Raw genomic sequence first — 45,735 nt, forward strand, 5'->3', positions numbered from 1 at the left:
GCGAGTCCGGTCGCGATGGCCGGGGCGCGGCCGTGGATGGAGTGCATCCCGTAGGTGTTCATGTAGTACGGGAAGCGGGACGAGCAGCCGATGCCCGAGACGAAGACGATGTTCTCCTTCGCCAGCCCCAGCTCGGGCATGAAGCCCTGCACGGCGGCCAGGATCGCGTAGTCGCCGCAACCCGGGCACCAGCGCACCTCCTGGTCCGACTTGAAGTCCTTCATGGACTGCTTGGCCTCGGCCTTGGGGACCAGCGAGAGCGCCTCGATCGTGCCTGTGCCTTTCGTGCCGGTGTCAGCCATCGATGGCCTCCTTGAGAGCCGTGGCGAGCTGCTCCGCCTTGAACGGCATGCCGTTGACCTGGTTGTAGGAGTGGGCGTCCACCAGGTACTTCGCCCGGACGAGGGTGGCGAGCTGGCCGAGGTTCATCTCGGGGATCACCACCTTGTCGTAACGCTTCAGGACCTCGCCGAGGTTCTTCGGGAACGGGTTGAGGTGGCGCAGATGGGCCTGCGCGATGACGTCACCCGCGGCACGCAGCCGGCGGACGGCCGCGGTGATCGGACCGTAGGTCGAACCCCAGCCAAGGACCAGGGTGTTGGCGCTGCCCGAGGGGTCGTCGACCTCGATGTCCGGGACCTCGATGCCGTCGATCTTGGCCTGGCGGGTGCGGACCATGAACTCGTGGTTGGCCGGGTCGTAGGAGATGTTGCCCGTGCCGTCCTGCTTCTCGATCCCGCCGATACGGTGCTCAAGACCGGGCGTTCCCGGGATCGCCCACGGACGGGCCAGGGTCTGCGGATCGCGCTTGTAGGGCCAGAACACCTCGGTGCCGTCGGCCTCGGTGTGATTCGGGCCGGAGGCGAACTGGGTGCGAAGGTCGGGGAGTTGGTCGATCTCGGGGATGCGCCACGGTTCTGACCCGTTGGCCAGGTAGCCGTCGGAGAGGAGGAAGACCGGGGTGCGGTACGTGATCGCGATGCGGGCCGCCTCGAGCGCGGCGTCGAAGCAGTCGGCGGGCGTGCGCGGCGCGACGACCGGGACCGGCGCCTCGCCGTTGCGCCCGTACATGGCCTGGAGCAGGTCCGCCTGCTCGGTCTTGGTGGGCAGGCCGGTGGAGGGGCCGCCGCGCTGGATGTCCACCACCAGCAGCGGCAGTTCGAGGGAGACGGCCAGTCCGATCGTCTCGCTCTTGAGGGCCACGCCGGGGCCGGAGGTGGTCGTGACGGCGAGGCTGCCGCCGAACGCCGCGCCCAGCGCCGCGCCGATCCCCGCGATCTCGTCCTCGGCCTGGAACGTGCGCACGCCGAAGTTCTTGTGCTTCGACAGCTCGTGCAGGATGTCCGAGGCCGGCGTGATCGGGTACGAGCCCAGATACAGCGGCAGGTCCGCCTGACGGGACGCCGCGATCAGCCCGTAGGACAGGGCCAGGTTCCCGGAGATGTTGCGGTAGGTGCCGGTCGGGAACGCGGACGAGGCGGGCGCCACCTCGTAGGAGACCGCGAAGTCCTCCGTCGTCTCACCGAAGTTCCAGCCCGCGTGGAAAGCGGCGATGTTCGCCGCGGCGATCTGCGGCTTCTTCGCGAACTTCGACTTGAGGAACTTCTCCGTGCCCTCGGTGGGCCGGTGGTACATCCATGACAGCAGGCCCAGCGCGAACATGTTCTTCGAGCGGCCCGCGTCCTTGCGGGACAGCTCGAACTCCTTGAGCGCCTCGACCGTGAGCGTCGTCAGCGGCACCGGATGGACGTGATATCCGTCCAGCGAACCGTCCTCCAGGGGCGAGGTCTCGTAACCGACCTTCTGCATCGCCCGTTTGGTGAACTCGTCCGTGTTGACGATGATTTCCGCGCCGCGCGGCACATCCGCGATGTTCGCCTTCAGCGCGGCCGGGTTCATCGCCACCAACACGTTCGGCGCGTCGCCAGGCGTGAGGATGTCGTGGTCCGCGAAATGCAGCTGGAACGAAGAAACGCCCGGCAGTGTCCCTGCGGGCGCTCGGATCTCGGCGGGGAAGTTCGGCAGCGTGGACAGGTCGTTTCCGAACGACGCAGTCTCCGAGGTGAACCGGTCACCCGTCAGCTGCATTCCGTCGCCCGAGTCGCCCGCGAACCGGATGATCACCCGGTCCAGACGCCGTACGTCCTTGTCGTTCGCGTGTTTGCGCTGCTCTCCGACCACTGCCCCATCGGCCTGCTCGGCCGGGCTACTGACCTGGCTGGTCACTGAACTGGACCTCCCTCGAGGCGGCTCTGCGGGAGCGGCCGGCCGACCGGCCTCTCCATGGCCCACCCTACGTCGGTAAGGGTCGCCTTCCCTGGATGGTTCGCATGGTGGACGTGACAATGAGACACCCTGATGACCTTGTTTGTCATGATTTACCCACCCCATGGCCCCCTGTTCGAAGACGCGCCCACTCATCCTTTGGTTCTAGGGCCGAATCCGGGTCGACTTCCGGTCGGCTCCGGCTCGACCCGGAAGCCGGTTCCGGGGCGTCCCGGAGTCCGCCGGCCGATTCCCGCCATATCTGACAGGGTGTCAGGTCGTCACGAGTTCAGGTAGGTGAGCACCGCCAGAACACGCCGGTGATCCCCGTCACTCGGGGACAGCCCCAGCTTCAGGAAGATATTGCTGACGTGCTTCTCCACCGCGCCGTCGCTCACGACCAGTTGACGCGCGATCGCCGAGTTCGTCCGGCCCTCGGCCATCAGGCCGAGCACCTCGCGCTCACGCGGAGTCAGCCCCGCCAGTACGTCCTGCTTACGGCTGCGCCCCAGGAGCTGGGCCACCACCTCGGGGTCGAGCGCCGTACCGCCCCGCGCCACCCGCACCACCGCGTCCACGAACTCGCGCACCTCGGCCACCCGGTCCTTGAGCAGGTAGCCCACGCCGTGGCTGGAACCGGCGAGCAGCTCGGTCGCGTACTGCTCCTCCACGTACTGCGAAAGGACCAACACCCCGAGCCCCGGGTGCTGCTTGCGCAGCAGGACCGCGGCGCGCACGCCCTCGTCCGTGTGTGTCGGCGGCATCCGCACGTCGGCGACCACCACGTCCGGCAGCGCGTCCTGCGCGGCCAGGTCGGTGATGGTCTTGACCAGCGCGTCCCCGTCGCCCACGCCCGCCACCACGTCGTGCCCGCGGTCGGTCAGCAACCGGGTCAGGCCCTCCCTGAGCAGCACTGAATCCTCGGCGATGACCACTCGCACTCTGTCCTCCACGTTTCTCGGCCCCCCACAGCCCGTCCCACCCGTTCGACAGTCACCAGCATCCCAGCATCCGGACGGCCCTGGGCGGTGGCGCCGGGATTGGCCGGGAAGAGGGAGGACACGCGTGTGCGGTGCGCCCCGGAGAGGGTGCACCGCACACGCGTGTCCTGGTCGTCAGGCGCGCCGCCACGGCAGTTCGGCCGTGATCCGCGTCGGGCCCGCCGGTGGCGAGTCCACCAGGAGGATCCCGTCGACGGCGTCGAGCCGCTCGGCGAGCCCCGCGAGGCCGGAACCGGCACGGGCGTCGGCGCCGCCCACGCCGTTGTCCGTCACCTGGAGCATCAGTCGGTCCTCGACCCGCCACACGTCGACCGTGGCGCGGGTCGCCCGGCTGTGCTTGCTGACGTTCTGCAGGAGCTCGCTGACCGTGAAGTAGGCGATGCCCTCGATGGCCGGAGCGGGCCGCGCGGGCAGGTCGACCTCGACCTGTACCGGGACCGTGCAGCGTGAGGCCACGGAGGACAGGGCAGCGTCCAGGCCGCGGTCGGTCAGGATGGCCGGGTGGATGCCGCGGGCCAGGTCCCGCAGCTCCTGGAGCGCCGTCTTCACCTCGCCGTGCGCCTCGTCCACCATGCGCGCCGCCGCCCGCGGGTCCTCGGTCAGCTTCTCCTTGGCGAGACCCAGGTCCATCGCGAGGTTGACCAGGCGGGCCTGTGCGCCGTCGTGCAGGTCGCGCTCGATGCGGCGCAGGTCGGCGGCGGCCGTGTCGACGACGACGCCGCGGTCCGACTCCAGCTCCACGACGCGAGTGGCGAGCCGGGAGGGGCCGAGCAGTCCGCTCACCAGCACCCGGTCCACGGAGGCCAGCGCCCTGATGATCCACGGCGTCGCGAGCGTGATCAGCAGGCCGACGGCCGCGGTGACGGTGATCTCGAAGGGGTTGTCCAGGTACACGTTGTGCGCGCCGTCGCCGTACAACTGGATGCCGCCCTGGCCCGCGTACATGGGGAAGACCCACTGCCACAGCGGATACGTGAGCAGGGACCAGCCGACCGTCCAGAAGACCAGCGCGACGTTGAACGCGAAGACCGCCCACGGAAAGTGCACGACCGCGTACAGCAGGTTGCGCCAGGACTCGCCGCTCTTGAGGAAGGCGCCTGTCCACGCCATCGGGCCGTGGGCGCGGGGCCGCAGCGGAGCCGGGGTGCCGACGTCGATGCCGAGCAGCGCGCGCGCCCTGGCCCGCTCCATCGCGGCGAACCCGCGCGCCCCGGCGAGGGCGCCGGCCAGCACGGGGATGCCGAGGAACGTGATCAGCAGGCCGACGCCGAGCGACAGCGTCGTGACCGCGAACACGAACGTGATGATGCTGATCGGGAGGCTCAGGAGCAGATAGCCGAACTCGCGGAACGTACGGCCCTCGAACGGCGCGCGCAGTCCGGCCGGGAGACGGTGACGCCGTTCCCCGGCCACCGCGTCGTCGCGGTAGCCGTGTCCCTGTCCGTACTGCGTGGGCGTGATCATCGGTGGGGTCCGTCCGTTCTGCTCGTCCGCCTGGTACGTCCAGACTCCTCGCGGCGGCGCCTCGCGGCCATGGAGCCGGTCGGCGTCTTGGACCGGGGGTTTTCCCTACCCCCGCGGGCCTCTCAGGCAGGTGTGCGGTCGCGCCAGGGCAGCTCGGCGGTCACGGTCGTCGGGCCGCCCTCCGGCGAGTCCACGACGAACAGGCCGTCCACCGCGCCGAGCCGGTCCGCGAGGCCCGACATGCCCGTGCCCTTGTCGAGGCTCGCGCCGCCGTGCCCGTCGTCCCCCACCTGGATCAGCAGCCGGTCCCCGGAGCGCCACACGTCGACCGACGCCGACCGCGCCCCGCTGTGCTTGCTGACGTTCTGGAGCAGTTCGGACACCGTGAAGTACGCGATGCCCTCGATCGCCGCGGCGGGCCGCTGAGGCAGGTCGGCCGTGACCTTCACCGGGACCGTGCAACGCGAGGCCACGGAGGACAGGGCAGCGTCCAGGCCGCGGTCGGTCAGGACCGCCGGGTGGATGCCGCGGGCCAGATCGCGCAGCTCCTGAAGGGCCAGCTTCACCTCGCCGTGTGCCTCGTCCACCATGGCGGCAGCGGCGTCCGGGTCCTCGAGCAGCTTCTCCTTCGCGAGGCCGAGGCCCATCGCGAGGTTGACCAGGCGGGCCTGTGCGCCGTCGTGCAGGTCGCGCTCGATGCGGCGCAGATCGGCGGCGGCCGTGTCGACGACGACGCCGCGGTCCGACTCCAGCTCGGCGATCCGCCGCTCCAGCTCGTCCGAGGGCGACAGGAGCGCCCGCGCCATCGCCCGGTCCGCGTTGGTCAGCCCCCGCACGATGAACGGAAGTACCGGCCACAGCACGAAGAGCCCGGTCAGCGTGATCGCGAACGTGAGCACGCCCCACGGCAGCCGTATGAACTCGTACAGCATCGCCCGCCAGCCCACCGGGTCCTTGAGGCCGGACCACAGCCGGCCGAAGAAGCCCTCGTCGCGCGTGCGCGGCAGCGGGCTCGGCTCCTCGATGCGCAGCCCGAGCAGCGCGCGGGCCCGCCCGCGCTCCGCCTTCCCGAGCTGACGCGCGCCGAGCAGACCTGCCGCGAGCACGGGCAGGCCGATCACCGTCACGGCCAGGCCGACGCCGGTGGCCAGCATCGTCACGACATACGTGAAGCCGAGCACGGCGACCGGCAGATTGCTGAGGAGATACGCGATCTCCTTCCAGGTGTGCCGGCCGAAGGCGAAGCGCGGGGCCGGCGGGCGGTCCGCGTCCGGCTCTGTGGTGACGATGCGAGCGGTCATATGCGACAGCGTGCCCGGCGCGGCGCCGGGGCGCCATGAGGCGGGCTGCCGGACCCGACGGGGGATAACCCCACCTCAACCCTGGACGCCTGCTTACCGTCTCTTTAACAGGCCCTAGACTCCCGTGCGTACAGATCGTCGAACACCACGGAGCGAGGGGCGGACGTGCCGGAACCGACCATGGTCGCCGCGGACTACTTCCAGACGTACTCCGTCGTCGGCGTGCTCGCCGCCGTGGGCGTCCTGTTCGTGGCCGTCGCCTTCGGCGCGGGACGGCTGCTGCGGCCGGTCGTTCCGACCCCCGAGAAACTCCTGACGTACGAGTGCGGCGTCGACCCCGTCGGCGAAGGCTGGGCCCACACCCAGGTCCGCTACTACGTCTACGCGTTCCTCTACGTGATCTTCGCCGTCGACTCGATCTTCCTCTTCCCGTGGGCGACCGTCTTCGCCGATCCGCAGTTCGGCGCGGCGACGCTCGTGGAGATGTTCATCTTCCTCGGCTTCCTCGCCGTGGGCCTGCTGTACGCATACAAGAAGGGCGTCCTCACATGGACGTGACCCCCTCGGAGCCCGTGCTCCTGCCGGATCCTGTCAGCCCGAAGAAGCTGGGCGTGCTGTCCCGCCTGGCCCCCGAGCCGATGAAGGTGGTCCTCAACTGGGGCCGCCGCTATTCGCTCTGGGTCTTCAACTTCGGCCTGGCCTGCTGCGCCATCGAGTTCATCGCGGCGTCCATGGCGCGGCACGACTTCATCCGCCTCGGCGTCATCCCCTTCGCACCGGGCCCGCGCCAGGCCGACCTGATGGTCGTCTCCGGCACGGTCACGGACAAGATGGCCCCGGCCGTGAAGCGCCTGTACGAGCAGATGCCCGAGCCCAAGTACGTCATCTCGTTCGGCGCCTGCTCCAACTGCGGCGGCCCGTACTGGGACTCGTACTCGGTCACCAAGGGCGTCGACCAGATCATCCCGGTCGACGTGTACGTGCCCGGGTGCCCGCCCCGGCCGGAGGCGCTGCTCCAGGGGATCCTGAAGCTTCAGGAGAAGATCGCGCGCGAGTCGCTGGGCGAGCGGTACGCGTCGGCTGACGCGGCGGCCGGGCGGCCTTCGGCGGCCGCGCTCAGCAGCGGTCTCGTGAAGCCGCCGGTTCCCGGGCGCGACGACTCCGGGGAGGGTGAGCGGTGACCGGCTGGCTGCCCCGACCCGTCGAGGAACTCTTCGGCCCGGACGCCACGGCCGAGGAGTCGTACGAGGTCCTCACCGTCGACGTTCCCGCGGACACGTGGACCGCCGCCCTCGAAACGGCCCGCACCACGCTGGGCTGCACCTACTTCGACTGGCTGAGCGCGGTCGACGAGCCCGGCACGGGCTTCCGCGTCTGCGCGCACGTCGTCGCCCTGTCTCCCGTACGCCGCCTGCTCCTGCGCACCACCGTGCCGCACGACGCCCCCGTCCTGGCCACCGCGGTCGACGTGTACGCGGGCGCGGCCTGGCACGAGCGCGAGACGCACGAAATGTTCGGCGTCCGCTTCGAGGGCCACCCGCACCTGGTGCCGCTCCTCCTTCCCGAAGGCTTCGAGGGCCACCCCCTGCGCAAGGACTTCGTGCTTGCGGCGCGCGTCGTGAAGGCGTGGCCGGGGGCCAAGGAGCCGGGGGAGCCTGCGGCGGGTGCGGGGCACGGTGGGCCGAAGCGGCGGCAGATGCTGCCGCCGGGTGTTCCGGATCCGAACGAGTGGGGTCCGCTGAAGGGCCAACTGCCGCCCGCCCCGGCCCGCCCGGCCCGCGGCGCGGGCCGCGCGGCGGGCGATCGTCCGGTGCGGCGGACGCGCACGGCGGGGGAGGGGTCGGCCAGTCAGGCCGCCCCGCCGGCCACGGATGCGGCGGCTGCCGCGCCGCCGAGGCGTTCGCGGAGTGCGTCGCAGGGGTCGGCTTCGCAGACGCCGGTGACCCCTGCGACACCTGCGGCTCCTGTGACTCCTGAGGAACCTGCAGCTCCCGTGGCGCCTGAGACACCTGCGGCGCCCAAGCCGGACGCCGCGCCCAAGCCGGACGCCGCGGGCAAGCCCGGCCCCACCGGCGACGCGCCCTGGCACCACGCCCGCCCGGCCTTCGACGAGCCGAAACCGGCCGCGCCGGAGGAGCTCACGCCTGAGGTACCGGCCGGCCCGGAGGAGCCCACGCCTGAGGCTCCGGCCGGCCCGGAGGAGCCCACGCCTGAGGCACCGGACGCCGCTGAGGCGCCAGCCACCCCGGAGACGGCCCCGGCTGAGGCACCGGCCACCCCCGACACCCCGGATGCCGAAGAAGCCCCCGACAGCCCCGACACCCCCGAAACCCCCTCAGGAGGAACGGAGTGAACGACGTGCTCGACGTCGCTCTGCGGCTCATCGTCGTCTTCGTCGCCTTCCTCGTCCTGCCCCTTGTCGTCGGCCAGACCGAGCACAAGGTGATGGCGCACATGCAGGGCCGCCTCGGCCCCATGTACGCGGGCGGCTTCCACGGGTGGGCCCAGCTCGTCGCCGACGGCGTGAAGTTCGCGCAGAAGGAAGACGTCGTTCCCGCCGACGCGGACCGCCGCATCTTCCAGCTCGCGCCCGCCGTCGCCCTCCTGCCGTACCTCCTCGTCCTGCTGGCCATCCCCGTGGGCCCGAGCGAGGGCGCGGTCGGCCAGGTCGTCGACGCCGGCATCTTCTTCGTGCTCGCCGTCATGGGCGTCGGAGTGCTCGGCTCGCTCATGGCGGGCTGGGCGTCGGCCAACAAGTTCTCCCTCCTGGGCGGCCTGCGCACCGCCGCTCAGCTCCTCTCCTACGAACTGCCGATGCTGCTCGCCGCCGCCTCGGTCGCGATGGCCGCGGGCACCGTCTCCCTGCCCGGCATCGTCGATGCCTTCGAGTGGTGGTGGGTGCCGTGGCAGATCGTCGGCGCCCTCGTCTTCTTCGTGGCGGGCCTCGCCGAGCTCCAGCGCCCGCCCTTCGACATGCCGGTCGCCGACTCCGAGATCATCTTCGGCGCGTACACCGAGTACACGGGCCTGCGCTTCGCCCTGTTCCTGCTCGCCGAGTACGCCGGGATCGTCGTCCTGTGCGGCCTCACCACCGTCCTGTTCCTGGGCGGCTGGCACGGGCCGTGGGGCGCCGACGGCCTCGGCTGGGTCTGGACGCTGCTGAAGGCGGCCGTCCTCGCGTTCGTCGTGATCTGGCTGCGCGTCACCTACCCCCGTCTCCGCGAGGACCAGCTCCAGAAGCTCTCCTGGACCTTCCTCGTCCCCCTCGCACTCGCGCAGATCGCGCTCACCGGAATCGTGAAGGTGGCGATCAACCAGTGACCGAGTCACTCCCGCCCAGCCGGCCCCGCATCCCAGGCGCGGGTCTCGCCAAGGGCCTCGCCGTCACCCTCCGCACGATGACGCGTAAGACCGTCACCGCGCAGTACCCGGACGTCCAGCCCGAACTGCCGCCCCGCACCCGTGGCGTCATCGGCCTGTTCGAGGAGAACTGCACGGTCTGCATGCTGTGCGCCCGCGAGTGCCCCGACTGGTGCATCTACATCGACTCCCACAAGGAGACGGTGCCGGCCGCCGTCGAGGGCGGCCGCGAGCGCAGCCGCAACGTCCTCGACCGCTTCGCCATCGACTTCGCCCTGTGCATGTACTGCGGTATCTGCATCGAGGTGTGTCCTTTCGACGCGCTGTTCTGGTCCCCGGAGTTCGAGTACGCGGAGACGGACATCCTCGAACTCACCCACGAACGCGACCGGCTGCGCGAGTGGATGTGGACGGTCCCGGCCCCGCCCGCGCTCGACCCGGCGGCCGAGGAGCCCAAGGAACTCGCCGCCGCCCGCAAGGCCGCCGAGAAGCTGGCCGCCGCCCAGGCCGCAGCCGCCCAGGCACCGGCCCCGGAAGCGCCCGGCTCCGCCTCTGAAGAACCCGCCCCCGACCAACCCGCCCCCGGAGAGGAGGGACCCGCGTGACCCCCGTCGCAGCGGCCGCCACCGCGGCCACGCAGACCCACGGCTTCCTCTCGCCGACCGGCGTCGAGATCGCGTTCCTCCTCGTCGGCCTGGTCACCTTCGGCGCCGCGATCGTCACCGTCACCACCAAGCAGCTCGTGCACGCGGCCCTGTGGCTGGTCGTCACCCTCGGCGGCCTCGCCGTCGAGTACCTGCTGCTCACCGCCGAGTTCATCGCCTGGGTGCAGGTCCTCATCTACGTCGGCTCCGTCGTCGTCCTCCTTCTGTTCGGGCTGATGCTCACGCGGGCGCCCATCGGGCGCTCCCCGGACGCCGACTCGGGCAACCGGTGGGCCGCGCTGACGGTCGCCGTCGCCGCGGCCGCCGCCCTCGTCTGGGTCGTCGTGGACGCTTTCCGTACCACCTGGGTCGACCTCGACGGCGCTCCCCAGGGCACCACCGCGGTGACCGGATCGATCCTCTTCCAGCACTGGGTGCTCCCCTTCGAGGCCCTCTCGGTCCTGCTGCTCGCGGCCCTGGTCGGCGCGATCGTCCTGTCCCGCAAGACCGCCGGGGCACAGGGCACGAACACCAAGACACAGGACATGAACTCCAAGGCCCGGGAGGGGAACCGCTGATGCACCTCGCCTATCCCGCCGTTCTCTCCTCCCTGCTCTTCTGCACGGGCCTGTACGGAGTCCTGGCCCGCCGCAACGCGATCCTGGTCCTGATGTCCGTCGAGCTGATGCTCAACGCCGTCAATCTCAACCTCGTCGCCTTCGACGTCTGGCTCAGCAAGGCGGCCCGCGACACCCTCCACTCCGGCCAGGCGCTGACCCTGTTCACCATCGCCATCGCCGCCGCCGAGATCGGTATCGGCCTGGCGATCGTGCTCGCCGTGTACCGCGGCCGCGGCACCTCCGACATCGACAAGCTCCGCGACACCGCCGAGTCCCCGGACGACGGCGGACCCGACGGCTCCGCACCGGACGGATCCGCAGCGGACACCGGCGCCCGGACCGCGGCGGACGAGAAGGCCGAGGCCACCGCGTGACCACCACGACCCTCGCCGTACTCGTCCCCCTCCTCCCGTTCCTCGCCGCCGCGGCGGGACTGCTCCTGGGCCGCACCGCCCCCGGCTTCGTACGGCCCCTCGCCGTACTGCCGACCCTCGCGGCGCTCGCCCTCGCCGTCCTCGTCGCCGTGCGCCAGGGCGGCGGCCGGAGCATCGACGCGGCCACCGAACTCACCCCGACGGGCTCGGTTCCCATCGAGCTCGCCCTGCACATCGACGGCTTCGCCGCGCTCGTCGCCGTCCTGGTCTGCGTCGTCGCGTCGTGCGTGCAGACCTACTCGACGGCCTACCTGCGCGACGACCCCCGCTACCCCTCGTACGCCGCGCTCGTCTCGCTCTTCACCTCCGCGATGCTTCTCGTCGTCTACTCGGGCGACCTGATGGTGCTGCTCGTCGGCTGGGAAGTCATGGGCATCTGCTCGTACTTCCTCGTCGGTCACTACTGGGAGACCCCGGAGGCGCGCGCCGCCTCCCTCAAGGCGTTCCTGGTCACCAAGCTCGGCGACGTCCCCTTCCTGATCGGCCTGTTCGCGCTCGCCGTGGACGCCGGATCCTTCCGCATCACGACGGTGCTCGGTGCCGTCGCGAGCGGCGGCCTCGACCACCCCACGCTGATCGCCCTGCTGCTCCTCGCGGGCGTGGCGGGCAAGTCCGCGCAGTTCCCGCTGCACACCTGGCTGCCCGACGCGATGGCCGGCCCCACGCCGGTCTCCGCGCTGATCCACGCCGCGACGATGGTCGCCGCCGGTGTCTACTTCGTCGCCAGGCTCCTCCCTGTCTTCGTCGCCTCCGGCGCAGCCCTGGTTGTCCTCGCCGTCATGGCCGCCGTCACGATGACGGGCTCGGCGCTCGCCGCCCTCGCGCAGGACGACATCAAGCGCGTCCTCGCGTACTCGACGATCGGTCAGCTCGGCTACATGACCGGCGCCCTCGCCGTCGGCGACCGCGGCGCCGCCGTCTTCCACCTCCTGTCGCACGGCGCCTTCAAGGCGCTGCTGTTCCTCGGGGCGGGCGTGGTCATCCACGCCGCCGGCACGAACTCGCTCGCCGCCATGTCCCGCATGAAGGACCTGCGCGACCGCGTCCCCGACGCCTACTGGACGATGACCGTGGCGCTCCTCGCGCTCGCGGCGATCCCGCCGTTCAGCGGCTTCTTCTCCAAGGAGGCCGTCCTCGGCTCCGCCGAGCACGCGGCCACCGGCCACGCCGAGGCGATCCCGTCCTCCGCGGGCTGGATCGTCCTCGTGTCCGGCCTCCTCACGGCCCTGCTCACCGCCGCGTACGCCACGCGCCTGTGGCTCCTGGCCTTCCGCGGCCACGGAGCCGAGGCCCCGGACCACGGCAGGCAGCCCGTCGCGATGAACGCCGTCCTGTGGGTCCTGGCGATCCCCTCGCTCGCCTTCGGCCTCACCGTGGGCGTCCTGCCCGGCTGGTTCGACGGGCGCTCGCTCACCCCGACCCTCACCACCTCCGTCCTCGGCACGGGCGTCGCCCTCGTCGGCGGGATCGTCACCTACGCGGCCTGGCGCCACACCACGGCCCTCGCCGCGCGTGTCCCGCTCGGCGCCGTCGCCGCCCACCCCGACGCGGACGGCGGCCTCATCGAGGCCGAGGCCATCGCCACCCACACGGCCGCGTACGGGGACATCGCCTACGCCCCCGACCCGGCGGACCCGGGCCGTCTCCTGCTCGGCCCGCTGCACCGCCACGCGGCCACCGGCTTCCACCTGGACGCCGTCTACGCGGCCCTGTTCGTCCGGCCCGTCCTGGCCGCGGCCTCACTGGTCCGCTTCCTCGACCGCGAGGTCGTCGAGACCTATGTGCGCGGCGCCGCCGCCGTACCCAACTGGCTGGGCCGGGCCGTCCGCCGCGCCCAGACCGGCAACGTGCAGACCTATCTCAGCGCCCTGCTCGCAGGGACCGTCGTCCTGGCGATCGCCGTCGTCCTCGTCGCCACCGCCGGAGCGTGAGCAGCCGTGATCGATATCAGCGAATCCGTGATGCAGTTCCTTCTCGCACTGATCGTCGTCGGCCCGCTCGTCGGCGCCGCCGCCGCTCTTCTCCCGGCCCCGCCCGGGCTGAAGGGGAAGTCCCCCGACCAGGCCGTGCTCCGCCACGGCGTGACCGTGACCGGCGTGATCCTCATCGCCGCGATCGTCCTCGCGCTCGGCTTCGACCATGACCACCCGTCAAAGATGCAGGCCACGACCGACATCAGCTGGATCCCCGCACTCGACGTGCGCGTCCACCTCGGCATCGACGGCATCTCGCTCCCCCTCCTCGTCCTGACCGCGCTGCTGACCTTCCTCTGCGCGCTGTACAGCTACTTCAAAATGCCGACGGGCCCGTCCCCCAAGGCATTTGTCGCGCTGATCCTCGTCCTCGAGTCCGGCACCCTCGCGACCTTCGCGGTGCTCGATCTGCTGCTGTTCTTCCTCGCCTTCGAGATGGTCCTCATCCCGATGTACTTCCTCATCGCCCGCTGGGGCGGTGAGCAACGGGCCAAGGCGGCCTGGAAGTTCATCCTCTTCACGCTCCTCGGCTCCGTCGTGATGCTGCTCGGCCTCCTCCTCATCGGACTCAACTCCGGCACATTCGACATGGTGGCACTCGCCTCTGACAATGGCCGGGGTCTGAGCACGTCCGTGCAGGTCACCGCCGTTCTGGCGATCGGGATCGGGCTCGCCGTCAAGACGCCGATGTGGCCGCTGCACAGCTGGTTGCCGGACGCCCACACCGCCGCGCCCACCGTCGGCTCGGTCCTCCTCGCCGGCGTGCTGCTGAAGATGGGCACGTACGGATTCGTGCGGATCCTGCTGCCGATCACGCCCGATGGCATGCACACCTTCGCGCCGTACCTCGCCGCGTTCGCCGTAGTCGGGATCATCTACGGGTCCCTGGCCTGCCTGGCGCTCGCACGGCCCGGAGCCAAGGGCGACCTCAAGCGCCTCATCGCGTACTCGTCCGTCGGGCACATGGGCTTCGTCCTGCTCGGTATCTCGACGATGTCCCCGACCGGAGTCAACGGCGCGCTCTTCGCGAACATCGCCCACGGCCTCATCACCGGCCTGCTGTTCTTCCTCGTCGGCGCCCTCAAGGACCGCACGGGCAGCACGGACCTGGACACACTTGCCCAGCAGGGCGGCATGGCGCTCTACGGCAAGGCGCCCCGCCTCGGCGGCCTCCTCGCCTTCGCCGCCGTCGCGTCCCTCGGGCTGCCGGGCCTCGCCGGGTTCTGGGGCGAGATGCTCGCCCTGTTCGGGGCGTTCAAGCCGGCCGCAGACCTGAGCCGCCCCGCGTTCCTCACGTTCATGGCGATCGCCGCGTTCGGCACCCTGCTCACGGCCGCGTACATGCTCGCCGTCGTCCGGCGGGTCTGCATGGGCCCGCACGAGGCCGAGGCGCCGAGGCTCGCCGACGTCCAGGGCTACGAGTTCGCCGCCTGGACCCCGCTCGTCGCCCTCACCGTCGTCGGCGGGCTCTGGCCCGCGGCCCTGATCGGCCTCACCGACCCGGCCGTGCAGAAGCTCCTCGCAGGAGGCATCCAGTGACCGCCGTCGCCGCGCCGTCCGTGGCGTCCCTCGTCCAGTCCGTCGACTGGCTCGCGATCGCGCCGCCCACCATCGCGGCGGTCGTCGCCCTCGTGGTGCTCGTCGCGGACCTGTTCCTCGGCGAACGCAGGAAGGCGCTGCTCGGCTGGGTCTCCGTCGCGGGCCTCGCCGCCGCCGCGCTCGCGCTGCTGCCGCTCCTGGACGGTGACCGCTCGACCTTCTGCCTCAAGACGCTCAAGGGTGAGCAGGCCGCGTGCAGCTACACGGCCGACCACTTCACGCTCGTCATCCAGTTCCTCGTCCTGGCCGGCGCCCTGCTGACCGCGCTGCTGTCCGTCACCGGCATCAAGGACGCGAAGAACACGCCCAGGGCGCTCCCCGAGGGGGAGTTCTGGTTCCTGCTCCTGTCCTCCGCCGCGGGCGCCGCCCTGCTGCCCGCCTCGCGCGACCTGGCCACCCTCGTCGTCGCCCTGGAAGTGGCGTCCCTGCCGGCGTTCGCCCTCGTCGGCATCAAGCGTGACGACCGGCGCTCCTCCGAAGCGGCCCTGAAGTTCTTCCTGTCCTCGGTCACGGCGACCGCGGTCACCCTCCTGGGTGTGAGCTTCGTCTACGCGACGACGGGCACCCTGCACCTCACGAGGATCGCCACCGCCCTGACGCACGTCGACGGGCAGTTCCACACCTTGGCCCAGGCGGGCGTCGCCCTCACCCTCGTCGGCTTCGCCTTCAAGACCGCCGCCGCCCCCTTCCACTTCTGGGTGCCCGACACCTACGTAGGAGCCCCCCTCCCGGTCGCCGCCTACTTGTCGGTGATCGGGAAGGCGGTCGGCTTCTCCGGGATCATCCTCGTCACCGTCGTCGCCTTTCCGTCCTACGCCGACGTGTGGGGTCCGGCGCTGGCCGCGCTCGCCGCGCTCACCATGACCGTGGGCAACGTGGCGGCCCTGCGCCAGCAGGCCACGCGCGCGTACAGCGCGGTACGCCTGCTCGCCTGGTCCTCGGTGGGCCAGGCCGGCTACCTCCTCGTCCCGATCGCGGCGGCCGCCTACTCCAAGGACGCCGACAAGGCCATCGGCTCCACCGTCGCGTACGCCCTCATGTACGCCGCCGTGAACCTCGGTGCCTTCGCAGTGGCCGCACTCGTCGCCCGTACGAAGCCCCTGAACCGCATCAGCGACTACCGCGGCCTGTACCGGTCGAGGCCCCTGGCCGCCCTGGTCCTCGGCTTCTTCCTGCTCTGCCTCGCGGGCCTTCCGCCCGGCATCATCGGCCTCTTCGCGAAGGTCACCGTCTTCTCGGCGGCCGTCGACGCGGGCCTCGGCTGGCTCGCCGTCGTCATGGCCGTCAATGTCGTGATCGCCCTCTACTACTACCTTCAGTGGACGGCGACCCTGTTCCGCCCCACCGAGGGCGAGCAGGCGGTACAGCGGATTCCGGCCCCGCTCACCGCGGCGATCGGGCTCACCGCCGTCATCGGGGTCGTCCTGTCGGGCGCACCTCAGATGGTGCTCCGTTTTGCCTCGACGGGCCTCTTCTAGGCACCCTCATAGCGACCCCCCAATCGTCGTACACCAGGGAGACACTGCCGTGCTGAGCGGGTTCAAGGACTTCATCCTTCGCGGGAACATCGTGACCATGGCGATCGGCCTTGCCGTCGGTTCCGCCTTCACCGCCGTCGTCACGGGCTTCAGCACGGCGTTCATCGCCCCGCTCATCGGCCTCGCCACGAGCTCGACCGGCGACTTCAGCAAGGCGCACTTCCAGGTCGACGGCACGGACTTCCCGTACGGCAAGTTCGTCGCCGCGGCGATCGCCTTCGTGATCACGGCGGCGGTGCTCTACTTCCTCGTCGTCGTCCCGATGATGAAGCTCCAGACCCGCCTCGACCGCGGCAAGCCGGTCGACATCAAGGCCGCTCTGCGCGACTGCCCGCGCTGTTTCAGCCAGATCCCCGCCATCGCCACCCGCTGCTGCCACTGCACCAGCGAGCTCAAGGCCGACCCCGAGGCCCTCGCGCTCGCCGGACTCCCCGAACAGCGCTGACCCCGGCCGGCGGGCCACCCCCCCACCCGTACGGCCTACACGCGCCCTCCTCGCCCTCCGCGCGCACAAGGGAACTCGTCCTCCTCGTCTGGCGTTGACCAGTACAGGAGGGTCCACTGGACCGTGGAAGCACCCAGCACCAGCAAGCAGAGGGTTCCCCTGCCGCACCACATGGAGGGCGTACCGTGCACCGCCGGCACAACGGGCTGAAGACCGCCGTACTCCTCGGGGGACTGTCCGCCCTCATCATCGTCATCGGCAGCTTCTTCGGTCGTACGGGGCTGATCGTGGGCCTCGGCATCGCCCTCGCGACGAACGCGTACGCGTACTGGAACAGCGACAAGCTGGCCCTGCGCGCGATGCGCGCGCGCCCCGTGAGCGAGTTCGAAGCCCCCGCGCTCTACCGCATGGTCCGAGAGCTCTCGACGCAGGCCCGCCAGCCGATGCCCCGTCTGTACATTTCGCCGACGGAAGCCCCCAACGCCTTCGCGACGGGACGCAATCCGCGTAACGCCGCGGTGTGCTGCACCGAAGGCATCCTGCGGATCCTCGACGAGCGCGAGCTGCGCGGTGTCATCGGGCACGAGCTGAGTCATGTCTACAACCGCGACATCCTGATCTCGTCGGTCGCCGGCGCCCTCGCCTCGGTGATCATGTTCCTGGTCAACTTCGCGTGGCTGATCCCCGTCGGCCGTTCGAACGACGACGACGGCCCCGGCCTGCTCGGCATGCTGATGATCATGATTCTGGGTCCGATCGCGGCCACAGTCATTCAGCTCGCCATCAGCCGATCCCGGGAGTACGAGGCGGACGCGTCGGGCGCCCAGCTCACCGGCGACCCGCTGGCCCTGGCGAGCGCCCTGCGCAAACTCGACGCGGGGACCAAGCAGTTGCCCCTGCCTCCGGAGCCGCGGATCGAGACCGCAAGCCACATGATGATTGCGAACCCTTTCCGTCCCGGGCAGGGCGTGTCCAAGATGTTCTCCACGCATCCGCCGATGGCGGAGCGCATCGCCCGGCTCGAGCAGATGGCAGGTCGTCACTCGTGAAGACAATCCTCAACATCATTTGGCTAGTGCTGAGCGGATTCTGGCTGTTCCTCGGCTACATGCTCGCGGGCCTGATCCTCTGCATCACGATCATCGGAATCCCGTTCGGCATCGCGGCGTTCAGGATCGGCGTGTACGCGCTGTGGCCGTTCGGCTATACGACGATCGAGCGCCAGGACGCGGGCGCCCCGTCCTGCATCGGGAACGTGCTGTGGCTGGTCCTGGCCGGCTGGTGGCTCACCCTCGCCCACATCGTGACGGGCATCGCGCAGTGCGTCACGATCATCGGCATCCCCCTGGGCATCGCCAACTTCAAGCTGATCCCGGTCTCCCTGATGCCGCTCGGCCGCGAAATCGTCCGCACGGACCAGCCGTTCGCATCGCGGTAGCCGGTAGCCGGTAGCCGGTAGCCGGTAGCCGGTAGCCGGTAGCCGGTAGCCCGGTAGCCCGGTAGCCCGGTAGCCCGGTAGCCCGGTAGCCCGGCAGCCAGGAGCGGACGCCGGACGTCCGACACGGACTTCGAGGGCCGAACCTGCGCTGACCGTGCGGGTTCTGCCGCCGCGACAACCTCAATGCCTGCGAGGCCGGTGGGACTCCAGTCCCACCGGCCTCGCAGACTCCGGGAGCGGCGGCAGACCATCACGTCAGGGAAATCGCCCCTGCTTCAGCGACAGTTGCGGTAGCCCGCCGTCCTGACCCGCTGTTCTTACCGGTAGTTCACGAACTGCAGCGCGAAGTCGAAGTCGTGCCCCTTGACCAGCGCCTGCACGGCCTGGAGGTCGTCGCGGCTCTTCGAGCTGACCCGCAGCTCCTCGCCCTGGACCTGTGCCTTGACGCCCTTGGGGCCCTCGTCACGGATGAGCTTCGCGACCTTCTTGGCGTTGTCCTGCGAGATGCCCTCCTCGATGGAGGCGAAGATCTTGTACTCCTTGCCGGAGAGCTGCGGCTCTCCCGCGTCCAGCGCCTTCAGCGAGATCCCGCGCTTGACCAGCTTGGTCTGGAAGACGTCGAGGATCGCGTTGACGCGGTCCTCGGAGTTCGCCTCCATCAGGATCTTCTCGCCGGACCACGAGATCGAGGCGCCGACGTTCTTGAAGTCGTAGCGCTGCGAGATCTCCTTGGCGGCCTGGTTGAGGGCGTTGTCGACCTCCTGCCGCTCGACCTTCGAGACGATGTCGAAACTGGAGTCGGCCATGTCCTGTGGCTCCTTGTATCGGGTTGTGAAACGGCTTGCGTCCGGATGCGTGATCCACGGCCCTGGCTCCCTGGGCCGCATCCGCAAAGCCTAGCCACCACCCCGCCCCCGGGTGCCGATCAATCGGGTGGCGAAGCACCCCCGTTCATCAGGTATCGTTTACGTCGTTGCCACGGAGCACCGCCCCACAGCGGAGATCCAAAGCAGCAAACCCATGGCGGTGTGCCCGAGCGGCCAAAGGGAGCAGACTGTAAATCTGCCGGCTCAGCCTTCCCAGGTTCGAATCCTGGCGCCGCCACATGGTGGAGAACCCCCTCCGAACTGCGGAAACGCAGTTCGGAGGGGGTTTCTTTTTGCTCGAACACCAAGATTTGAAACGTGGTCGAAAAGCGAGGTTTGTCTCGCTAGGTCTCGGGTGTGGCCCGGCCCTGATCAGTGCGTGTCCCCCAGGCGTCCCCCGGGGGAGGCGCCGTTTCCGTCCCATTCCCGCAGGCCAGCCTCGATCTGGCGGTTCGCTCGGTCCTGCGCCTGAGCCAGAACCTTCGCGTAGACCCGGAGAAGCACCGCGACGGAGTGGCCGGCCCTGCGAGCCACCTCCATTGGGTCGACCCCGGAGAAGAGCCAGAAGGAGACGCCAGCGCACCTTAGGTCGTACGGGCGACGGGCGAGAGGCGATGCCGCCTCGGTTGGGGAGAGGGCTGTATGCCGGGCCTCTGCCCAGACCTCGCCATAGCCTGTGTCCTGAATTACGCCGCCGCGGCTCGTCCGGAAGAGCCGACCGTCCGGGGCCGCGCCGTAGCGCGTGAGGTGCCACCGGAGCATGGAAACGAAGTGCGGGGGGATCGGTACTACTCGAGAGTCTCGGGCCGCTCGTGCCTTCAGGTGGCGGTCCTGGTGGGCCCGGTCGTCGTCCGTCCAGCCGTGGCCAGCGTGGACGATGCCGCCGCGGAGCGTGAGACGACCCCATCCGCGTTGGGGGAGATGGCACTGCGACGCGGTCAGGGCCACGGCTTCAGCGGGGCGCATGGCAGCGTAGTAGAGGCACCCGAAGAAGGCTTCGAGGTGGGCGCCACGGTCGCCCTGCACGCGTACGCCTGCGAGTAGCTCACGAACCTGTCGAGGGTTGGCCACGCTCGCGGGGTCGACTTCCTCTGTGGACTTTGGAGGCGACCACTTCACCGTGGTCAACGGGTTCACGGGGATGGTGAAGTACCGACGTTCCACCGCGAGACCGAGGGCGTCGCTGAGGCAGGCTCGCTTGCGGTTCGCCGTACGTCCGGCCGCGCGCGAGCCATCGAGCAGTGTTGACAGAGCATCGAGCGCCAAGCGAAGCGTTCCGGGGTCTTCGAGCGCGGCAACAGGCAGAGAGTTCTTCTCCAACCAGCGCAGAGCGTCGGTGACTTCGCGAGGGTGCTCCTGATCCCAGCGGCTCTTGTTGTACGCCCATCCGTAGAGGGCGGTGCGGAGGGTGCGGGCCGACGGTTGCCCGGCGGTCGTCTTCACGAGCGCGGGAGTGATGGTTGCCAGGGCGTCCGCATCATTGCGGCGGGACTTGGCAGGGAGGCGGTCCCACCTCCGATCGATGTACGCGCGGGTGTGCTCGTACCAGGTCACGGAGCCATTCAGCGCGCGGAGTTCGGAGGCGGGCATACCCGTCTCCACATCGAATTGCTCGCCCTTGCGAAGGGCGGTCATCAACTCTGAGCGGCGGCCGTCTGCCTGAGCTTTAACGGTGTAGCTCTTCGAGTGCTTCTGGGAACCGACCAGCCATCGGACGCGGTAGGGCTTCGGGCGGTCGCGGCGGGTCTCGATGCTGTAGATGCGGACGTCGTACGTGAGGGGCATGACTCTCCGGGCATGGGGAGGGGCCCGCCCCTTGGGGGCGGGCCCGTGCGGCGGGTGCTATCAGGCGGCGCGTTCCTCGCAGCTCTCCCACCAGGCGTCGAGGTCGGCGCGGCTGACGCGGACTTGGCCGTTGGGGAGCTTGCGGAGGCGGGGAGCTTGGCCGCGGGCGCGCATCCGGTAGAAGGCGGCGCGGCTCATCTGGATCTCTTCGAGGACTTCGGGGAGCTTGAGCATCGCGGGGCGTGCCACTGCGGACTCCTTTGAGGCATCGGGGTGGCGGACGAATGGCCCGCCAGTGGTTGCGCCTGTCCGAGGTTCGGATTTCTGCGTCACCGCGTCACGTGCGTCATTCGCGCGTTTGACCTGCGGGTATCTGTGACGGAGAGGAGGTGAGCCGCGTCACCGCCGCGTCACCTGTGTCACTGGGGCGTGACGCAGGTGACGCAGGATGACGCAGACGATCCGGTTCTGCGTCACGCCTGTTCCGGCAGGTCAGGGGCCGGTTTCCGTAGCGCGTGACGCAGGTGACGCAGCGTCTTCCTACTTAGGAAAAAGAGGGGGTGGTGTCTGTTGTTGTGCGCGGCTCAGGACGTGAAGAAGGAGCCGCTGCGCGGCACGTCCTTGGGGCGGTGCTGCGCACCGAACAGCAAGAGGAGCACCCATCGCGGGCAGGGACGGGTGCTCTTCTTGCTGTTGTGCGGTGACCTCGCGGTCAGAACGCGGCTTCCTGCTGCGGCCCGGGTGCCAGCGCAGGCTCGGTCAGTTCGATGTAGCGGGCTTCTCGGGTGCGTCCCCAGTCGACGTTCAGGCCGCGGGCGGCGAGGGTGGGCTGGAGGCGCTTGAGCCGGTCGGAGAGGACCTTGCCGGTGGTCGGCCACCCCTTGGGCAGGGGACGGCAGTCCTCGCCGCTGTAGAGACGGGTCAGGAGGTGCAGCCACTCGGCGGATGTCATCCGCTGCTGTTCCCCGGGCTGCATGTCGGCCGCGTACTGCAGCACGGTCTGCGCGAGCAGGTCCCCTTCGATCACGTCGTCGTTGAGGTCGTCGAGCCCGGCCCGGTAGGCCGGCAGAGCGCCGAGACCCATCGCGGCGTCGAGCTGCGCGCACAGGTGGGCGAAGTCCGCCATGCGCAGATCCGTCGGCGTCTCTGCGGAGGCAGCACGGACCTTGACGGTCAGGTCCAGCAGGGAGCCGAGCACGACGGGCAGGACTTCCGCGAACTCCGCCCATAGCTCCGCCTCGGTGCGCCGCACTTTCGGTCGCTCCAGACGGAGCGGCAGCAGCCGTTCGGCGAGGTCGGGCCGGATGACGCCGACGTCGATACCGGTCAGCAGCAGCGGGCGGCGGTAGCGGGCACGGAAGACGTCCCCGTCGGTGAACAGGGCCCGCTTCACAGACTCGGCGCCGGTGACGATGCAGCACATGGCGTCGGACAGGTCCGGGGTCATGTGGGAGAGGTTGTCCAGCGCGGTGACCCAGCCCGCGGCGACGGCCGCGATCAGGTTGTCCTCGTCCTTGGGGGCGCGGCGCAGATCGCTGCTCATGCCTTCGATGATCCGGATGAGCATCCGTCCGGCGGTGGACTTCCCCGCGCCCTGGGGGCCGGTGAGGAATGGGGCGGGGACGGGCACGGAGGGTTCCAGGCAGCCGATCAGCCAGGCCATGGCCAGGCACTCGGTCTCGGCGTTGACGAAGTTGCACAGCCGGAACAGCAGGTCGATGCCCTTGCCGTCGGTGTCCTTGGCGGGCAAGGGGAGTTCGCCGGTGAGCTGGGTGCGCCGCCAGCACACTTCTTGCGGGTCGGGCACGGTGATGTCCCAGCCGGTGGGGTGGATGCGGACGGACTGTCCGTCGGTGCGGCCCAGGTCGAGCCAGGTTGCCCCGTCGAAGCCGGGGGCGACTCGGATGTGGATGGGCTGGACCTGCTCGGTGAGGGCGAGTGCTTCGATCAAGTCGAGTGCCTCCTTCATCGCGGTGCCGTTGAAGACGCCGATGCCGTCCTTGAACAGGCCGACCATGAGTTCCTGGCGGTGACTTCCGGTGGTGCCTTGGGAGCGGATCGGGCGGGCCACGGGATGGCCTTTGTGCTGTGCGTAGACGGTTCCGTCGGCGGTGCGGAAGTAGCGGAAGCGCTCTTGCGCGTAGTCGGCGATGACCTTCCGGGCCGGGTTCTTCTCGTCGTCTTCCATGCTCAAAGTCCCAACCGGGTACGGGCGTTGATCCACGCCTCCGTGCAGTGCCGGGCGCTCTCACCCTTGGCCTGCGCAGCGGTGAACAGGCGCGTGATGTGGTCCTCGGTGAGGCAGCCGCACCGGCCGTGCGTGGAAAGCACGGCCAGGAACGTCGCGTACACGGCGTTGTGCACGCCGCTGGTGGCCGCGGTGATGCGCTGCTCCGCCATCGCGATGCCGCGCTCCAGGTAGACGGGTGTGCGGTGGCGGCACTGTCCGCCCCCGGCCGGCGCGGGCACCGTGACGGTCATGAACGCGGGGGCCACGGGCTTGGCCGCGCTGAGCTCGCGCACGACGTCCGGCAGGGCAACCGCGGTGCCGGTGCCGGGCCCGAGCCAGCGGGCGTAGGACATGGTGGACTTGATGTCCACGCCGGGCCGCACGCCGTTGGCTGACGGCATCCGACCGAGGTAGAGCCAGTGCTCACCGCGGGTAGTGGGCACGGACTGCGTGGTCGGCAAAGTCTTGCGGGCCCACGCGATGGCGTCGGCGTTGTCCAGGTCCACGACCGTCAGCCCGGCGCCGCCCGGGTGGTAGGCGACCGCGCTCGCGTGCAGCCATGCGCGCCGCCAGGGGCCGCAGTCGATGACGTTCGGGTCGGTGGTCGCGGCGGCCCAAGCGTGGCAGGGCCCGGGGCAGGCGCACGGCCCCGGTGTCTTCATGTTTGGCCGGCCGCCACAGGCGTTGTCCGCGCAACGGGTGCAGTTGGCGAAGGGGACCTTGCCCGCGCGAAGCGGCAGCACCGGAACCCCGGTGGCGGCCAGGTCGAGCGCGGTGCGCAGGTACTCGCTCATGCCGTCACCCCCAGCGTGCGGGAGGCGAGGAAGGCGCGGCCGATGTGCTCGCTGTAGGCGGGCGGAATGGCCTCCGTCAGCTCCTCACGCACATCGGTCCATGTGATGCCGAGTGCGGCTTGCAGCTCCGGGACGGTCGGCTTGCCGCCGCCGTTGCCGTACGCGGCCACGTAGGGGCCTTCGTAGAACTTGCCATGCCGGTAGCCGCGCACGCGGCCTCGGTGCGGGACGTGGGCAGGCTGCTCGATCGTGCAGCCGCTCACCTCGAAGTTGCGGTGGCGGATGACGCCGAGACTGAACATCTCGCCGCACAGGGTCAGATCCTTGCGGATCTCGGCCTGTCCGTTGGGCTGCTCGATGACGTACGGCAGACCGCTCTCCTCGAGGAGTCCACGCGTCGGCGCGACGAGGTCGACGTGGGTGCCACCCCATCCGCGTGAGCGGTTGGTGCCCACGGTCAGCGTGTTCTTGGCCTGGCACGGCGGGGAGGCGTGGACGAAGTCGTACCGCTCGATCTCGCCCGTGAGGATGAGGTGGGTCAGGTATTCGAGCGCGTCGCCCTGGTGCCAGGTGAAGGGGTAGTTGGGCCGGTCGGCGGTGTCGCAGCCGTGCACGCGGAATCCGGCGCGGGCGTAGCCCACGGCGGCGCCGCCTGCGCAGGAGAACAGGTCCAGCAGTAAGGGCAGCTGGTCCTCTCGCCGAATGTCGGTCGGTTGGGTCATGCTGGAGACCTCCACAGGTCTGTTGAGGACTGGAGACAAGGGCGGCCCCGCGACTTTGGCGAGACGTAGGGGGCCGCCCTTGGCGCAGCTAGTACTGCTCGATGGCGTCGCAGAAGTCGCAGTCGCAGTCGTCGTCGTGCGGGCAGTCGCAGCCGCAGGGGTGCAGCGTGCCGATGCAGGAGCACTGGCACATGGCCTCCCCGCACGGCTCTTCGTCGGGGCCGTCTTCCGGGCCGGTGTAGAGCAGCGGGCTGGCCTCGCTGTGTGCGAGTTCCAGGCACTGGGCGAGCCCGCCGGCGCAGTCCATCGCCGTGCTCAAAAACTCCTGAACGAGGGCGACGTGCCGGGCCGGGTCCTCGCCGATGGCGGAGCCCAGGTGGTCGTTGGTGCCCAGGACATCGAGCGCGGTGCCAATCTGCTCCATGGCCTGCGGTAGTCGCTGGGCCAGTGTCTTCAGTGCGCCGATCGCGTCGTAGGCCTCGCCCGGATATGTCAGGCCGGGCTTGGTCGGAGAGTTGGGGAAGGTGAGGTGGTTGAACTCGCGGATGGCTTCGGCTGCCTGCCGGGCGATCGTTGCAGGGTCGGCGGTTGTCATGCGTCCTCCTGGTCAGTTGTGCAGGTGGGCGTGGGAGCGGGCGAACGCGCCCCGGGTGTGGGTGGTGACGTGTGTGTTCTTGGTGACCGGCCCGGTGTAGACGGCGCGGGAGACGCTGCGCTTGGCGCGCGAGAAGGCGACTCCGATGGAGAGCGCGGCGAACGCGAGGCCGGTGAACAGGGCGCCCATGGCGATGACTCCGGTGACGCTCATGGAGGCGAATCCCTTCAGGACGAGCCAGGCACCGCAGCCGATGCCGGTGGTGCCGGCGCCGATGCCGATGGAGGCGACGGCGACACCGGCGGCCCAGGCGGGCACGATGCGTCGGTCGTCCTGGTGGACGGGTTCGGCGTCCCCGAAGGGCGGGGCCGGGGTGTCGTCCTTGAAGTAGGTCGGTATCTGCCGCACCGGCGCCGCGGGGCGGTAGACGTCGTCGATGATGCGGCGGGCTTCGGCGTTGGCGTCCGCGTCGCTCATCCGCGGCGACCACGCCCTTGGCAGTTGCTCGTTCTCGGTCACGGGTGGGCCTCCGGTCGGATGGGGTCAGGAGATGTTCTGGGCGGCGCCGATGAGGGCGCGCAGCACGGCGTGTATGGCGTCGGCGGCTCCGGTGTCGGCTGTGAAGAACCCGAAGAGGAACACCGCGAGGGCGGCGAGCGGGCCGACGATCCGGCCGCGCAGCAGAGCGAAGGTGAGGATGCCGAAGAGGGCGACGGCGGACAGGGTCACGAGCACGAAGGGCCTCCTGAGAGACGGCCGGCGGGCAGCACCCGAGGTGGGGTGCTGCCCGCCGTTGGCTTGTCGTTGCTTGTCGTCTGACTTGTCGTGTGGCTTGTCGCTTGTCTTGTCGCCTTGCTTGTCTTGTCGCTTGTCGCCTCCCAGGTCACATGCTGTTTCCGGGCCTCTGGGAGCCCGCTAGGCGGCCTGTTCCAGCGGAGGGCGACAAGCGACAAGTGCTAGCCCTCGGGCGGCTGCTCGGGGGCGTGCTGGCGGTGGACGTAGCGAACCTTGGTGCCCTCTCCGATCCGCACCGCGGTGCCGTCGTCGGCCCATGCCTTGAGCCAGCCGACGACCGTCTGACGGGTCGTCCCGTACTCGTCTGCGAGGGCGCGGGCGATCGCGGATGCTCCGGTCCCCTCGTGGCCGGCGGCCAGGAGCAGGGCGAGCGCGGCCCGCTGTGCGGGACTGTCCTGCTCCGACTCCTTGCGCAGCGCGGACAGGTTCAGCCCCGAGGATGCGGGGGGCGGGGCGTCCGGGTCGGGGGCGGTGGCGAACTGGGCGTCGATCTCCTCGCGGAAGCGGCGCATCAGGTCGTCGTCCCCGACCGGCTTCCCGGCCTGGTCGGTGCGGTGGGCGGACAGGTTCAGTCCGCCTCCGGCTTCGGGCGCCGGCTGCTCGGTGCCGGTGGCGTCCGGGGTGAGATCGCGTATCCACGCGGTGCGCTCCGCATCCCACCGCCGTGCATAGTCGGCGCCCGCCGCGTTCGCTGACACGGCGTCGAGGCGAGGGTGCCGGTCGCTGGTGGCGATGGTGATGTCGCGGATCTGGGAGGGCTTGATCCGCCATGCCTTGAACAGCGCCCCGGGTGATTCGGGGGTGCCCATGAAGCCGGCGCCCTTGAAAGGCGCCTGATCCACCCGCAGTCCGCGGCGGCCCGGGAACATCTTCGAGAGGTCCATGCCCTCGGTCTCGCCGCCAGTCAGCACCACGCGGACCTTGGCTTCCCGGCGGATGATCAGGTTCCCGAGGACACTGCCGGTGGCCCCGAGGGCGGTGATGATGGTGCGGCCGCCCATGGAGCGGTGCATGCGGATGAACTCCAGGATGCGCTTGGCGAGTTCCTTCATCCGCCGGTCGGTGCTGACCAGGATCTCCGCGCCCTCGTCGATGACCAGCATGATCTGCGGAATCTCCGCGCTCACCGGCAACAGGTCGGTGTCGTGCTTGGCCATCAAGCCCTGGTAGGCGCGCTTGCGGTGCAGACCGATGGCGATCGCCGCGTCCAGCAGCTTGAGGGCTTCCTCGTAGGTGCCGGCCAGCCAGTCGATGCCGGGCCGTACCGGCTTGCCGCTGTCCTGGGTCAGCTCACCGTTCAGCGCGGGAAGTACCCAGGGCAGGCCGGCGGATCCGGCGTTGAGGTCGATGACCCAGGTCAGCATGTCAGTGGTGCGGGAAAATCCGCCGAGGATGCCGTGGAGAAGGTTCGTCTTGCCCGAACCCGTGGGGCCGACGACCAGGGCGCACTGTTCGCGCAGGTAGGCCTTGACCTCGTCGCCGTTGGTGCGAAAGCCCCACGGGATGCCCGTGTGGACGGACAGCGGGCCGTAGTCATCGGGGTATTCGCGCAGCTCAGACAGGACATTGCGGCTGGTCACGTCCAGGATCGCGCGGCCCTGGTCGACGCCGGGCCCGAAGGACGCGGTGCAGCCATGCGGCAGCTTCGCATCCGCCGACAGGGCCGGACCATGCTGCGCGAGCCGGTCGTAGGTGATGCCACCCTGCGGTTCGAGATCGAGGGAGTAGCCATTGCCAGACGCCCACATCTCCACCGCCAGCACCTTCACGATGACATTGCAGATCCGCTGGATCCGCTCCACCCACGCGGCAGCGATCGCCCGCCGCTCCGCGGTCACCTCACGGGCGACCTGACGCTGCTCCGCGGCAAGGGCCTCTTCCTCGCGGGCCTCTTCATACAGGGCGACGGAGCGGGCGCCGGCGCCCATCCCGACGCCGATCGTGGCCAGCGAGCCGAGCGCGGCCCAGGAGAGGGGGCCGGTGGTCATGGCCCAGGTAGTCCACCCGGCGCCGACCAGCCAGGACGCGGCCTTGAAGGCGAGGGTGCGGCCCGCGTTACGGACCTTGAGCCCGGCGACGGTGTGACCGAGGGCGCCGGCGCCGCCGACAGCCATGGCCCACATGGGGGGCATGCCGGTGGCGGCGCCGGTGGTGGCGATGGCCAGGGCTCCGGTGGTCGCGGACAGGGCGCCGGTCACGGGTCCGTGGCCGGCGCTCCAGTCCAGCACCGGGCCACTGTCCGCCTGCTTCCTCTTCTTTGCGGCAGTGGTGGCACTCATGTCAGACGTTCCAGCCCTTCTCGGCCTCCGGGCCGTTGCGGGGGTCCTCGTGACGGGCGATGTCGTGCTCGTGGGCCTGCCGGAACAGCGGCCCCATGTCCTCCGCGACCGCGACCGCGGACATCAGGGCGCCGAAGATGTCGTTGAAGCCGTCCGCCACCTCCTTCTCCAGCGGGAACTCACTGTCGGAACGCTCCGCGAGCGTCTTCATCACGTTCGCGACGCTGGTCAGCGCGGCGGGGAGGCTTTCGACCATGGTCAGGATCTCCATGGCGTCCTCGGGGTCATACGCCTGCGCGGCCTGCTCCATCTCCGCGGCGTGCTCTTCGAACTGGAACCCGGACACGTGCTCTCCTTCACTACTGGTCGATGTGTGGTCGGTGCTGTTCGGGACGGGCCCGGCCGGACGTGCCACCTGGTCCCCGAGCCCGTCGGTGACGTCCTTGGCGGCTTCCTGCTCGGCCGCGTCTTCCGCGGCGGCCTGCTCCTGGCGGATCGCCGCATCGCGCTCGGAACGCTGCTGTCGGGCCGCGCCGGTCAGCCGTGCGTACAGGCGCCGGCCGGGGTGGACCAACCAGGGCAGGCCCAACTTCCGGCCCAACGGACTGGTCAGGAAACCGAGAAGGCCGATCGGGAGGGCGAGGAGCGCGGCCAGGGCGCGGCGCCCGTGGAAGCGGCCTGCAGAGCGACGCAGCGCCTTCCGCGCGGCCTGCCGGGCGGGCGCCTTACGCACGCTGGAGCGCCCGCCGGACACCTTTCGTGCGGTGGCCGCGTCTCGGCGGGCCCGTTGCTTGGCGATGGCCGCCTGCTTGACCGCACGTGCCTTGCGGCCCGCGCCCCTGAGCAGTCGGCCCGCCAGACCACGCGACCGCGCCCGCGCCTTGCCGGCACCGGGCTTGTTCGTGCTGGCCTTGGGCTTGTTGGGCTTTGGGGTGTTGCGGCGGGCGTCGGCCACCGCACGGCGTGCGGCGGTGCCCTGCTGCCGCTTCTGCGCCCGCGAGGCCCCGGCCTGCTGCTGCGCCTTACGCAGCGCCTTGACCTGGCCCGCCTTGGACAACGCCCCCGCAGCGCCGCCGCGACCGCCGCTCTTGAGACCGGCGGGCTTGTTCAGGGAGACCGGCGCGCGGTGCTTGCCTGCCCCGGACCTGCCCTTACCGGCCCCGCCGCGCCCTGAACCGGCGCCCGGCCCGCGCCGCTTCTGACTGGGCACCTTGCCCGACCCGCCAGCTGTACGACCACCGCCTGAACTGGACTTTCGTCCGGAGGTGTTGAGCCCGCCGGAGCCGTGGCGGGCGGCGTGCTGCCGGGCCGCGGTACGCGCGGCAGCCCGGCGTGCGGCCTGCTTCGGGCGCGGGTTGCGGCTGCGGTAGGAGGCGATCGTGCCGAGCACGGCCATGCCGGTCGCGGCGACCGCGGCGGCGATCGGCCCGCCGGCCAGCCCGGCCGCGGCGATCGTGGAGACGGTCGCGTTCGCCCCGGACAGGGCCAGCGGAGCGATCGGCCAACCGCCGGGCGCGTCCTCTACCTGGCTGTTCTTCTCATCCTCCTTGTCCACAGCCTGTGCAGGCGCCGGGGCGGGCGGGGTGTCGGTGGTGGCGGGGGCCACTACCGCTTCCGTACTGGTGTCGGTCATGCTGAGAGCACTCCTTCCGGAGTGAAAAGCAGGACCCGAACGCGCTTGTGAGAAGGGGTGTTCGGGTCCTGCGCTTGTGTGAGGAATGCGCTGTTCAGACGGCGTTGTGGGTGGGGTGGGCCGCAGCGACTTCCTGCCAGCGGCGGTTCTCGCCGGCGTCCGCGTGCTGGACCCGCACTCGGAAGTCGCACCCCGGCGCGGTGCAGCGGTGCGTGGTGCCCGTTGATGCCTGCTCGATGTTCAGCAGCGCGGACATCACGGACCCGGTCGTGCCGAGCACGCACGCGGCGTGCAGGAAGAACGGCAGGCCGTAGGGGGCGAGGCGGATGCTGATGGCCGCGCCGACAGCGAGAGAGACGCCGATTTCGAGCAGCGAGACGAACCGGCGACGCTGTTGCTTGGTCATGACGGAAACTCCCAGGTGAGAAGGGGATTTCAGGCGGCGCGCTGTTCCTCGGGAGCGGCGCACAGGCCGCACATGCCAAGCGAGGTGGGGATGACATAACCGGCATCGCGCCGGCACTCGGGGCAGATGCGGCGAGCGGCGTTGGCCTTGCCCAGGGCCGCCCACTTCGCCGGCGTCATCGGGCGCACCGGCTTGGCGCGGTCGATGCGGTAGAGGTAGGCGACCAGCGGGCCCCGCTTACGACGGGGCCGCTCGATCTGCACCGCGACGTCCTGACCGCCGGGCCGCAGCCCCATCACACGCAGTTGGCGGTAGGTGGCGTAGCCGTCCGGGGCCAGGCGCCAGCGGTACACGGGCAGGGTCACGACGTGCTCTCGGCGGCCATGAGCGTGGTCCACGCCTCACGCACCCGGTCCTCAGCACCCTTGAAGCCCTGCCCGCGGAACTCCGTCGCGGCCTGCCGATACGACAGCGGAGGGTTCAGCGAGTGACGCAGGAACCGCAGCACCACGACAAGCTGAGCATGCGAGAGCGTGGCCGCCGGCTCGGGGACCGTCACACCCGCGACCAATGCCACGTCCGCGAGCGTCACGGCCGGGAGATGGACCTCCTCATCCCGCGGCTGCTCACTGTCCTCGGTGGACGGTTCGGTGTCCGGCGCCACGGCAGCGTCACGCCCGTCGTCACACTCATCCGGCACGTCGGCAGGCAGGGCGCTGATCTGCGTGTCTTCCCCATCCCGGGCGGTGTCCGAGGGGGGCAGGGCCGGTGCAGTCGCGGGGGCGAATTCGAGGGGTGTGACGGTCGGCGTGACGGGCGTGCCGAACATGGCGCCCAGCGCGGCATCCGCGCCCTCGGTCACGCGCTCGCGCTGCACGTCCACCAGCCGGGCCCCGAGCGTGACGTCACCGACGCCGACCCTCTCCGCGAGCTTCCACGACTCGCGCTCCGACTCCGCCTGCACCTTGGCGTCCGGGTGGTTGGCGGCGCGGGCCCGGTGATAGGCGAGGGCCTGAACAAGCTGAGCCGTCTTGCGTTCGGCCTCAGGGTCGCGACCATCGCGGTGGACGACGATGCGGCGGGCCAGGAACGCGGCGCCCTCGGCGGACACGGACATGCCCATCGGGGTCAGCGCGTAGATCACCATCCGTCCCGGGTCTGGGGCGGCCATCGCGGACATCGCCGATGCGGCCGCCGGCAGCGCCCACAGTCCGGCACGCACCGGCCACGGTGACGCCTGGCCCAGCATCGTCAGACCGAGCAGAACCAGCGCGAGGACCGCAGTGGCACCCTCACCGGCCGCGACCGCCCCGGCCGCCGTGCCCTTCCCGTACATGTGGCTGATGTTGGAGAACGTGCCGATCGCGCCGAACCCGCCGGTGGCCAGCATCGGCGCGAACGCCGCGGTCAGCACGAGCGCCTGGCCGCGGGTCAGCTTGCGCGGCGACATTGCCACGGGCGTGCCGGTCATGCGGCTTCCCCCGCCCCGAGACGGTTGGTGACCGTGCGGCGTGCGGCCAAGACCTTGTTCGCGGCTCGACGCAGACGACGCTGGCCCAGTTCCGATGCCGGCCGGTCCAACAGGCCGATCTGAACGTCGAGCAGGTCCATCTCCGCGTTGATCAGCGGACTTTCCAGCTCGATGGCGTGAAGGTCCCGCCAGGACGGTTCCGCGTCGGGCAGGTCGTCAGTAACGGGCTCCTGAACAGCGACGATGAGCTTCATGGGTCGTGTCTCCCTCGCAGTAGGCAACGGCCCGAACAGCGGCCCCGGTGTTCGAGCACCGGGGCCGCACGCCGTTGAAGTCGGTAGATCCGGCTCCCCTCAGCGCCGCTCGTACGAGACGAGCGGCGGAGGCAACCGGCCGCCGCATGCGTGCGGCGGCAACGTTGAGAAGCGCGCGAACCTGAGCCGCGCTGGCCGCCTTTACGTAGGAGGCGGCAACCTCGTAACCCTGTTCAGTTCTCAAGCAACGAACGCTTCCTTCGAGGGAGCCCACTCACGCGGGATCTCTCCGGGCGCTTCATGCAGTACATGTGTTACGTGTTCCTCATCTTGCAGAGGGAGGTTCGCCCCGTCAAGCCCTTCAGCTTTTTGGATCCGCGAGCCCCTCGTGCTCGATGTACCTACAGATTGGCGTCAGCGACGCCGACGCTCGACTTCGCGCCTGTACGACTCGGGTCGTTCTTGGCTAGCGTGAAGTCGTACCAAGTCGTCCCAGATAGACGGAGGTTGGGCGTGGCCAACGAGCGACTGCGCGGCGCAATAGTGGACTTGGGCCTCACACTCGACGAGGTCGGGGAACGTCTCGGGGTCGCATCCAAGACCGTCGAACGGTGGATCAACGAGCCCGAGCGCAAGCCCTACCGCCGCTTCCAGCACGCAGCTGCATCGCTGTTGAGGTGCGAGGTCTCCTACCTGTGGCCCGATGAACGCACGTCAGCCGAGGTCACAGCGGCCGGCAACGCGGAGTTGATCAGGCTCTATCCGCATCGGTCCGTTGTGATGCAAACCCTCTGGACGAGCCTCTACTCCAAGGCGACCCGTCAGTTTGACCTCTTGGTGTACTCCGGGTTCTGGCTCACGGAGGATGCGACGTTCCACCGCATCGTGAAGGAGAAGTCAGCCGACGGCGTGCCCATCCGCTTCATGCTGGGAGAACCGACGTCGCACGCCGTCGCCGTACGCGGCGAAGATGAAGGCATCGGCGCCACGATGGCGGGCAAGATCCGGAATGCCCTGGTCAACTATGGCCCCCTCTTCGGCCTCCCCGGGGTGGAGTTCCGACTGCACAACACGACCCTCTACAACTCCATCTACCAAGCCGATGACGAGATGCTGGCGAACGGGCATCTCTACGGCGTTGGCGCCTACATGGCGCCCGTCCTGCATCTACGCCGGGTGCCGGGGGGCGAACTCTTCGACGCCTACGCTGAGAGCGTTGAGAAGGTCTGGGAATCTGCCCGCCCGATCTCTTCGCCCGCCGATTGGGAAGGCACGCACTGATGAGCCGGATCGACTACTTTCGCGACCCACAGGCCCCTAAGGCCAACTCCGTCGTCCCCTCAGTGACTGTCGTCGTCCGAGACGAAGCGGGCCGGTTGCTGCTGATCCACAAGACGGACAACAACCTGTGGGCTTTGCCAGGCGGAGGCCACGACATCGGCGAGCGAATCACGGAGACCGCCGTCCGCGAAGTCCGAGAAGAAACAGGCGTAGACGTAGAGGTGGACGACATCGTCGGCCTCTACACCGACCCTGAGCACGTGCTGGCATACGACGACGGAGAGGTCCGGCAGCAGTTCTCCATCTGCTTCCGGGCCCACCCGGTCGGGGGCTCCCTGCGCACGAGCAGTGAGTCGAAAGAGGTCTGCTGGGTCGCCCCAGCAGACCTTGACGGGCTGGACATCCACCCCTCGATGATGCTGCGCATCCGGCACGGTCTGGACGCCTCGCGGCGTGAGCCCTACCTCGGCTAGTCGCCGGCCTCGACCTTCGCCAGCCGATCCTCGACACGCGTCGACGCCGCATGGATCTCAGGTGCCGCACGTTGGATGAACCGCCCCACGATCGTGTCCGGTCCGTACCGCTGCACGATCTCGTCCAGCCGACCGGTCGGCGTGGTCGGCGAACCGTCCGGCGTCGTCGTCATGTCGCAGTAGAGCAGGGCGTCAACCAGGTCGGAACGCTGCAGCTCGAACTCGGTCTCCAGGTCTCCCCTCAGTCCGCGCTCCTCTGCTTCCAGCAGTGCGCATGAGTGGTGAGCCACCAGGCAAACGACCCGTTCGTCTGCACTCTCCTGCTCCCGGAGAAAGCGTGCGCCGTCCAGCGGATGGAAGCCAGTTGTAGCTATGGCCGGCGAGTACCCGATGTCGTGCAGTACCGCAGCCGCTTCCAACAGCTCTGCATCGCCACCAAGGATCGGGCTCAAGGTGCGAGCGCGCTTGGCGACTCCGAGCGAGTGTGCCCATCGGCGCGGCAACGGTTCGGACAGCAGCGATTCGGAGAGCGAGTACGCCCACTCGGTCAGTCCCATGGCGCCCAAGGCTACGGCCGGATGCCGGTGGACGGGAGGGTGCGAACCGTGCGCCCCTTGCCGTGGACGGTGTCGAGCAGGCCGCTTCCCTCCATTTGAGCAAGTGCACGACGTACGGCTGTCCGGGAGAACCCGAAGCGCTCGCAGAGCTTCGCCTCCGACGGGAACGTGTCGCCAATGGCCAAAGCATCTTCCGCAATTACGTCTGTCATCCGCTCGACCAAGGACCGTCGGTCGCCGCGTGCAACACGCCAGCCGATCCCCGGCGCCGATTCCAGTACGCCCTCCACTTCGAGGACCTTGAGGGCTCGACGGATCGTGTTCCGGGAAACACCGTGGGAGCGCATGAGGTCGGCCTCCGACGGCAGAGCATCAACAAGCTCGCCCTCCGTAATGTCCTTCCGCAGCGCCTCCGAGATGACCAGGTAAGTTCCGCGCGGACTGGCCTCCGACACTTCAGCTCCTCTCACGTCGCCATAGCTCACTACCAAGGGTCCCACGGTGCCTTTGGAACGATGGGCCGTAGGCCAAGCTCAGAGCCTCCTCACCCGATCCCCGCGGGACGTAGGGGCATGCCTCGGCACGAGGCCGAGCAGGACGTGAAGACAAAGGCCCGGGGCGCCGCCTGAGTTGACGGCACCTGCGTCGCGCTGTCCGGCCACGCCTTCAGCTCGGTCCATGCCCTGCCTGAGGTTCGCTCGACGAACAAGGCAGCGAGGGCTCCTACGACGCCGGCCCGTCGTGCCGCGTCGCGCAGGGAGGGCCAGGGTCTCCGACTGGGGCGCGCCTGTGCCGTCCGTCTTGTTGCTGGCGATCGAGTGAAGTCGGCATTTCGATTCCGCATGCTGATAAATAGGGCGTTTCTGGTCGGTACATTTCCCGCGATCGGCTCCCCGCGCTGACTCGGAGTTCGATTGCAACGGACCCTCGTGGACAGGAGCGACTTGAAATGGCATTGCACGGTTTGAGGGGGCGGATGGCCGGCCTCGCCACGGTCACGGGGCTGGGCGTGGTGTTGCCGTTCGCGGCAGGCGTGACACCTGCTTATGCCCAGGCGCAACTGAGGATCACGAAGACGCACCAGGGTGACTTCGCCCGAGGCGGGCAGGGCGTCTATCGCATCACCGTCAGCAACCCGGGCTCGGAATCCACCCGCCGCATCAACGTCGTCGACGAGCTTCCGGTAGGACTCAGAGGTGCCAGTGTGCAGGCCGGAGCCCCGTTCGATTGCGAGCTCGTGGGCAGCTCGAGCGTGCTGACGTGTAGCGCCGACAGCTTGGGTGCTGGTCAGACTTCGACGATCCTCCTGACGGTCAACGTCGCCGAGGACACTCCCTGCAGCATCACCAACAGGGTCACGGTGGGTGAGGCTGGCGATCAGCCGCCCCCCTTCCTCCCTGACGAAACGGACAGCGACGTCACCATGGTCACCGGCGGCGAATGCGGTAACGGCAACGGCGGGAACGGGGGCGGTTCGGGGTCGATCCTGCCGATCAACCTCAACGGCGTCATCCCGATGTTCAACAACATCAGCATCAACAACAACATCAAGAGCCCTGGTGCCAGCAACACCACCACTCAGGACTTCGGGGTCAACGCGCCCTGAGCCGTCAGCTTCCAGGCCCCAGCGTTACGCGAGCTGAGCCATCGCTGGGGCCGCAACAAACGTGCACCGATCCGCGGTCATGTCCTATCGCCCCGTTCCGCGCGAGGCTGGCATCGGCCTGTGAAGGCTGGACGGCGGCAAGTCCCCAATTCGCAGGGGCTGCCTGCTCACGCCTTGGTGTCCGGCCACACCTTCAGCTCGCCCCACGTTTCGTCCGGGGCCTGCTCGGCCAGCGTGATGCGGGCGCCCGGAATGCTGCCGTAGCTGCCAATCCATGACCGGAACTTCCGCTCCCCGTTCTCGCGGATGGGCCACTCGCCCTGCATGACGACGGCGCCCCCGGTTATGAGGGTGACACGGTATCGGTCCAGGTCGGCCATGTCCTGCAGCACTCCTGTCACGCTCCTTGCGGCGGGTCGAAGAGAACCCGCACCGTGACGCTGGCCTCCTCGGCGGCGGCACGCAATACAGCAAGGGTGTCGGCGAGCGGCACGGCCCGTCGGTTGCGGTCGGTGGTGGCGAGCATGCAGTCGCGGCAAAGGTCGAGCCATCGTCGGCCGTGGTCGGGGGTGGCGATGACGCGGGTGGAGCGGGCCGGGTCGCCGCACGCCACGCACGGGACCGGGCCGGGGGTAGGGCCGAGGCGCGCGGCGGCGTCCTCCTGGTTCGCCGGCCGTTGCGGCCCGGGCTTCAGGTCGGCTGGGTCGAGGGCGAGCCGTTGCAGCAGGTCAGTGGGGTCCACGGGTACCTCCTGCCCTGGCGATGGTGCGGCGACCGCCGACGTACTATCGAACATATGAACGATAGCTTGACCTCGCGACTGGACATGCTGCACTTCGCGCGCCGCATTGCAGTCCAGCAGGTCGAGCAGATCGACCGGTGGATCGCCACCGAAGAACGCCGCGAGGCCGAGCGGCGCCACGGCGAGCAGACCCGGCCGCCTGCCCCGGACTGGCTCATCGAGATCGGCCTCGGCGGCCGCGACCCCGTGTACGTGCATGTTGGCGGCTGTCACATGGCGGGCAAGCGGTCCCGCGGTGTCGAGCGCGATCAGGCCCTCCGTGGTCTCACCGAGGGCGTGCCCGCATGTACGCACTGCCGGCCGGACACGGAGCTGGGCGTGCTCGACTAGGCGCTGCGCCTCGGCGACTTCTTCGCGGGCGCCTTCTTGCCGGCGGCCTTCTTCGCGGCCGTCTTCTTGGCTGCGGTCTTCTTCGGCATGTCGTGGACGGTCGCGTGCTTCCCCTCTCCGCGGGAGGCCTTTGCCTTCTGTACGGACTCCTGGAGGGCAGCCATGAGGTCGACGACGGCTCCGGCCGGGGCTTCCGGCTCGGCTGCGTGGGGCAGCTCCTTGCCTCCCTGCTTGGCGACGATCAGCTCGGAGATCGCATCCGTGTACCGGTCGACCGCCGCGCCTTCGGGGATGTCGTCGCTCGCCATGACGTCCATGAGCGCTAGGGCGCGCTTGATCTCCTCTTCGGGGACGTCGACCGCCGGCGGGGCGAGCGTCTCGGAGGAGCGGATTTCGTCGGGCCACCGCATTGAATGCAGGACGATCGCGTTGCCTCGGATGCGGAGCAGGCCGAGGCGTTCCCGCCCGCGCCACGCGAACCGTGCGACGGCCGCCTTCGAGTTCCGCTTCAGGGCCTGACGCAGGAGCGTGTACGGCTTGGTAGCGACCTGGCCGTCGGGCTCGAGGTAGTAGCCCTCGCCGATGCGGATGGGGTCGATTTCGCTGTACGGCACGAACGCCACGATCTAGATCGCCTTCGCCGTGGTCAGGGGCAGGCCAGCGAGGTCCTCGTCCGAGATGGCGACGATCGTGTCTTTGCTGACCTCGTAGCCTTTGCCGATCTCCTCGGCGCGGACCTCGGCCCCCTCGATCTCGCAGAACTTCCGCGTGCGGATCCGAGCCATGTCGTCCAGGTGGTACTGGTGGAAGCGGATCGAATGATCTTCGGTCGCAGCGGTGACCTTGATCGGGATCGTGACCAGGCCGAAGCTGATAGCTCCGCTCCAAACAGCATGGGGCATGAAGAACCTCCAGAGCAGCCCCCTAGAGATCCCACCCTACGAGCGGCATCAGCGACCAGCACCCGGGCGCGCCCTCGTCGAGCGCACCGGTCCCGCAGACACGGCGGGCACCGCCGGGGGGGGGTGCCGGGGAGTTGCCGGGGCCACATCAGCAAGCGTCCGACGCCGACGCGATAGAACTTTCTCTACTTCATTAAGGCGGCTCGCTCCGCTCCCCGCGCAGGCCTAGCCCCCGGCCGGGCCTGCGCTCCTGTCTACGCCCCGCTCCAGCCCGGCCGGTGCCCGTGCCGGGCGCCAGCAACCAGCCTTTCACCATGAGAGAGGAGGCCCGTCGTGGCTAGGGGCCGCACTGGTTTTGAGGCGTCTCACGCACCGTCCGGGTCCCAGGCATGGCCGCCTAACGATCACGCAACTGCAACGCAAGGCGTAGTCCAGAGGGCCTGCGTGCTCGCGTGCGATCGCCAGCTACAAGGTCTAGCCTGAAATAGAGACCCGCGAAGGTTGAGCCGTTCGGCACCTACGCCACAGTGAGTCCCGAATCCCGATTTCATATATGGCCGGTCAAGAATTTTCATCGGCACATCACCTGGATTAGGCATGAAATCAGCAGATGCGCGGCTAGTGATCGTTACGGGCGATCCAACCATCGATTGGGCCGTGATGCTACCAGATCACCGCTGCCCAACTATGGAAGAGCGCTTGAATTCGGCAGCGACCACTCACTGGCACTGGGGGGGATCGCTAGGCCTGCACGAGCTTGTCCGATTTGCCACTGCAGATGGCATCTCAGTACGCGGCCAAGAGATCCCAGAAGACTTCTTCGCAAAACCATCCAGCTACGATGAAAGATTCCACCACTCGTTCAATACAATACAATTTCTCCCACTGCCAGGGAAGGGGGAGGGTTCAAAAAAAGAACGACGAGTGCGCGTTCGTGAATTTCTCGGCTTCCATGCGCAGGGTGAACTCCTCGAACCTCTCGCCGAACCCACCATAAAAGACGGAGAAAGCCTGTCGCTGCTCGTTATCGATGATGCTGGCCTCGGATTTGGAAATCGCCTCGATGTGCACCAGCACGTATTCGAAATGGCCACATCGACCGGGACCCCTTGGCTAGTTATAAAACTTGGAACAAGAGCCTTAAAGGGAGAGAGCGCTCTCTGGGAGGAGCTTTCCAGCGCCCCCAAGTATGAGCAACAAATAATACCCGTAGTAACCGCGGCAAGTTTGCGAGAGGTCGGTGCAGCGATAAGCCGAGGGTTGTCGTGGGAGCGTTCTGCTCAGGACGTCCTTAGTGAACTCAAGAGAGCCGAACGCAGCGCAAATTCCGCACTAAGCGGACTCGCAAATAAAGGGCTGATCGTGGTCTCTTTCGGCATCTCTGGCGCCCTCATTGTAGACCGAACCGAAATCCCTTCCCGTAATCTCCTATACTTTCACCGAGAGTACACAGAAGGAACGTGGGAAAAGGGCGAGATGGGAAGTATGTTCGGTTACACCCAGGCGCTAGCGGCAGGCATCACACGTGCCCTTTTGGAGCAGAAGACAAAAGACGTTCCGGAGAACCCACGGAATGCTGTCGCCAGAGGCGTTCACCGAGGCCTCGCGGCTATGTGCGCAATTCGTGACCTGGGGTTCGAAGCTGAACAGGGATTCGACAAACCTGGCGACGCAAGAAGACCAGGGAAGATGAATTTCCGCGAGACGTGCATGTCCGAGAATGCTGATATTGAGAAGCAATTCGAGAGCACGCAGGTACCAGAACCTAAGCTGGGGTCCGATCTGCCCACCTGGTCGATTCTATCTCGATTTACACCACCCGATTCGCTGGAATCGGAGGCAGTGAGCGTTGCCCTTCGGGGATGCGACAGGCTGGAAGGTGTTCCTGTCGCAAAGTTCAATAAGCTAATCACTGCCGACTGGCATGAGATAGAGGGTTTGCGGGTAGTGCAGAACCTCATATCTGAGTACATTAGCGATCGCACCAAGATGAAACCTCGATCTATCGCAGTCTTCGGCAAACCGGGTGACGGTAAGTCGTTTGCAGTGCGAGAAGTTGTGAAATCTCTTTACCCTGACCGCGGCAATGGCCTGACCTTCAACCTGTCCCAGTTTGAATCCGTAGCCAATCTTATCGAAGCGCTCCACCAGGTCAGAGATAGAGCCCTTGAGGGAGAAGCCCCGTTGGTTTTCTGGGATGAATTCGACTCCCAATTCGAGGGGGCTCCCCTAGGCTGGCTACCACACTTTCTCTCGCCTATGCAGGACGGCGCATTCCAGCAAGGCGAGATTGTTCACCCGATCGGCCGCGCCATATTCGTGTTCGCTGGTGGCATCTACCACCGCTATACAGACTTTGTGGAACAGGCCGGAAAGGCTACAAGCAGTTCCAAAGCGACTGACTTTGCGAGTCGCCTTCAAGGTTACCTCGATGTGGTAGGTCCCAATCCCGGACCGGGCCAGCATGAAGAGGAAGCAGGTTGCGTGTTCCATCGCGCGCTCCTCCTCAACCATTTCCTCAACGAAGCTGGAATAGGGAAGAAGGTTGTCGAGAACGGCAAGGAAGAACTTGACGTTGATAAGGGTGTGGTTAGAGCCTTCCTCGGGGTGGAGAGATATATTCACGGGGCGCGTTCCATGCACACCATCGTGGACATAAGTCGTCTGCACCGAGGAGGAAGGTTCGGGCGAGCAAACCTTCCACATAAGACGCTACTCAATCTTCATGTAAATGCAGACCAGTTCCTCCGTATTGTTCGCGAAGTGCCACCGAGTATCTGAGCTCCGGGAATACAGCACGTCTGAAGTTCTTCGTCACCGACCCGTCGTCACGGCGTGTTCCGGTCGACGACACAAGTCGGTAAGTGGCTGAGGCGGGTAGGGGTGCAGCGAGGCACGCGCGCGCCTGATTGGCTGGCGCGCCCGCCGTCGTGGCTGGCTGTTGGCGGCTGAGGTCGGCACACACAGGCACACGCCGACGTACGGGTGAATCCCGCCCGACAGGCCTTGGTCGCTAGGGGAGTTCAGGTGATCCGCGTGCGCACCCGCCTACGGATCAGATGGCAATCAGGCCACCGTTAGAGAGCTTTGAGACGCGAGCTCCGGCGGCGACGGTCACCAAGGCTGATGACGTTGTCCACGGCGCGTGGTGCTGGGTCGATAGCAACGTCAGGCGCCAGCGACCGCATAAGCACTGGGTGGAGCCCTAGTTCCTCGGAAGCCTGAAGGAGAGACGGCGGCTCACCGTACTTGCGGCCTAGCATCGCCCTCATCAGGGTTGGTTGCTCCGCGTGGACCATAACGGGCTCGTTCGTCCTCCACCCCCGAGCGCCGAGCTGCTTGTAGAGGCTTTCTCGGCGGGCCTGGTCGATGTGTCCAAGATCGTATGCGCGGTTGATGAGTGCCTGGATCGAAACGCCCCACCGCTTCTTGAGAGCAGCGAACTCTCTGAGCATCAGTGGTCCAGTGAACGCTTCTTCGGCACGCTCCCTCGGCAGCAGGAACGCGCCTGCGAACCGATGCGCCTCACTCTCCGCGCGCTTGGAGTCCAGTCCGTTACGACGCGCGGGATGGAGCACTAGATGCCCCAGCTCGTGCGCTGTCGTAAACCGCTGCCGATCGCCACCGCCGGCGGAAAAGTAGCTGATCATGGACGGCTCGGCTGTTCCTCGCCAGCAGGAGGCACCGGAATGCCCCACCACGATGTCCTCTCCACGCCCCTGGGAGTCCACCAGCATGAGAGGAACGACAGGGACGCCGGCACGCTCGCATGCCCGGATAACGTGCCCGATCACCCCGTCAGAGCCGATACCCAGCGCCGCGCGCGTCTGCGCGGCGAGGTCCTCGATGCCGTCGGCAGTGATGTCTCCTTCTGCCCGCGGCAGAGAGGTCCGGCGGACCCGCGTATCGGCCATCAGTCGTACTGAAACCCGGTATGCCTCCCTGACCGTCGCCTCCACTCGGGCGACCTCCTTGGCTGACGCGCTGGCCCTTTTCCGGAACATCAGCGTGTCGGCAGGGAGGTCAGAGGGGTCGACGTCGAAGAACGACATGGGTGTGCCTGTCGCCTCGGCGATGCGCACGAGCACGTCGTCGGTGACGAGTTTGATCCCTTTTTGGATCTGCGAGATCAGTGGTTGTGACACCCCGGCAGCCTGCGCAAGCTCCCCCTGAGTGAGTCCCATGAGGAGCCTCAGAGTTCGAATGCGCTCAGCTGGATCCCGTGCCACTTCCTTCACCCTCTTCGCGCTGGTCTTCTTCGAACTCGAAGGGCAGTGCCAGGCCCTTGTCGTCTGGGATGAACTCCCAGTCTGTGAACGACTCAGTGTTCCTGGGGAGCTCGAAATCGAGGTCAAACTTCGGGGGCCGACCCGGCTTCCACTCACCGATCGGACGAACGATGCGTACGGAGATCTCTCCGCCCTCCTCCGGAGGGGAGAGCCATACGGCGAGGAGGTTACTGGACTCAACGCCGAATAGATCGACCGTTCGATTGTAGTAGTAGCTGATCCGCGCCTTGTTGCGCCCTGGCGCCGGGATCATGTCAAACGGCGTCGCGTGCAGGAGCCGCAGGGTCATCATCCCGTTGCGCAAGTGCAGGCGCCCACTGGAGCTCTTGACCGGCTCCCAGCCTCCGAGGTCGAGACGCTCGCCGTGGCGGCGCTCAATGAAGCAACGCGCGTGGTCGCGGGCCAGGTCGGTACGGCCCTTGGTGTAGCCCTCACCGGTCATGCCGGACTCGTCGTAGTGACCGTGAGCGGCGGTATAGGCGTGATCAAGGGCTTCATATAAGGGCCCAGCGAGGCCCTCGGCTGCCGCAGTGATGATCGAAGCGTCCTCAGGTGTGAGCATGGCGGTTATTTTATAACCGCCATGCTCACGTTATCAATGATCGGCGCACTCGCGCCGGGATGCGGCAGCAACGGCCCCGGGGCCGTCGTTGCCGGCCGATTTGTCTAGGCCACCAGCGGACCATGCCCCAGTCGCCGGGGCTTCTCAACGGCTGGCAGGTCGGGCCGGACTGGGTGGTGCCCTGGCGAGCGACAGTCGTCGCTTGCGCTGACATCCATGCGGACTTGGGCCAGTCTCAGTTCTAGTCTCGATTGCTGCTCAATCCGGTGCGGTACGCGCTTGTCCGTGGACGTTCGGTATGGCGCCTGACCTGCAACGCGAACCGACTGCCGGACCCCCTGGCCCCCTATGGAACAAGCCCGGACAGCTTGTAATGCGCCGGTCTCGACAGGGACCACCAGCGACAGCGCATCCAGCAGGCGTCGAACTGTGCCCAAGGCTCACACCCCGGGGAGTGAGCGGGGAGTGGATCAAGAAAACCATGCCGCACGGCGCCTAGGCGTACCAACTCACACCAAGGCTCTGACCTGCATGGATATGCAACGCCCCCGGTCAGCCACCTCTCCGCACGTTATTCGGGACGAAGAGGTCGTGGGTACAAATCTTGGCAGCCCAACGCTGGTTGGGGCCGACGTTCGGGCTGCGGTTCTGGTCGGGACGCTCCATGTGGCTGACATTGGGTAGGTGGTGTTGGGAGACTGCGATGGTAGGTGCCCGGTTTCGGGTGTGCCGGGGAGTTTCGGGGGCGTGGTCGTGGCTCGTTGGGTTTCGGGTGTGTGCGCGGCGGTGGCTCTGCTGGTGACGGCAGGGTTGCTGGTCATGCTGGTGATGGGTCGGTTGAATGAGGCCTCGCAGGTGGCCGGAGTGGTGGGGACCGTGCTGTCAGCGGCGGGTCTGGTGGTGTCGGTTGTGGCGTTCTTCCGTACCCACCCTGGGCCCGCGCGGCGGGTACGGGGTGGCAGGGTGGCGGTCGCCGGCGATGCGAACGGCGCTGCTCTGGGTGAGGACTCGCACGTCGTCGGGCCAGCCTCCGCTCGTACACCCGGTGCGGGTGGCGGACCGGTGGACGTGGAGTCGGGGCCGGACGGTATCGCTGTCGGCGGCGACGCGAACGAAGCGGCCCTGGGCAAGCGCTCCAAGAGGACCCGCTCTTGAGCAGCAGCACCGGCGCGGATGGCAAGGACGGCTCCGGCGGTGTTCACAGCTTTGTGAGCCGCAGGACTATCCGGGCCGGGGAGGTCGCGGTCGGCCGTGACGCGTCGGGTTCCGCGCTCGCGCCGGGCTCACGCGTGGTCAACCGCACCACCGTCAACAATGTCCTGCCCGAGGTGCAGTGGCCGTTGCGGGTGGGCGCTGTGCCGCCGCTGGCGTCCTCCTTCCAACCCCGGCCCTCCCTGCGGAAGCTGGTGGAGGCAGCCCGCGCGGACGGCCAGGACGTGGTGCTCACACAGCCGGCCGAGTCAGGGCGGGTGTTGGTGGGCGAGGGCGGGGTCGGCAAGTCCCAAATGGCTGCCTCCTACTACCTGGCCTCCGGCGCGGACTTGGCGGTGTGGACCACAGCCAAGGGCGGAACGGGGCAGTTGGTTGCGGACTTCGCGGAGGCCGCGGCCCGGATCCGGGTTCCGGGTGCGGACGGCGAGGACGACCGGGCCGACGCGCAGGCACTGTTGGAGTGGCTGCAGGCCACCGACCGCAGCTGGCTGGTGGTGATTGACGACGTCGAGGACTTGGACCAGGTACTGGACTGGTGGCCCCGCCCGAACCCTCGTGGTTGGGTGCTGGCCACCACCCGCCAGCGCAAGGCTTTGGCCGCTGGCCGCACCCGTGTCGACGTGGACGTCTTCACCGAGGCTGAGGTTCACGCCTACCTGCACGAGCGCGTCCCCGGCCTGCCTGAACACCCCGGCACCTGCAGCGGCTGCAGGTGCCCAGCAGCGTCTGTCGCTAGCCTGCTGGGGCGGCTGCCGCTGGCTTTGTCGCACGCAGCCGCCTACCTGGACAACAACCGCGACACCACCCCCGCTGCCTACGCGCGGATGCTGGCCGAACCCGGCCGGAAGCTAGCCGAGGTGTTGCCTGGCGACGGCGCCGACGGCTACGCGCGGGCCGTGCACACCACCATGCTCATCAACCTCGACGCCGTCCAAGCCCGAGAGGCTCGCCCCGGCCTGGCCCGCGCGGTCCTGGACATCGTCGCCCGGCTAGACCCCAATGGTTCCCCCGCCACTCTATGGACCGATCCCAAGGCACTTGCCGCCCTGACCGGACCAGGCCCCCGGTGGTGGCAGCGACTGACCCACCCGCGCACATCTCGCAACATCCCCACTGCCATTCCCGGACTGCGTGGGGCGCACGCCGACCAGGTACGCGAGTGCCTGCTCCTGTTGGACCGCTACAGTCTGACCACCCACCAGCCCCCCGGTGAGGATGGGGGCCCCGGACTGGTGCGCATCCACGCTCTGACTGCCCGAGCGGCCCGCGACACCACTGCCGAGAAGCAGCGTCACTCGCTCGCCCGCCGCTCCGCTGACGCCCTTTTGGCCCTGTGGCCGGGCCACAGACACGACCTGGCCCTGCAGCAGACCCTGCGCGCCAACGCCATTGCACTCCATGAGGGCACCACCCCTGTCCTCTGCCACCCTGACGTCCACATTGTCCTGTTCAAGGCTGGCGCAAGCCTCGGTGAGACTGGGCAGGCCACTGCCGCCCGCGACTACTACCAGATCCTCGCCGACACAACCACCAACCACTTGGGCCCGGACCACCCCGACACTGTTATCGCCCGGGGCAACCTTGCCCGGTACCGGGGGGAGGCGGGGGATGCGCGGGGTGCGGTCGACGACTTCGCCGCGCTGCTGCCCGACTGCATCCGGGCGTTGGGCCCGGACCATTCCAGCACCCTCACCACCCGGGGCAGCCTCGCCCGGTGGCGGGGGGAGACGGGGGATGAGCGGGGTGCGGTCGACGACTTCGCCGCGCTGCTGCCCGACTGCATTCGGGTGTTGGGCCCGGAAGACCCCG

Annotated in this window: 45 protein-coding genes, 1 tRNA gene and 2 pseudogenes; 21 read left to right on the forward strand and 27 right to left on the reverse strand. The window is 68.6% G+C overall.

Annotated elements, in window-relative coordinates; translation table 11 throughout:
• The 5 genes and pseudogenes from ACZ67T_RS22785 to ACZ67T_RS22805 form a co-directional block, all read right to left on the reverse strand.
• Window positions 1–302, reverse strand: a pseudogene (locus ACZ67T_RS22785) (2-oxoacid:ferredoxin oxidoreductase subunit beta); the annotation flags it as partial.
• The gene (locus tag ACZ67T_RS22790; protein WP_469986430.1) at window positions 295–2,226 is read right to left on the reverse strand and encodes a 2-oxoacid:acceptor oxidoreductase subunit alpha; all 1,932 of its coding nucleotides are present in this window, start codon (window positions 2,224–2,226) and stop codon (window positions 295–297) included. The gene ACZ67T_RS22790 and the pseudogene ACZ67T_RS22785, both read right to left, overlap by 8 nt.
• A 320-nt stretch (window positions 2,227–2,546) precedes the next feature.
• A complete protein-coding gene (locus tag ACZ67T_RS22795) occupies window positions 2,547–3,206 on the reverse strand; it encodes a LuxR C-terminal-related transcriptional regulator (protein ID WP_469986795.1) in 660 nt (219 codons plus the stop codon).
• A gap of 174 nt (window positions 3,207–3,380) precedes the next feature.
• Window positions 3,381–4,730, reverse strand: coding sequence for a sensor histidine kinase (locus ACZ67T_RS22800; RefSeq protein ID WP_469986432.1), 1,350 nt, complete (start codon window positions 4,728–4,730; stop codon window positions 3,381–3,383).
• Window positions 4,731–4,852: 122 nt separating this feature from the next.
• A complete protein-coding gene (locus ACZ67T_RS22805) occupies window positions 4,853–6,031 on the reverse strand; it encodes a sensor histidine kinase (RefSeq protein WP_469986434.1) in 1,179 nt (392 codons plus the stop codon).
• Between the two features lie 180 nt (window positions 6,032–6,211).
• Between ACZ67T_RS22805 and ACZ67T_RS22810 the strand changes: the two genes are divergently transcribed.
• The 13 genes from ACZ67T_RS22810 (at window position 6,212) to ACZ67T_RS22870 (ending at window position 18,082) form a co-directional block, all read left to right on the forward strand.
• A complete protein-coding gene (locus ACZ67T_RS22810) occupies window positions 6,212–6,589 on the forward strand; it encodes an NADH-quinone oxidoreductase subunit A (protein WP_469986796.1) in 378 nt (125 codons plus the stop codon).
• Entirely contained in the window at window positions 6,580–7,212 is a 633-nt protein-coding gene (locus ACZ67T_RS22815) for an NADH-quinone oxidoreductase subunit B (RefSeq protein ID WP_469986436.1), read from the forward strand. The genes ACZ67T_RS22810 and ACZ67T_RS22815 overlap by 10 nt, the downstream gene beginning before the upstream one ends.
• Complete coding sequence (locus tag ACZ67T_RS22820) at window positions 7,209–8,384, forward strand: NADH-quinone oxidoreductase subunit C (protein WP_469986437.1); 1,176 nt, start codon at window positions 7,209–7,211, stop codon at window positions 8,382–8,384. Before ACZ67T_RS22815 ends, ACZ67T_RS22820 begins: the two co-directional genes overlap by 4 nt.
• Window positions 8,381–9,352 carry a complex I subunit 1/NuoH family protein gene (locus ACZ67T_RS22825; protein ID WP_469986439.1) on the forward strand — a complete coding sequence of 324 codons (972 nt, stop codon included), beginning with the start codon at window positions 8,381–8,383 and terminating at the stop codon, window positions 9,350–9,352. Before ACZ67T_RS22820 ends, ACZ67T_RS22825 begins: the two co-directional genes overlap by 4 nt.
• Window positions 9,349–9,996 (forward strand): NuoI/complex I 23 kDa subunit family protein, encoded by a 648-nt coding sequence (locus tag ACZ67T_RS22830; protein WP_469986441.1) that lies wholly within the window; start codon window positions 9,349–9,351, stop codon window positions 9,994–9,996. The genes ACZ67T_RS22825 and ACZ67T_RS22830 overlap by 4 nt, the downstream gene beginning before the upstream one ends.
• Entirely contained in the window at window positions 9,993–10,613 is a 621-nt protein-coding gene (locus ACZ67T_RS22835; protein ID WP_469986443.1) for an NADH-quinone oxidoreductase subunit J family protein, read from the forward strand. The genes ACZ67T_RS22830 and ACZ67T_RS22835 overlap by 4 nt, the downstream gene beginning before the upstream one ends.
• The gene (gene nuoK / locus ACZ67T_RS22840) at window positions 10,613–11,029 is read left to right on the forward strand and encodes an NADH-quinone oxidoreductase subunit NuoK (RefSeq protein WP_469986445.1); all 417 of its coding nucleotides are present in this window, start codon (window positions 10,613–10,615) and stop codon (window positions 11,027–11,029) included. The genes ACZ67T_RS22835 and nuoK overlap by 1 nt, the downstream gene beginning before the upstream one ends.
• Entirely contained in the window at window positions 11,026–13,020 is a 1,995-nt protein-coding gene (locus ACZ67T_RS22845; RefSeq protein WP_469986447.1) for an NADH-quinone oxidoreductase subunit 5 family protein, read from the forward strand. Before nuoK ends, ACZ67T_RS22845 begins: the two co-directional genes overlap by 4 nt.
• Before the next feature lie 6 nt (window positions 13,021–13,026).
• Window positions 13,027–14,601 carry a complex I subunit 4 family protein gene (locus ACZ67T_RS22850; protein ID WP_469986449.1) on the forward strand — a complete coding sequence of 525 codons (1,575 nt, stop codon included), beginning with the start codon at window positions 13,027–13,029 and terminating at the stop codon, window positions 14,599–14,601.
• Entirely contained in the window at window positions 14,598–16,139 is a 1,542-nt protein-coding gene (locus ACZ67T_RS22855) for an NADH-quinone oxidoreductase subunit N (protein WP_469986451.1), read from the forward strand. Before ACZ67T_RS22850 ends, ACZ67T_RS22855 begins: the two co-directional genes overlap by 4 nt.
• Window positions 16,140–16,188: 49 nt before the next feature.
• A complete protein-coding gene (locus ACZ67T_RS22860) occupies window positions 16,189–16,644 on the forward strand; it encodes an MscL family protein (RefSeq protein WP_469986453.1) in 456 nt (151 codons plus the stop codon).
• Window positions 16,645–16,829: 185 nt separating this feature from the next.
• Window positions 16,830–17,693 (forward strand): zinc metalloprotease HtpX, encoded by an 864-nt coding sequence (gene htpX / locus ACZ67T_RS22865; RefSeq protein ID WP_469986455.1) that lies wholly within the window; start codon window positions 16,830–16,832, stop codon window positions 17,691–17,693.
• Window positions 17,690–18,082, forward strand: a complete 393-nt coding sequence (locus tag ACZ67T_RS22870) for a YccF domain-containing protein (RefSeq protein ID WP_469986456.1) — start codon at window positions 17,690–17,692, stop codon at window positions 18,080–18,082. Before htpX ends, ACZ67T_RS22870 begins: the two co-directional genes overlap by 4 nt.
• Window positions 18,083–18,399: 317 nt before the next feature.
• On the opposite strand, the gene ACZ67T_RS22875 is transcribed toward ACZ67T_RS22870, so the two are convergent.
• Window positions 18,400–18,888, reverse strand: a complete 489-nt coding sequence (locus ACZ67T_RS22875; protein WP_100598068.1) for a YajQ family cyclic di-GMP-binding protein — start codon at window positions 18,886–18,888, stop codon at window positions 18,400–18,402.
• Window positions 18,889–19,104: 216 nt separating this feature from the next.
• Here ACZ67T_RS22875 and ACZ67T_RS22880 point away from each other — a divergent pair.
• Window positions 19,105–19,186, forward strand: a tRNA-Tyr gene (locus ACZ67T_RS22880).
• A 134-nt stretch (window positions 19,187–19,320) separates the two neighbouring features.
• Here the strand turns inward: ACZ67T_RS22880 and ACZ67T_RS22885 are convergent.
• The 14 genes from ACZ67T_RS22885 to ACZ67T_RS22950 form a co-directional block, all read right to left on the reverse strand.
• A complete protein-coding gene (locus ACZ67T_RS22885; protein WP_469986457.1) occupies window positions 19,321–20,733 on the reverse strand; it encodes a tyrosine-type recombinase/integrase in 1,413 nt (470 codons plus the stop codon).
• Between the two features lie 60 nt (window positions 20,734–20,793).
• Entirely contained in the window at window positions 20,794–20,982 is a 189-nt protein-coding gene (locus ACZ67T_RS22890; RefSeq protein WP_389702181.1) for a helix-turn-helix transcriptional regulator, read from the reverse strand.
• A gap of 463 nt (window positions 20,983–21,445) precedes the next feature.
• A complete protein-coding gene (locus tag ACZ67T_RS22895; protein ID WP_469986458.1) occupies window positions 21,446–22,921 on the reverse strand; it encodes an ATP-binding protein in 1,476 nt (491 codons plus the stop codon).
• 2 nt (window positions 22,922–22,923) lie between these two features.
• Window positions 22,924–23,757, reverse strand: coding sequence for a bifunctional DNA primase/polymerase (locus tag ACZ67T_RS22900; RefSeq protein WP_469986459.1), 834 nt, complete (start codon window positions 23,755–23,757; stop codon window positions 22,924–22,926).
• Window positions 23,754–24,479, reverse strand: coding sequence for a DNA methylase (locus tag ACZ67T_RS22905; protein WP_469986461.1), 726 nt, complete (start codon window positions 24,477–24,479; stop codon window positions 23,754–23,756). Before ACZ67T_RS22905 ends, ACZ67T_RS22900 begins: the two co-directional genes overlap by 4 nt.
• Before the next feature lie 88 nt (window positions 24,480–24,567).
• A complete protein-coding gene (locus ACZ67T_RS22910; RefSeq protein WP_469986462.1) occupies window positions 24,568–25,074 on the reverse strand; it encodes a hypothetical protein in 507 nt (168 codons plus the stop codon).
• A 12-nt stretch (window positions 25,075–25,086) separates the two neighbouring features.
• Window positions 25,087–25,593 (reverse strand): hypothetical protein, encoded by a 507-nt coding sequence (locus tag ACZ67T_RS22915; protein ID WP_469986463.1) that lies wholly within the window; start codon window positions 25,591–25,593, stop codon window positions 25,087–25,089.
• Window positions 25,594–25,617: 24 nt separating this feature from the next.
• Complete coding sequence (locus ACZ67T_RS22920) at window positions 25,618–25,809, reverse strand: hypothetical protein (RefSeq protein ID WP_266560087.1); 192 nt, start codon at window positions 25,807–25,809, stop codon at window positions 25,618–25,620.
• Window positions 25,810–26,030: 221 nt separating this feature from the next.
• Window positions 26,031–28,148 (reverse strand): hypothetical protein, encoded by a 2,118-nt coding sequence (locus ACZ67T_RS22925; protein ID WP_469986465.1) that lies wholly within the window; start codon window positions 28,146–28,148, stop codon window positions 26,031–26,033.
• Between the two features lies 1 nt (window position 28,149).
• Window positions 28,150–29,781, reverse strand: coding sequence for a hypothetical protein (locus ACZ67T_RS22930; protein WP_469986467.1), 1,632 nt, complete (start codon window positions 29,779–29,781; stop codon window positions 28,150–28,152).
• Window positions 29,782–29,875: 94 nt separating this feature from the next.
• Entirely contained in the window at window positions 29,876–30,187 is a 312-nt protein-coding gene (locus ACZ67T_RS22935; protein WP_469986468.1) for a hypothetical protein, read from the reverse strand.
• 29 nt (window positions 30,188–30,216) lie between these two features.
• Complete coding sequence (locus ACZ67T_RS22940) at window positions 30,217–30,552, reverse strand: RRQRL motif-containing zinc-binding protein (protein WP_469986469.1); 336 nt, start codon at window positions 30,550–30,552, stop codon at window positions 30,217–30,219.
• Complete coding sequence (locus ACZ67T_RS22945; RefSeq protein WP_469986470.1) at window positions 30,549–31,658, reverse strand: hypothetical protein; 1,110 nt, start codon at window positions 31,656–31,658, stop codon at window positions 30,549–30,551. Before ACZ67T_RS22945 ends, ACZ67T_RS22940 begins: the two co-directional genes overlap by 4 nt.
• Window positions 31,655–31,912: a DUF6284 family protein gene (locus ACZ67T_RS22950; protein ID WP_469986471.1), complete on the reverse strand. Its 258-nt coding sequence runs from the start codon at window positions 31,910–31,912 to the stop codon at window positions 31,655–31,657. Before ACZ67T_RS22950 ends, ACZ67T_RS22945 begins: the two co-directional genes overlap by 4 nt.
• Before the next feature lie 513 nt (window positions 31,913–32,425).
• Between ACZ67T_RS22950 and ACZ67T_RS22955 the strand changes: the two genes are divergently transcribed.
• Together ACZ67T_RS22955 and ACZ67T_RS22960 are read left to right on the forward strand one after the other, a co-directional pair.
• Window positions 32,426–33,193 carry a helix-turn-helix domain-containing protein gene (locus tag ACZ67T_RS22955; protein ID WP_393699570.1) on the forward strand — a complete coding sequence of 256 codons (768 nt, stop codon included), beginning with the start codon at window positions 32,426–32,428 and terminating at the stop codon, window positions 33,191–33,193.
• Window positions 33,193–33,666: an NUDIX hydrolase gene (locus ACZ67T_RS22960; protein ID WP_469986473.1), complete on the forward strand. Its 474-nt coding sequence runs from the start codon at window positions 33,193–33,195 to the stop codon at window positions 33,664–33,666. Before ACZ67T_RS22955 ends, ACZ67T_RS22960 begins: the two co-directional genes overlap by 1 nt.
• Here ACZ67T_RS22960 and ACZ67T_RS22965 read toward each other — a convergent pair.
• Together ACZ67T_RS22965 and ACZ67T_RS22970 are read right to left on the reverse strand one after the other, a co-directional pair.
• Window positions 33,663–34,223 (reverse strand): HD domain-containing protein, encoded by a 561-nt coding sequence (locus tag ACZ67T_RS22965; RefSeq protein WP_469986474.1) that lies wholly within the window; start codon window positions 34,221–34,223, stop codon window positions 33,663–33,665. The genes ACZ67T_RS22960 and ACZ67T_RS22965 overlap by 4 nt on opposite strands.
• Window positions 34,224–34,234: 11 nt before the next feature.
• Window positions 34,235–34,678, reverse strand: a complete 444-nt coding sequence (locus ACZ67T_RS22970) for a GntR family transcriptional regulator (protein WP_469986476.1) — start codon at window positions 34,676–34,678, stop codon at window positions 34,235–34,237.
• A 494-nt stretch (window positions 34,679–35,172) separates the two neighbouring features.
• On the opposite strand from ACZ67T_RS22970, the gene ACZ67T_RS22975 reads away from it, so the two are divergent.
• Entirely contained in the window at window positions 35,173–35,829 is a 657-nt protein-coding gene (locus tag ACZ67T_RS22975; protein ID WP_469986477.1) for a hypothetical protein, read from the forward strand.
• 167 nt (window positions 35,830–35,996) lie between these two features.
• Here ACZ67T_RS22975 and ACZ67T_RS22980 read toward each other — a convergent pair whose 3' ends face one another.
• Window positions 35,997–36,230, reverse strand: coding sequence for a hypothetical protein (locus ACZ67T_RS22980; protein ID WP_469986478.1), 234 nt, complete (start codon window positions 36,228–36,230; stop codon window positions 35,997–35,999).
• A complete protein-coding gene (locus ACZ67T_RS22985) occupies window positions 36,227–36,571 on the reverse strand; it encodes a hypothetical protein (RefSeq protein ID WP_469986480.1) in 345 nt (114 codons plus the stop codon). The genes ACZ67T_RS22980 and ACZ67T_RS22985 overlap by 4 nt, the downstream gene beginning before the upstream one ends.
• A 54-nt stretch (window positions 36,572–36,625) precedes the next feature.
• On the opposite strand from ACZ67T_RS22985, the gene ACZ67T_RS22990 reads away from it, so the two are divergent.
• Complete coding sequence (locus ACZ67T_RS22990; protein WP_469986482.1) at window positions 36,626–36,961, forward strand: DUF6233 domain-containing protein; 336 nt, start codon at window positions 36,626–36,628, stop codon at window positions 36,959–36,961.
• Here ACZ67T_RS22990 and ku read toward each other — a convergent pair.
• A pseudogene (gene ku, locus ACZ67T_RS22995) lies at window positions 36,958–37,863 on the reverse strand (non-homologous end joining protein Ku). The gene ACZ67T_RS22990 and the pseudogene ku overlap by 4 nt on opposite strands.
• 597 nt (window positions 37,864–38,460) lie before the next feature.
• Here ku and ACZ67T_RS23000 point away from each other — a divergent pair.
• Window positions 38,461–40,644: a hypothetical protein gene (locus tag ACZ67T_RS23000; protein ID WP_469986484.1), complete on the forward strand. Its 2,184-nt coding sequence runs from the start codon at window positions 38,461–38,463 to the stop codon at window positions 40,642–40,644.
• A gap of 296 nt (window positions 40,645–40,940) precedes the next feature.
• Here ACZ67T_RS23000 and ACZ67T_RS23005 read toward each other — a convergent pair whose 3' ends face one another.
• Window positions 40,941–42,101 (reverse strand): helix-turn-helix domain-containing protein, encoded by a 1,161-nt coding sequence (locus tag ACZ67T_RS23005; RefSeq protein WP_469986486.1) that lies wholly within the window; start codon window positions 42,099–42,101, stop codon window positions 40,941–40,943.
• Window positions 42,073–42,714 carry a hypothetical protein gene (locus ACZ67T_RS23010; RefSeq protein WP_469986487.1) on the reverse strand — a complete coding sequence of 214 codons (642 nt, stop codon included), beginning with the start codon at window positions 42,712–42,714 and terminating at the stop codon, window positions 42,073–42,075. Before ACZ67T_RS23010 ends, ACZ67T_RS23005 begins: the two co-directional genes overlap by 29 nt.
• A 786-nt stretch (window positions 42,715–43,500) precedes the next feature.
• Here ACZ67T_RS23010 and ACZ67T_RS23015 point away from each other — a divergent pair.
• Both ACZ67T_RS23015 and ACZ67T_RS23020 read left to right on the forward strand, forming a co-directional pair.
• Complete coding sequence (locus ACZ67T_RS23015) at window positions 43,501–43,869, forward strand: hypothetical protein (protein ID WP_469986488.1); 369 nt, start codon at window positions 43,501–43,503, stop codon at window positions 43,867–43,869.
• On the forward strand, window positions 43,866–45,735 hold a 1,870-nt coding region (locus tag ACZ67T_RS23020), incomplete at its 3' end, for a tetratricopeptide repeat protein (RefSeq protein ID WP_469986490.1). The genes ACZ67T_RS23015 and ACZ67T_RS23020, both read left to right, overlap by 4 nt.

This window comes from Streptomyces sp. NPDC107517 (assembly GCF_055582645.1).

Bases quoted from the DNA above. Each gene is read 5' to 3' on its own strand.
- ACZ67T_RS22800 (WP_469986432.1), bottom strand. From the start codon at position 4,730: ATGATCACGCCCACGCAGTACGGACAGGGACACGGCTACCGCGACGAC.
- nuoK (WP_469986445.1), top strand. From the start codon at position 10,613: ATGCACCTCGCCTATCCCGCCGTTCTCTCCTCCCTGCTCTTCTGCACG.
- ACZ67T_RS22935 (WP_469986468.1), bottom strand. From the start codon at position 30,187: ATGACCAAGCAACAGCGTCGCCGGTTCGTCTCGCTGCTCGAAATCGGC.
- ACZ67T_RS22815 (WP_469986436.1), top strand. From the start codon at position 6,580: ATGGACGTGACCCCCTCGGAGCCCGTGCTCCTGCCGGATCCTGTCAGC.
- ACZ67T_RS22900 (WP_469986459.1), bottom strand. From the start codon at position 23,757: ATGAGCGAGTACCTGCGCACCGCGCTCGACCTGGCCGCCACCGGGGTT.
- ACZ67T_RS22930 (WP_469986467.1), bottom strand. From the start codon at position 29,781: ATGACCGACACCAGTACGGAAGCGGTAGTGGCCCCCGCCACCACCGAC.
- ACZ67T_RS23010 (WP_469986487.1), bottom strand. From the start codon at position 42,714: ATGCTCACACCTGAGGACGCTTCGATCATCACTGCGGCAGCCGAGGGC.
- ACZ67T_RS22875 (WP_100598068.1), bottom strand. From the start codon at position 18,888: ATGGCCGACTCCAGTTTCGACATCGTCTCGAAGGTCGAGCGGCAGGAG.
- ACZ67T_RS22810 (WP_469986796.1), top strand. From the start codon at position 6,212: ATGGTCGCCGCGGACTACTTCCAGACGTACTCCGTCGTCGGCGTGCTC.
- ACZ67T_RS22975 (WP_469986477.1), top strand. From the start codon at position 35,173: ATGGCATTGCACGGTTTGAGGGGGCGGATGGCCGGCCTCGCCACGGTC.
- ACZ67T_RS22895 (WP_469986458.1), bottom strand. From the start codon at position 22,921: ATGGAAGACGACGAGAAGAACCCGGCCCGGAAGGTCATCGCCGACTAC.
- ACZ67T_RS22885 (WP_469986457.1), bottom strand. From the start codon at position 20,733: ATGCCCCTCACGTACGACGTCCGCATCTACAGCATCGAGACCCGCCGC.
- ACZ67T_RS22990 (WP_469986482.1), top strand. From the start codon at position 36,626: ATGAACGATAGCTTGACCTCGCGACTGGACATGCTGCACTTCGCGCGC.
- ACZ67T_RS22805 (WP_469986434.1), bottom strand. From the start codon at position 6,031: ATGACCGCTCGCATCGTCACCACAGAGCCGGACGCGGACCGCCCGCCG.
- ACZ67T_RS22945 (WP_469986470.1), bottom strand. From the start codon at position 31,658: ATGACCGGCACGCCCGTGGCAATGTCGCCGCGCAAGCTGACCCGCGGC.
- ACZ67T_RS22960 (WP_469986473.1), top strand. From the start codon at position 33,193: ATGAGCCGGATCGACTACTTTCGCGACCCACAGGCCCCTAAGGCCAAC.
- ACZ67T_RS22965 (WP_469986474.1), bottom strand. From the start codon at position 34,223: ATGGGACTGACCGAGTGGGCGTACTCGCTCTCCGAATCGCTGCTGTCC.
- ACZ67T_RS22910 (WP_469986462.1), bottom strand. From the start codon at position 25,074: ATGACAACCGCCGACCCTGCAACGATCGCCCGGCAGGCAGCCGAAGCC.
- ACZ67T_RS22925 (WP_469986465.1), bottom strand. From the start codon at position 28,148: ATGAGTGCCACCACTGCCGCAAAGAAGAGGAAGCAGGCGGACAGTGGC.
- ACZ67T_RS22950 (WP_469986471.1), bottom strand. From the start codon at position 31,912: ATGAAGCTCATCGTCGCTGTTCAGGAGCCCGTTACTGACGACCTGCCC.
- ACZ67T_RS23000 (WP_469986484.1), top strand. From the start codon at position 38,461: ATGAAATCAGCAGATGCGCGGCTAGTGATCGTTACGGGCGATCCAACC.
- ACZ67T_RS22905 (WP_469986461.1), bottom strand. From the start codon at position 24,479: ATGACCCAACCGACCGACATTCGGCGAGAGGACCAGCTGCCCTTACTG.